The organism is Pseudonocardia sp. 2-7 (assembly GCF_056341085.1).
Genome location: NZ_CP094507.1, coordinates 505,566 through 563,236, shown reverse-complemented (window position 1 = coordinate 563,236; position 57,671 = coordinate 505,566). Strand labels below are relative to the sequence as shown.

At 73.3% G+C, this 57,671-nt stretch carries 47 protein-coding genes and 3 rRNA genes (2 of these 50 cut by a window edge); 28 read left to right on the top strand and 22 right to left on the bottom strand.

Features of this window, described 5'->3' with window-relative positions; translation table 11 throughout:
* The 8 genes from MTO91_RS02860 to MTO91_RS02825 form a co-directional block, all read left to right on the top strand.
* Positions 1-827, top strand: the 3' portion of a protein-coding gene (locus MTO91_RS02860; RefSeq protein ID WP_476653666.1) for a propionyl-CoA synthetase. It extends 1,063 nt beyond the left edge of the window; the window shows 827 of its 1,890 coding nt (coding positions 1,064-1,890); the start codon falls outside the window, past its left edge; it ends in the stop codon at positions 825-827.
* Positions 828-975: 148 nt separating this feature from the next.
* Positions 976-1,233, top strand: coding sequence for a hypothetical protein (locus MTO91_RS02855; RefSeq protein ID WP_405419821.1), 258 nt, complete (start codon positions 976-978; stop codon positions 1,231-1,233).
* A 95-nt stretch (positions 1,234-1,328) separates the two neighbouring features.
* On the top strand, positions 1,329-1,520 hold the full coding sequence (locus tag MTO91_RS02850; protein WP_062399810.1) for a ferredoxin: 192 nt from the start codon (positions 1,329-1,331) through the stop codon (positions 1,518-1,520).
* Positions 1,521-1,620: 100 nt separating this feature from the next.
* Complete coding sequence (locus MTO91_RS02845) at positions 1,621-3,246, top strand: acyl--CoA ligase family protein (protein WP_476653665.1); 1,626 nt, start codon at positions 1,621-1,623, stop codon at positions 3,244-3,246.
* 25 nt (positions 3,247-3,271) lie between these two features.
* Positions 3,272-4,489, top strand: a complete 1,218-nt coding sequence (locus MTO91_RS02840; protein WP_476653663.1) for an MFS transporter — start codon at positions 3,272-3,274, stop codon at positions 4,487-4,489.
* Between the two features lie 43 nt (positions 4,490-4,532).
* Entirely contained in the window at positions 4,533-5,504 is a 972-nt protein-coding gene (locus MTO91_RS02835) for an ATP-binding cassette domain-containing protein (RefSeq protein WP_251787183.1), read from the top strand.
* On the top strand, positions 5,501-6,319 hold the full coding sequence (locus MTO91_RS02830) for an ABC transporter permease (RefSeq protein ID WP_373324059.1): 819 nt from the start codon (positions 5,501-5,503) through the stop codon (positions 6,317-6,319). Before MTO91_RS02835 ends, MTO91_RS02830 begins: the two co-directional genes overlap by 4 nt.
* Before the next feature lie 67 nt (positions 6,320-6,386).
* On the top strand, positions 6,387-6,773 hold the full coding sequence (locus MTO91_RS02825; RefSeq protein WP_476653660.1) for a DUF1304 domain-containing protein: 387 nt from the start codon (positions 6,387-6,389) through the stop codon (positions 6,771-6,773).
* A gap of 134 nt (positions 6,774-6,907) precedes the next feature.
* Here MTO91_RS02825 and MTO91_RS02820 read toward each other — a convergent pair whose 3' ends face one another.
* From MTO91_RS02820 to MTO91_RS02810, 3 genes are all read right to left on the bottom strand, one after another.
* Complete coding sequence (locus tag MTO91_RS02820; protein ID WP_476653659.1) at positions 6,908-8,032, bottom strand: DUF4190 domain-containing protein; 1,125 nt, start codon at positions 8,030-8,032, stop codon at positions 6,908-6,910.
* Positions 8,033-8,137: 105 nt separating this feature from the next.
* The gene (locus MTO91_RS02815) at positions 8,138-8,977 is read right to left on the bottom strand and encodes a DUF72 domain-containing protein (RefSeq protein ID WP_073577901.1); all 840 of its coding nucleotides are present in this window, start codon (positions 8,975-8,977) and stop codon (positions 8,138-8,140) included.
* Complete coding sequence (locus MTO91_RS02810; protein WP_253067621.1) at positions 8,974-9,735, bottom strand: alpha/beta fold hydrolase; 762 nt, start codon at positions 9,733-9,735, stop codon at positions 8,974-8,976. The genes MTO91_RS02815 and MTO91_RS02810 overlap by 4 nt, the downstream gene beginning before the upstream one ends.
* Before the next feature lie 135 nt (positions 9,736-9,870).
* On the opposite strand from MTO91_RS02810, the gene MTO91_RS02805 reads away from it, so the two are divergent.
* Complete coding sequence (locus MTO91_RS02805) at positions 9,871-10,701, top strand: serine hydrolase domain-containing protein (protein ID WP_073577902.1); 831 nt, start codon at positions 9,871-9,873, stop codon at positions 10,699-10,701.
* Between the two features lie 7 nt (positions 10,702-10,708).
* Here MTO91_RS02805 and MTO91_RS02800 read toward each other — a convergent pair whose 3' ends face one another.
* Genes MTO91_RS02800 through MTO91_RS02785 form a run of 4 tightly spaced genes read right to left on the bottom strand, consistent with a single transcriptional unit; the run spans position 10,709 to position 13,192 of the window.
* Positions 10,709-10,957, bottom strand: a complete 249-nt coding sequence (locus MTO91_RS02800) for a hypothetical protein (protein ID WP_161152510.1) — start codon at positions 10,955-10,957, stop codon at positions 10,709-10,711.
* Positions 10,954-11,178 (bottom strand): non-oxidative hydroxyarylic acid decarboxylases subunit D, encoded by a 225-nt coding sequence (locus MTO91_RS02795; protein WP_073577904.1) that lies wholly within the window; start codon positions 11,176-11,178, stop codon positions 10,954-10,956. Before MTO91_RS02795 ends, MTO91_RS02800 begins: the two co-directional genes overlap by 4 nt.
* Positions 11,178-12,611: a non-oxidative hydroxyarylic acid decarboxylases subunit C gene (locus tag MTO91_RS02790; protein WP_073577905.1), complete on the bottom strand. Its 1,434-nt coding sequence runs from the start codon at positions 12,609-12,611 to the stop codon at positions 11,178-11,180. The genes MTO91_RS02795 and MTO91_RS02790 overlap by 1 nt, the downstream gene beginning before the upstream one ends.
* Positions 12,611-13,192, bottom strand: a complete 582-nt coding sequence (locus MTO91_RS02785; RefSeq protein WP_073577906.1) for a UbiX family flavin prenyltransferase — start codon at positions 13,190-13,192, stop codon at positions 12,611-12,613. Before MTO91_RS02785 ends, MTO91_RS02790 begins: the two co-directional genes overlap by 1 nt.
* Positions 13,193-13,251: 59 nt before the next feature.
* On the opposite strand from MTO91_RS02785, the gene MTO91_RS02780 reads away from it, so the two are divergent.
* A complete protein-coding gene (locus MTO91_RS02780; RefSeq protein ID WP_476653655.1) occupies positions 13,252-13,707 on the top strand; it encodes a MarR family winged helix-turn-helix transcriptional regulator in 456 nt (151 codons plus the stop codon).
* A gap of 435 nt (positions 13,708-14,142) precedes the next feature.
* On the opposite strand, the gene MTO91_RS02775 is transcribed toward MTO91_RS02780, so the two are convergent.
* Positions 14,143-14,502, bottom strand: coding sequence for a hypothetical protein (locus tag MTO91_RS02775; protein ID WP_476655000.1), 360 nt, complete (start codon positions 14,500-14,502; stop codon positions 14,143-14,145).
* Between MTO91_RS02775 and hrpA the strand changes: the two genes are divergently transcribed.
* The 3 genes from hrpA to MTO91_RS02760 all read left to right on the top strand — a co-directional run bounded on the left by hrpA (position 14,425) and on the right by MTO91_RS02760 (position 20,023).
* A complete protein-coding gene (gene hrpA, locus MTO91_RS02770; RefSeq protein ID WP_476654793.1) occupies positions 14,425-18,324 on the top strand; it encodes an ATP-dependent RNA helicase HrpA in 3,900 nt (1,299 codons plus the stop codon). The two genes, MTO91_RS02775 and hrpA, sit on opposite strands and share 78 nt — an antisense overlap.
* 36 nt (positions 18,325-18,360) lie before the next feature.
* Positions 18,361-18,750, top strand: a complete 390-nt coding sequence (locus MTO91_RS02765; RefSeq protein ID WP_476653654.1) for a VOC family protein — start codon at positions 18,361-18,363, stop codon at positions 18,748-18,750.
* Between the two features lie 70 nt (positions 18,751-18,820).
* The gene (locus MTO91_RS02760; protein WP_308817858.1) at positions 18,821-20,023 is read left to right on the top strand and encodes an acyl-CoA dehydrogenase family protein; all 1,203 of its coding nucleotides are present in this window, start codon (positions 18,821-18,823) and stop codon (positions 20,021-20,023) included.
* Between the two features lie 15 nt (positions 20,024-20,038).
* On the opposite strand, the gene MTO91_RS02755 is transcribed toward MTO91_RS02760, so the two are convergent.
* Positions 20,039-21,274 (bottom strand): oxygenase MpaB family protein, encoded by a 1,236-nt coding sequence (locus MTO91_RS02755; protein ID WP_405419850.1) that lies wholly within the window; start codon positions 21,272-21,274, stop codon positions 20,039-20,041.
* Between the two features lie 56 nt (positions 21,275-21,330).
* Here MTO91_RS02755 and MTO91_RS02750 point away from each other — a divergent pair, with 56 nt between their 5' ends.
* Positions 21,331-21,987, top strand: a complete 657-nt coding sequence (locus tag MTO91_RS02750) for a TetR/AcrR family transcriptional regulator (RefSeq protein WP_357439255.1) — start codon at positions 21,331-21,333, stop codon at positions 21,985-21,987.
* Here the strand turns inward: MTO91_RS02750 and MTO91_RS02745 are convergent.
* The 5 genes from MTO91_RS02745 to MTO91_RS02725 all read right to left on the bottom strand — a co-directional run bounded on the left by MTO91_RS02745 (position 21,933) and on the right by MTO91_RS02725 (position 32,046).
* The gene (locus tag MTO91_RS02745) at positions 21,933-22,367 is read right to left on the bottom strand and encodes a rhodanese-like domain-containing protein (protein WP_476653653.1); all 435 of its coding nucleotides are present in this window, start codon (positions 22,365-22,367) and stop codon (positions 21,933-21,935) included. The genes MTO91_RS02750 and MTO91_RS02745 overlap by 55 nt on opposite strands.
* A complete protein-coding gene (locus MTO91_RS02740; RefSeq protein WP_251787170.1) occupies positions 22,364-22,927 on the bottom strand; it encodes a cysteine dioxygenase in 564 nt (187 codons plus the stop codon). Before MTO91_RS02740 ends, MTO91_RS02745 begins: the two co-directional genes overlap by 4 nt.
* Before the next feature lie 214 nt (positions 22,928-23,141).
* Positions 23,142-28,739, bottom strand: a complete 5,598-nt coding sequence (locus MTO91_RS02735; RefSeq protein WP_476653652.1) for a SpoIIE family protein phosphatase — start codon at positions 28,737-28,739, stop codon at positions 23,142-23,144.
* A gap of 74 nt (positions 28,740-28,813) precedes the next feature.
* A complete protein-coding gene (locus tag MTO91_RS02730; RefSeq protein WP_476653650.1) occupies positions 28,814-29,674 on the bottom strand; it encodes a lysophospholipase in 861 nt (286 codons plus the stop codon).
* The gene (locus tag MTO91_RS02725; RefSeq protein WP_476653649.1) at positions 29,671-32,046 is read right to left on the bottom strand and encodes a carboxypeptidase regulatory-like domain-containing protein; all 2,376 of its coding nucleotides are present in this window, start codon (positions 32,044-32,046) and stop codon (positions 29,671-29,673) included. Before MTO91_RS02725 ends, MTO91_RS02730 begins: the two co-directional genes overlap by 4 nt.
* A 253-nt stretch (positions 32,047-32,299) precedes the next feature.
* Between MTO91_RS02725 and malQ the strand changes: the two genes are divergently transcribed.
* Both malQ and MTO91_RS02715 read left to right on the top strand, forming a co-directional pair.
* Positions 32,300-34,300: a 4-alpha-glucanotransferase gene (gene malQ, locus MTO91_RS02720; RefSeq protein ID WP_476653648.1), complete on the top strand. Its 2,001-nt coding sequence runs from the start codon at positions 32,300-32,302 to the stop codon at positions 34,298-34,300.
* Between the two features lie 28 nt (positions 34,301-34,328).
* Positions 34,329-35,144 carry a 2-keto-4-pentenoate hydratase gene (locus tag MTO91_RS02715; RefSeq protein ID WP_237453419.1) on the top strand — a complete coding sequence of 272 codons (816 nt, stop codon included), beginning with the start codon at positions 34,329-34,331 and terminating at the stop codon, positions 35,142-35,144.
* Between the two features lie 11 nt (positions 35,145-35,155).
* On the opposite strand, the gene MTO91_RS02710 is transcribed toward MTO91_RS02715, so the two are convergent.
* Positions 35,156-36,034: a diacylglycerol/lipid kinase family protein gene (locus MTO91_RS02710; RefSeq protein ID WP_062404079.1), complete on the bottom strand. Its 879-nt coding sequence runs from the start codon at positions 36,032-36,034 to the stop codon at positions 35,156-35,158.
* 53 nt (positions 36,035-36,087) lie between these two features.
* Between MTO91_RS02710 and MTO91_RS02705 the strand changes: the two genes are divergently transcribed.
* The 3 genes from MTO91_RS02705 to MTO91_RS02695 are packed head-to-tail and all read left to right on the top strand — an operon-like array spanning position 36,088 to position 38,423.
* The gene (locus MTO91_RS02705; protein WP_346105921.1) at positions 36,088-36,888 is read left to right on the top strand and encodes an SDR family NAD(P)-dependent oxidoreductase; all 801 of its coding nucleotides are present in this window, start codon (positions 36,088-36,090) and stop codon (positions 36,886-36,888) included.
* Between the two features lie 36 nt (positions 36,889-36,924).
* Positions 36,925-37,299, top strand: a complete 375-nt coding sequence (locus tag MTO91_RS02700) for an RNA-binding S4 domain-containing protein (RefSeq protein WP_251787162.1) — start codon at positions 36,925-36,927, stop codon at positions 37,297-37,299.
* Between the two features lie 20 nt (positions 37,300-37,319).
* Positions 37,320-38,423 (top strand): quinone-dependent dihydroorotate dehydrogenase, encoded by a 1,104-nt coding sequence (locus MTO91_RS02695; RefSeq protein ID WP_476653647.1) that lies wholly within the window; start codon positions 37,320-37,322, stop codon positions 38,421-38,423.
* 175 nt (positions 38,424-38,598) lie between these two features.
* On the opposite strand, the gene MTO91_RS02690 is transcribed toward MTO91_RS02695, so the two are convergent.
* The 6 genes from MTO91_RS02690 to MTO91_RS02665 all read right to left on the bottom strand — a co-directional run bounded on the left by MTO91_RS02690 (position 38,599) and on the right by MTO91_RS02665 (position 48,089).
* The gene (locus MTO91_RS02690) at positions 38,599-40,110 is read right to left on the bottom strand and encodes an IS1634 family transposase (protein WP_476653646.1); all 1,512 of its coding nucleotides are present in this window, start codon (positions 40,108-40,110) and stop codon (positions 38,599-38,601) included.
* 281 nt (positions 40,111-40,391) lie between these two features.
* A 5S ribosomal RNA gene (gene rrf, locus MTO91_RS02685) occupies positions 40,392-40,508 on the bottom strand.
* A gap of 143 nt (positions 40,509-40,651) precedes the next feature.
* Positions 40,652-43,734, bottom strand: a 23S ribosomal RNA gene (locus MTO91_RS02680).
* Between the two features lie 324 nt (positions 43,735-44,058).
* Positions 44,059-45,578: ribosomal RNA gene (locus MTO91_RS02675) — 16S ribosomal RNA — on the bottom strand.
* Together the 16S, 23S and 5S rRNA genes form the textbook arrangement of a ribosomal RNA operon.
* 1,221 nt (positions 45,579-46,799) lie before the next feature.
* Positions 46,800-47,483 carry a hypothetical protein gene (locus MTO91_RS02670; protein WP_476653645.1) on the bottom strand — a complete coding sequence of 228 codons (684 nt, stop codon included), beginning with the start codon at positions 47,481-47,483 and terminating at the stop codon, positions 46,800-46,802.
* 87 nt (positions 47,484-47,570) lie between these two features.
* Positions 47,571-48,089 (bottom strand): CvpA family protein, encoded by a 519-nt coding sequence (locus tag MTO91_RS02665; RefSeq protein ID WP_476653644.1) that lies wholly within the window; start codon positions 48,087-48,089, stop codon positions 47,571-47,573.
* Between the two features lie 136 nt (positions 48,090-48,225).
* On the opposite strand from MTO91_RS02665, the gene MTO91_RS02660 reads away from it, so the two are divergent.
* The 8 genes from MTO91_RS02660 (at position 48,226) to MTO91_RS02625 (ending at position 56,443) form a co-directional block, all read left to right on the top strand.
* Positions 48,226-48,930, top strand: a complete 705-nt coding sequence (locus MTO91_RS02660) for a response regulator transcription factor (protein ID WP_073575899.1) — start codon at positions 48,226-48,228, stop codon at positions 48,928-48,930.
* Positions 48,927-50,396 carry a sensor histidine kinase gene (locus MTO91_RS02655; protein WP_476653643.1) on the top strand — a complete coding sequence of 490 codons (1,470 nt, stop codon included), beginning with the start codon at positions 48,927-48,929 and terminating at the stop codon, positions 50,394-50,396. Before MTO91_RS02660 ends, MTO91_RS02655 begins: the two co-directional genes overlap by 4 nt.
* 47 nt (positions 50,397-50,443) lie before the next feature.
* Entirely contained in the window at positions 50,444-51,598 is a 1,155-nt protein-coding gene (locus MTO91_RS02650; RefSeq protein ID WP_476653641.1) for an AI-2E family transporter, read from the top strand.
* A 118-nt stretch (positions 51,599-51,716) separates the two neighbouring features.
* Complete coding sequence (locus MTO91_RS02645) at positions 51,717-52,391, top strand: DUF4383 domain-containing protein (protein WP_405419876.1); 675 nt, start codon at positions 51,717-51,719, stop codon at positions 52,389-52,391.
* Positions 52,388-53,194: a YqjF family protein gene (locus MTO91_RS02640; RefSeq protein WP_476653639.1), complete on the top strand. Its 807-nt coding sequence runs from the start codon at positions 52,388-52,390 to the stop codon at positions 53,192-53,194. Before MTO91_RS02645 ends, MTO91_RS02640 begins: the two co-directional genes overlap by 4 nt.
* 131 nt (positions 53,195-53,325) lie before the next feature.
* Positions 53,326-54,975 (top strand): PP2C family protein-serine/threonine phosphatase, encoded by a 1,650-nt coding sequence (locus tag MTO91_RS02635; RefSeq protein WP_476653638.1) that lies wholly within the window; start codon positions 53,326-53,328, stop codon positions 54,973-54,975.
* The gene (locus tag MTO91_RS02630; RefSeq protein ID WP_405419884.1) at positions 54,972-56,084 is read left to right on the top strand and encodes a cobalamin B12-binding domain-containing protein; all 1,113 of its coding nucleotides are present in this window, start codon (positions 54,972-54,974) and stop codon (positions 56,082-56,084) included. Before MTO91_RS02635 ends, MTO91_RS02630 begins: the two co-directional genes overlap by 4 nt.
* Positions 56,081-56,443, top strand: coding sequence for an STAS domain-containing protein (locus tag MTO91_RS02625; protein ID WP_226364667.1), 363 nt, complete (start codon positions 56,081-56,083; stop codon positions 56,441-56,443). Before MTO91_RS02630 ends, MTO91_RS02625 begins: the two co-directional genes overlap by 4 nt.
* Before the next feature lie 18 nt (positions 56,444-56,461).
* Here the strand turns inward: MTO91_RS02625 and MTO91_RS02620 are convergent, their stop codons facing one another.
* Positions 56,462-57,421, bottom strand: coding sequence for a ring-cleaving dioxygenase (locus MTO91_RS02620; protein WP_405419886.1), 960 nt, complete (start codon positions 57,419-57,421; stop codon positions 56,462-56,464).
* Between the two features lie 99 nt (positions 57,422-57,520).
* On the opposite strand from MTO91_RS02620, the gene MTO91_RS02615 reads away from it, so the two are divergent.
* A protein-coding gene (locus MTO91_RS02615) for a hypothetical protein (protein ID WP_167379071.1) crosses the window boundary here: on the top strand, positions 57,521-57,671 show its 5' portion. 14 nt of this gene lie beyond the right edge of the window; the window shows 151 of its 165 coding nt (coding positions 1-151); its start codon is at positions 57,521-57,523; its stop codon lies beyond the right edge, outside the window.

Here is a 57,671-nt window from a genome sequence, read left to right as displayed (position 1 = left end):
TGTCCTCGCTGAAGTACCTCTTCCTCGCCGGCGAGCGCCTCGACCCCGAGACCCACCGCTGGGCCTCGGATCTGCTCGGCATCCCCGTCATCGACCACTGGTGGCAGACCGAGACCGGCTGGCCGATCGCAGCCAACCCGGCGGGCATCGAGCTGCTGGAGATCAAGCCCGGCTCACCGACCCGTGCCATGCCCGGCTGGGACGTCCAGGTCCTCGACGAGCGGGGCGACCCGGCCGAGCCCGGTGTCGACGGCGCGATCGTGGCGAAGCTGCCGCTGCCGCCCGGTGCGTTCCCGACCCTGTGGAACGACGACGAGCGCTACGTCAACTCCTATATGTCGGCGTTCGAGGGCTACTACCTCACCGGCGACGGCGGGCACCTCGACGCCGACGGCTACGTCTTCGTCATGGGCCGCACCGACGACGTCATCAACGTCGCGGGCCACCGTCTGTCCACCGGGGGGATGGAGGAGGTCCTGTCCTCGCACCCGGACGTCGCGGAGTGCGCGGTGATCGGCGTCGCGGACACCATGAAGGGGCAGGTCCCGCGCGGGTTCGTGGTGCTGAAGTCCGGCGTCGACAGCGACGCCGAGGGCTACGAGGACGGGCTGCGCGCCGAGCTCGTGCAGATGGTGCGCGACCAGATCGGCGCGGTCGCCTCCCTCAAGGACGTCGCGATCGTCCCGGCCCTGCCCAAGACCCGTTCCGGCAAGATCCTCCGCAAGACGATGCGCGGGATCGCCGACGGCGCCGAGGAGCCGGTGCCCTCCACCATCGACGACGCGTCGGTGCTGGACACGCTGCGTCCGGTGCTGCGGAGGGAGTGAGCGCCCTCCATCGGGTGGTCCGGATGCGCCCCGCTTGACCCGGATCACCCGATGGCGGTAACGGCGGACGGCCGCGACCCGATGGTTGGTCGACGGCCGCTGCCGCTCCCCGGCATCCCCCGCGCGGTCGTCGACGTGGAGGTGTGCCGTGGACCCGGCGCGACTGCGACTCGCGGCACTGGCCGCCCCGGTGGCGCTCGGCGCCCTGCTCGGCGTGGCCGCGATGCTCGAACCCGACGAGGTGCGCCTGCCCTCGGTCGGCAGCATCCCGGTGACCACCCGGTCGACGACCGCGCTCCTCACCGGGGTGCCGCACACCACCCCGCCGCCGACGCCCGTGCAGGCCCGCGCGAACCTCGCGCCGCAGCCGTTGCCGACCGCCGCGCAGACCCGCGACAGCCGCTGACCTGCGGCCTTCCCGAGCGAGGAAGGGAAGCATAACCGCAGGTCAGGGAGCCCTCAGTCCTGCGGCGTCGGCACGGCGGGGGCACCATGGATGCCATGAAGGTCATCGTGGATTTCGACCGCTGCGAGAGCAACGCGGTCTGCATGGGTGTCGCGCCGGAGGTCTTCGAGGTGCGCGACGACGACTACCTCTACATCCTCGACGAGAACCCGGCCGAGTCGCTGCGGCCGAAGGTCGAGGAGGCGGCACGGAGCTGCCCCAAGGCCGCCATCACGATCGAGGGCTGAGCCCCGGCGGTCGGGGGGCTCGGCCGGCGCGGGTTGCCGGGTACTCCTCGCGGCGAGCAGAATCGCGGCGACGAGTGCACCGCCTGCGAAGGAGCCGACCGTGACACAGGGCGCGACGACCGACGTCTGGACCACCCCGCTCACCCCGCTGGCCTTCCTGGGCCGCTCGGCCGAGGTGTTCGCGGAGTCCACGGCGATCGTCTACGGCGACCGCAGGCACACCTACGCCGAGTTCGCGGCGGAGGCGACCCGGGTGGCGAACGCCCTCGCCGCGTCGGGCGTCGAGCCCGGTGACCGGGTCGCCTACTTGCTGCCGAACGTCCCGGAGATGCTCGTCGCGCACTTCGCGGTGCCGCTGGCGGGCGCGGTCCTGGTCGCGATCAACACACGGCTGTCGACCGAGGAGGTCCGCTACATCCTGGACCACTCGGCGGCCACGGTGCTGGTCGTCGACGCCGTCCTGTACGAGACGGTCCGCCCGGTCGCCGACGAGCTGGCCACGGTCCGCGAGATCGTCACCGTCGTCGACCCGGCGGCGCCCGGCGACGGCGTCGGCTCCGGGACGGGCTACGCCGACCTGCTCGCCCGCGGCTCGGACGACCCGCGGCCCTGGGCCGTCGACGACGAGCGGGCCACCATCACGATCAACTACACCTCGGGGACGACCGGCAACCCGAAGGGCGTCGAGTACCACCACCGCGGTGCGTACCTGAACTCCTTCGGCGAGATCGTCCACTCCGGGCACACCGCGGACAGCGTCTACCTGTGGACGCTGCCGATGTTCCACTGCAACGGCTGGTGCACCCCGTGGGCCGTGACGGCCATCGGCGGCACCCACGTCTGCCTGCGCGAGGTCCGCGGCGACACCATCTGGCGGCTGATCGGCGAGCACGGCGTCACCCACCTCAACGGCGCCCCGACCGTCGTCACGACGATCATGAACTCACCCGAGGCCGTCACCCTGGACTACCGGCTGACGATCACGACGGCCGGCGCGCCGCCGTCGCCGACGACCATCCTGCAGATGGAGCGGATGGGGTTCCGCATCGTGCACGTGTACGGCCTCACCGAGACCTACGGGCCGTACGCGGTGAACCAGTACCAGCACGCCTGGGACGACCTCGACGGCGAGGAACGGGCCCGGCTCCAGGCCCGCCAGGGGGTCGGCATGGTGTGCGCGGACCGGGTCCGGGTGGTCGACGAGGAGATGGCCGACGTCCCCCGCGACGGCGCCACGATGGGCGAGATCGTGATGCGCGGGAACAACGTCATGAAGGGCTACCACCGCGACGAGGAGAAGACCGCGGAGGCGTTCCGGGGTGGCTGGTTCCACTCCGGCGACCTGGGCGTCGTGCACCCCGACGGCTACGTCGAGCTGCGCGACCGGGCCAAGGACGTGGTCATCTCCGGCGGCGAGAACATCTCCACCGTCGAGGTCGAGCAGGCGATCGTCTCGCACGACGCGGTGCTGGAGGCCGCCGTCGTCGGGGTGCCGGACGAGAAGTGGGGCGAGGTCTGCAAGGCCTTCGCCGTGCTCAAGCCGGGCCGCTCCGCCGAGCCGCAGGAGCTGATCGACCACGTGAAGACGAGGATCGCCCGGTACAAGGCACCCAAGTACGTCGAGGTCGTCGACGAGCTGCCCAAGACCTCCACCGGCAAGGTCCAGAAGTTCGAGCTCCGCGAGAAGGAGTGGGCCGGCCGCGGGGACTCGCGCATCCAGGGTTAACGCATATCGGTTAGCGTTGCTGAACGTGAGCATCGCAACCGAACTGGCCACGACGGACACCGCGTCGCCGTCCGCCTTCCGCGTCGCGACCGGCGCGGTGGTCGTGACGACGGCGTCGGTGCTCCCGGTGTTCCTCACCGGCGCCCTATCGGTGCAGCTCTCGCGCGACCTGGCCTTCGACCCGTCCGGGCTGGGGCTGGTCGTCGCGCTGTACTTCGGGGTCAGCGCGCTGTGCTCGCTGCCGGTCGGCATGGTCGTCGAGCGGGTGGGATCACGGGTGACCAGCCGGATCGCCGTCGTCGGGGCGGCGGTGCTGATGGCGGCCCTGGCTCTGGGCGCGCGGTCCTACGTCGCGCTCGTCGTCCTGCTGCTCTGCGGCGCCTGGTGCAACGTGATGGGCCAGCTGTCGTCGAACCTGACGCTCGCGCGCTCGGTGCCCGCCCACCGGATGGGGCTGTCGTTCGGGGTGAAGCAGGCCGCGATCCCCGCGGCGACGCTGCTGGCCGGGCTGGCCGTCCCCGCGGTGGCGCTGACCGTGGGCTGGCGCTGGGCGTACGGGATCGGCGCGCTGCTGGCGCTGGCGGCACTGTTCGCGTGCCCGCGCACCGACGCCCGCCCGGCGGCCCGCACGGGGTCCGGCGACCGGGCGACGGCCGCGCTCGCGGTGATCGGCGCCGCCTCCGGGCTCGCGGCCGGGACCGCGACCGCGCTCGGCATCTTCCTGGTCGCCTCGGCGGTGGACCGCGGGATCGACCCCGGTCTGGCCGGGCTGATGCTGACCCTCGGCAGTGTGGTGGGGCTGTCGGTGCGGATGCTGCACGGGTGGCTGGCCGATATGCGCTCGGGCGGCCACGTCGCCGTCGTCGCGGCGAGTCTCGCCGCGGGCGCCGGCGGGTTCGGGCTGCTCGCCGTGCCCGGGACGCCCGCGCTGGTCGTCGGGGTGGTGCTGGCGTTCGGGCTGGGCTGGGCGTGGCCGGGTCTGCTGCAGTTCGCCGTGGTGCGGCTCAACCCGTCCGCCCCGGCCGCGGCGACGTCGATCGTGCAGGTCGGCGTCTACGCCGGCGGTTTCGCCGGACCGATCGTCTTCGGCTCGCTCGCCACCCACGCGGGCTTCCCGACCGCGTGGACGGTCAACGCCGTCGTGATGCTGGTGTCGGCGGCGTTGATGCTGGTCGGGCGCCGGATGCTGCTCGCCCACGCGCGCCGCCGGGCCGAATCAGGACGCAGGTTGTCAGGGTCGTAGGGCACAGTGGCCCCCACTCGCACCTTCCGAGGGGGACAACACGATGCCGGACGCGATCCGCGCCACGGGACTGGTCAAGACCTATGGTTCGCTCCGCGCGCTCGACGGGGTCGACCTGTCGGTGCCGGAGGGGACGGTGCTCGGCCTGCTGGGCCCGAACGGCGCCGGGAAGACCACGGTCGTCCGGGTGCTGACCACACTGCTGACACCGGACGCGGGCGCGGCCACCGTGGCCGGCGTCGACGTGCTGGCCGACCCGGCAGGCGTCCGCCGCCGGATCGGTCTGTCCGGGCAGTACGCCGCGGTCGACGAGTACCTGACCGGCTTCGAGAACCTGGAGATGGTCGGGCGGCTCTACCACCTGGGTCGGCGCCGGGCCCGGGACCGGGCCCGTGAGCTGCTGGCCGACTTCGGCCTGACCGACGCCGCGGACCGTCCGGCCCGGACCTACTCCGGCGGGATGCGCCGCCGGCTCGACCTGGCCGGGGCGCTCGTCGCCGACCCGCCGGTGCTGCTGCTCGACGAGCCGACCACCGGGCTGGACCCGCGCAGCCGCAACGACCTGTGGGACGTGATCCGCGGGCTCGTCGCGCGCGGGACGACGCTGCTGCTCACCACCCAGTACCTGGAGGAGGCCGACGCGCTGGCCGACGAGATCGTGGTCATCGATCACGGCCGGGTCATCGCCCGCGGCACCGCGGACGAGCTCAAGTCGCAGGTCGGCGGGGAGCGCCTGGAGGTCACGACCAGCCTGGCCGACGACCTGGAGCCCACCTCCGCACTGCTCGCCTCGCTCGGCGTGGGTGAGGCCGTGCTGGACCGGCACCGCCGCTCCCTGACGATGCCGGTCAGCGGCGGGGTCGAGGTGCTGCGCGCCGCGCTGGACCGGCTCGCCGAGGCCGGCACCAAGGTCGACGACGCGGGGCTGCGCCGCCCGACGCTCGACGACGTCTTCCTCACCCTGACCGGGCGCCCCGCCGACGAGGCGGACCAGGCCGAGGAGCCGACCCCGTGAACGCCGCCGCCACCATGCTCGCCGACGCCTCCGTCGTCGCGAAGCGCAACCTGATCAAGATCAAGCGGGTCCCGGACCTGCTGGTCTTCACCACCCTGTCCCCGATCATGTTCGTGCTGCTGTTCGCCTACGTCTTCGGCGGCGCGATCGACCCGGCCGGCGGCGGGGCCGGGTACCGCGAGTTCCTGATGGCCGGGATCTTCGCCCAGACCGTCATCTTCGGGGCCACGAACACCGGCGCCGGGCTCGCCGAGGACGTCAAGAAGGGCATCATCGAGCGGTTCCGCTCGCTGCCGATGTCGTCGTCGGCGGTGCTGACCGGCCGGACCCTGTCCGACGTGGTGAACAACCTGATCGTGCTGGTCGTGATGTCGCTGACCGGGCTGCTGGTCGGCTGGCGCATCCACACCTCGGTCGGCGAGGCGCTCGCCGGGTTCGCGGTGCTGATCGTGTTCGCCTACGCGTTCTCGTGGGTGATGGCGTTCGTCGGGCTGCTGGTGCCGAGCCCGGAGGTCGTGAACAACGCGTCGTTCATCGTGATCTTCCCGGTGACGTTCCTGGCGAACACCTTCGTGCCGCTGAACTCGCTGCCCGGCCCGCTGCGGGTGTTCGCCGAGTGGAACCCGGTCTCGGCGGTCACCGCGGCCGCACGGACCCTGTTCGGCAACGACGGCGCGATCCCGGCCTCGGCGTCCGCCTCGGACGCCTGGCCGTTGCAGCACCCGGTGCTCTACGTGCTGATCTGGTCGGTCGTGATCGTCGCGGTGTTCGCGCCGCTGGCGAGCCGGCAGTACCGGCGGGCCGCGAGCCGCTGACCCCGCCGTCGCCGGTCCCACTACGGTCCCCCTGCGGCGGAACGGTTCCGCCGCGGAGGGGGCCGTCGTGATCGTCGTCGGGCTGGTGCTGACCGGGATCGGGGCGCTGATCCACGTCTACATCTTCGTGCTGGAGTCGCTGCTCTGGACCACCGACCGGGCCCGGGCGACCTTCGGTACGGACCGCGCGGAGGCGGAGCAGACCCGGACGCTGGCGTTCAACCAGGGCTTCTACAACCTGTTCCTCGCCGTCGCCGTGCTGCTCGGGACCGTGGTGTTCGCGACGGGCGCCCGCAGCGTCGGCGCGACGCTGGTGTTCACCGGCGCGGGCTCGATGGTCGCCGCCGGTCTGGTGCTGCTGCTGTCGGACCCGTCGAAGCGGCGGCCGGCGTCGATCCAGCTGGGGCCGCCGCTGCTGGGCGTGCTGGCCCTCGCGGTGGGGCTGGCGGCCTGACCCCGGACGTGGGGAGGCCCTCCCCGGGCGTCCCCGGGGAGGGCCTCGTCGTCCGTCGGGACGCTCGTCGTGCGTGACCACTCCAGCGACTGCGCGGGCGCGTCGCTGCCGAGCGTCCCGGCGTCCGTCTGGGGTTAGCCGACCTGGTTGAGCCAGGCTCCGCGGCTGTTGGAGAAGTCCATCGCGTCGTACAGCAGGACGTACTGCCCGGTCGCGCCGCTCGGCCGGTCGAAGCAGACGGTGCCGGTCGTGGTGCCGCCGGGCGCCAGCTGGCCGGCGGAGAGCAGCGAGTCGGAACCGAGCAGCGTGGTCATCAGCGCCGCGCCGTTCGGGTCCTGGAGCTTCCAGTCGAAGCCCCCGTTGAAGGACTCCGTACCGGATCCGGTGTTGGTGTACGTGACGTCCGAGCACAGGGTCTGCCCGATGGTCGAGTCGCCCGGCTGCAGCGGGGTGGCCGCGATCTGCAGGTTCCCGACGGTCAGCGTCTCACCTGCATCGGCGACCACGTCGTCGGCGGTCGCACCCGGGAAGGCGCCGGAGGCTCCCGACCCGGCCACGGCCGGAGTCGCCGTCGAGGAGGTCGTCGGCAGACCCGACACCGCGGCGGCGAACACCGACGCGTAGAGGACGCAGACCACGAGCCCGATCGCCGAGAGCACGGTGCCCGCGATCGCGACGCCGCGGTTGTCCGCCCGGCCCCTGCTCGCCCGGACGACACCGAGCACACCGAACAGCAGGCCCAGCAGCACCAGTGGCCAGGCGATCATCCCGATGATCGGGATGAAGGAGAACAGCAGGCCCAGGATCCCGAGCACCAGCGCGGTGACGCCGAACCCGTTGCGCGGGGCGACGGCGGGGACGGCCGGGGCCGCGGTGCGCTGCTGCGGGACACCGCCGCGCCGGGCCGCACTCGGCCAGGGCTGGGCGCCGGTGGCGGCCGGGGCCTGCTGCTGCGGGCCGCGGGCCTGCTGCGGGACCCCGCCCGGGTTGGTGCGGCCGAAGGGCGGCCCGCCGAAGGGGACCTCGGGGTGGCCGTCGTAGTAGGGGTTCGGGTTGCCGCCGGAGTGCTGCGGCCAGGGCTGGTGGTGCGGCGCCCAGCCCTGCGGCGCGGCACCGCGCGGGTCCTGCGCGTACTGCTGCTGGTGGCGTCCGGGGCCCTGGGGCCCCCGGTACTGCTGCGGGACACGGTGCGGGCCGGACTGCTGCTGCGGCGGGCCGGAGAGGTCCGGGGCGCCGTGGCGGTTCTGCGGAGTGGTCACGCCACGGCTGTCGCGGCGACGGCGGCCCGCGTATCAGCCGGCCCGCCCTTATCAACAAATGTGAGGACAGGTCCGTTCAGCCGTGCCGGTAGTCGGCCGAACAGGTCAGCCGAGGCGGTCGATCAGGGCCAGCGCGTCGGTCGGTGCGTGGACCTTCGCGTCGTTGTCGAAGTAGCAGACGACGTCGTGCCCGGCGTCGCGCCAGCCGCGGACGCGCTCCGCCCAGCCGTCGAGGGCCTCGGCGGTGTAGCCGCCGCTGTAGAGCTCCCCCTGGCCGTGCAGGCGCAGGTAGACGAGGTCGGCGGTCACCTCGTCGAACACCGGCCAGGTGCCCGCGGAGTCGGACAGCACCAGCGCGACCCCGTGCTCCCGCAGCAGCGCGGTGAACGCCGGGTCCCGGAACGACGGGTGCCGCGGCTCGACCGCGTGCCGCAGCGGGCGGTCGGCGTCGGTCTCGACCAGCGCCCGGCCGTCGAGCCGCTCGTCGTGCCCGGTCGCGGCCCGGGCGGCGGCCGTGGTGCTCGCCGGCAGCAGCTCCAGGAAGCGGGCCAGCCGGTCGGCGTCGAACCGCATCCGGGGCGGCAGCTGCCACAGCACCGGGCCCAGCGCCGGCCCCAGGCCGAGCACGCCGGAAGCGAGGAAGTTCGCGACCGGCACCGCGACGTCGCGCAGCTGCTTGAGGTGCGTCACGAACCGCGGGCCCTTCACCGCGAACACGAACCCGGCCGGGACCTGCTCGGCCCAGGCCCGGTAGTTCTCCGGGCGCTGCAGGGAGTAGAACGACCCGTTGATCTCGATCGAGGTGACCTGCCGGGACAGGTACTCCAGCTCGCGGCGCTGCACCAGTCCGGGCGGGTAGAACGTGCCGCGCCACGGCCGGTAGCGCCACCCCGACGTCCCCACCAGGGCCCGTCCGGGCCGGGTGGCGGATCCGGGGCGCGTCACGTGCCGCCGACCAGCCCGCGCAGCGCGGCCGCCCCGGCGACCGGGTGCGTGACGGGCCCGTCGTGGCCGCCGGGCAGCTCGACGAGCCCGCGGCCGAGCCGGGACGCGAGTACCTCGGCGCAGCGGTGCTCCCAGCGCCCGCGCGACTCGACCCCGCCGGTCGGGACGACCCGGACCCCGCTCGCAGTGATGTCGTCGGGGTCGATGCGGACGGCCCGTACCGCGGGGACGTCGTGGCGCAGGAACCGGCGCAGTGCGGGCTCCGGGTCCCCGGACGGCGGTTCCGGCCGGTAGCCGGGCTCGACGGGGTCGTCGCCCGAGGTCAGCGCGGCCATCAGCCGCAGCGCCCCGCCGAGGTCGTCGCGTGCGGCGAGCGCCTCGACCCGGTCCAGGGCCGCCTCGCGGTCGGCATCGCGGACGAGGCCGGGCAGCGGCGGCTCGTGCGCCACCAGCGTCGTGACCAGGTCCGGGTGGCGCACCGCGAGCAGCAGGCCGATCACCGCCCCGATGCTCACCCCCACGACGGCGGACGGTCCGGTGTCGGCCAGCAGCGCGGCGGCGTCGTCGGCGTGCGCGTTCAGCCCGACCGGGTCCGGCCCGGCCGGGCTGCGACCGACGCCGCGCCGGTCGTAGGTGCGGACCCGGTGGGTGACGGCGAGCTCGTCGACGAGCATCCGGGCCGCGCCGGCCTCGGCCACGCCGCCCTGGACCAGCAGCAGCGGCGGTCCCGATCCGGCCGTCTCGTGGTGCAGTGGCACGGTGCCCTCCCTCGCGGTGCGCGGCCGGATGCGGGACCCGGCGGACGCGGTACGGGCCCGATCATCGCCCGGGCGGCTGCGGTCCCGCCCGTTTGCCAGGATGGACGGCATGCGCACCCGACCGCACCTCCCGTCGTGACCGAGCTCGCCCCGGCGGTGCGCCGGGTCCTGGACTGGCCGGTCGACCACGTGGGCGCGGCCGTCGTCGCCGCCGACGGCACCGTGCTCGCCACCGCGGGCGCCACCGACCGCGAGTTCGGGCTGGCCTCGGTGACCAAGCTGCTCTCGGCCTACGCCGCCCTGGTCGCCGTGGAGGAGGGCGCCGTCGACTGGGACGACGCGGCCGGCCCGGAGGGCGCGACCGTGCGCCACCTGATCGCGCACACCTCGGGTCTGGCGTTCGACACCGACGACGTCCGTGCCGCCCCGGGTGAGCAGCGGATCTACTCGAACACCGGGTTCGCGGTGCTCGCCGGCGCCATCGCCGAGGCGACCGGCATCGGGTTCGCCGAGTACCTGCACGAGGCCGTCTGCGCCCCGCTCGGGATGACGCACACCCGGCTGGAGGGCTCGGCGGGCGCGGGCGCGGTGTCCACCGTCGACGACCTGGCCCGCTTCGCCGCCGAGCTGCAGGCCCCGCAGCTGCTGGACCCGCGCACCGTCGCCGAGGCGACGACCGTCGCCTACCCCGGGCTCGACGGCCTGCTCCCCGGCTACGGACGGCAGAAGCCGAACGACTGGGGCCTGGGCATGGAGATCCGCGACGGCAAGTCCCCGCACTGGACCGGGGAGCACTCGTCACCGCGGACCTTCGGCCACTTCGGGCAGTCCGGCACGTTCCTGTGGGTCGACCCGGACGTGCGCGCCGCCGCCGTCGTGCTGACCGACCGCGACTTCGGGCCGTGGGCGGTCCAGGCGTGGACGCCGTGGACGGACGGGGTGCTCGCGGCGCTCGCGACCGGCTGAGGACCGGTCAGGGGCCGACCCGGTCGAAGCCCCAGGAGTGCGGCGGCCGGGCCAGCAGCTCGCCGGGCGGCTCGGGCAGCGTCGTCCCGGCCGGCACCCCGACCGCGATGACGACGACCCGCCCGCCGTCGGCGACGAACAGCTCGTGGCGCTCGGCGCCGGCCAGCGCGACGACCGCCTGCTCGCGCACGTGGGCGAGGAGCTCGTCGCGCCGGCCGTCGGCGGCGCGGGCCTCCCACATCAGCGTCGGGGTCACGTCCGGCGCTCCGGGACGGTCGGCACGTCGACCGCGGCGGCCACGTCCTGCGCGGTGACCCGGAACCGGGCCGGGTAGTGCGCGGCGTCGCGGACGGCGGGCGGCTCGGTGTCGCGCCAGACGAACCCGCACGCGCCGCAGCGGTGCACGGTCCACACCCCGGGGACCGGGGAGGTCGCGAGCACGGCGGCGCCGTCGGTGGAGCAGCGGGGGCAGGTCATCAGCGGTTCTCCTTCCGGTCGCCGGCGACGAGCCGGCCGAGTCGCTCGACCCAGGCCGCGGTGTCGTCGGGCGGCACCACGCCCTGGGAGTAGTGCCCGCGGTCGTCCGGGGCGGTCGGGGTGGTGGCGTCGATGATCAGCTTGTGGGTGATCCCGGCCGGGTCGGACCCGGGGTCCAGCGGCAGCACCGGCATGTCGGGCAGGGTCACCAGGTCGTGCGCGGGGTGCATCTTGGTCGACAACGCCCACATGACCTGGGGCAGGTCGAACGGGTCCACGGTGTCGTCGACGCAGATCACGACCTTGCAGTAGCCGAGGCCGTGCGGGGTGGTCATGGTCCGCATCCCGACGGCCTTGGCGAAGCCCCCGTAGCGGTTGCGGACCGACACGATCGCGAGCAGCCCGTGGGTGTACATGGCGTTGACCGCGCGCACCTCGGGGAACTCGGCCTGCAGCTGCTTGAGCAGCGGGACGCAGGTGTTCGGCCCGATGAGGTAGTCGCACTCGGTCCACGGCATGCCGATGTAGAGGTGCTCGAAGTAGGGCGTGGTCCGGTAGGACACCCGGTCGATGCGGATCTGCGGCATCCGGCGGCCGCCCGAGTAGTGCCCGGTGAACTCGCCGAACGGGCCCTCGAAGTGCCGCTCGCGGCCCAGGACGACGCCCTCCAGCAGGATCTCGCAGCCCCACGGGACGTCGAGCCCGGTCTCCGGACCGGTGGCGATCGGGCAGGGCGAGCCGCGCAGGGCGCCCGCCATCTCGTACTCGCTGTCGGTGTAGGCGATCGGCATGCCCGCCACCAGCGGGATCGTCGGCTCGTTGCCGAGCGCGATCGCGACCGGCAGGTCCTCGCCGCGCTCCTCGGCGCGGCGCAGCTGCAGCGCGATGTCGTGCTGCGGGACGGGCTGCAGACCCAGCGTGCGCGGCCCCTGGACCTCCATCCGGTAGATGCCCAGGTTCTGCTTGCCGAAGGACTCCGGGTCGTCGGGGTCGCGGCTGACGACGGCGGCCTTGTCGATGTAGAAGCCGCCGTCGCCGGAGTTGATGCGGAACAGCGGCAGCAGCGCGAACAGGTCGACCGCCTCCGCGGCGACGGTGTTCTCCGCGAACGGCGGGTCGGCGCGCCGCTCGACCGGCACCGGGAAGGCGTCCCAGCGACGGCCGAACTCCTCGACCTGCTCGCGCACCGGGGTCTCCGGCGGCAGCCCGAGCGCGATCGCGTGGTTGGCCCAGGAGCCGTGCGCGTTGAGCACGATGTTCGGGTCGCGGAACCCGGCGACGTCGGTGAACAGCAGCGCGGGGGCGCGGTCGCCGAGCTTCGGGGCGGCGGCACCGGCGGCGCCGAGGTCGGGCTCGGCCTTCACCTCGTCGTCGATGCGCAGGAGCTGGCCGTGCCCCTCGAGCTCGGCCAGGTAGTCGCGGAAGGTGTCCATCAGGCGCTCCTCCTCTGACGCGCGGACCCGCCGGTCCAGCGGCGGGCCCGCGGGGCGGGCAGGTCGAACTGGTCGCAGATGCGGGCGACGACGTGGTCCACGACGTCGTCCACCGCGGCCGGGTGGTTGTAGAAGGCGGGCATCGGCGGGACGATCCGCACCCCGGCGCGGCGCAGGGCCAGCATGTTCTCGAGGTGGATCTCCGACAGCGGGGTCTCCCGCGGCACGAGGACCAGCCTCCGGTCCTCCTTGATCGTGACGTCCGCGGCGCGGGCGACGAGCCCGTCGGCGATGCCGTGCCGGATCTGCGCGAGGGTCTTCATCGAGCAGGGGACGACGACCATCCCGTCCGTCCGGAACGAGCCGGAGGAGATCGACGCGGCCTGGTCCCCGAACGGGTGGGCGGTCCCGGCCAGCGCCTCGACCTCGGGCACCGTCCAGCCGGTCTCCTCGACGATCGTCGCCCGCGCCCACTTCGAGAGCACGAGGTGCGTGTCGACCTCGGCGTCGCGCAGCGCCTCCAGCAGGCGGATCCCGAGGATCGCGCCGGTCGCGCCGGTGATTCCCACGACGAGTCGCACCGGACCACCTCCCAACTAGTTCGTATACTAACTGTTTGCATACGCACTATACTCGCGGCATGACCGATCGCAACCCGGGTGCCGACGAGGCGGTCGTCCACCTGCTCCGCCGGGTCCTGCAGTCCCACACCGCGACCTGGCAGCAGCGCGTCCCGCAGCTGACCAAGCCGCAGTACGCGATGCTCGACGCACTGCGCCGCCGTCCCGGGATCGACCAGGTCACGCTCGGATCGCTCGCCGCGACCGACAAGGGCACCACCACCGAGCTGCTGCGCCGGATGGAGCGCCACGGCTGGCTGAGTCGCACCCGCTCCGAGACCGACCAGCGACGACGGCTGGTCTACCTCACCGACGAGGGGGAACGCCTGGCCGCCGGGGCCGCGACCGAGGCCCGTGCGCTGGCCGCCGAGTTCCTCGCCCCGCTCGACGAGACCGAGCGGGCCCGGTTGCGCGACCTGCTGGCCCGGCTCGCCGAGACGGGGTCCGACGCCGTTCCCGAGAGGGACGGGAACTGAGCCGGAAACCGTCGCGTGGGGCGGGAATGATCCGGGACCCCCGCCCGTTGGAACGACTGTCCGAGCCGGGCGAACCGAGTCCCCGGGCCGCAATAGACAACCGCCGCCGTGGAGTTCCGTTCGGCTGGAGCCGCGGTGCGCCACTCGCCGCGAGGCGACCGGCGTCCGGTTCGGACCCCATACCGCCGATTCCCGAAACCCATTCGACGACGCCTGCGAGGCCGGTCACCATGGTCGGCGCACGCCCGGTCCCGGGCGAGCAGGCAGACTGAACGAACGATGTCCAGCGAACCCGTCCCGTCTCCGACTTCCGCACAGCCGTCGTCGCACGACCGTCCGCGCCGACCCCGCCGCCGTCCCGGCGCACGGGGCGACCACCAGGCGCGCGGCGGGAGCTCCGGCACCCCGCAGGACACACCTCCACACGAGAACACCTCATCGGACCTCGCCGCAGCGCAGGCCGCCCCCGGGACGGAGGGCGCCGCGCGCGGCGTCCCGGCCCGCGATCAGCAGCGCCGCCGTGCATCGACGCAGCGCCGCCGCGGGCCTCGGGGTCGGCGCGCTGCCGTCACGGCGCCCGGCCCCGACCAGCCCGGCCGTCGCGGCCCCGACCGCGACGGCCGCGACTCCGCCGAGCCGCTCCCCCCGCTCGACGACGCCGAGCTCACCGCCCTGCGGGAGCGCCTCGACGCGCTCGGACCGGCCGAGGCCGAGCGGCTGCGCGGCCGGCTGGACCGGGCCCGCGACGGGCGTGCCCAGCAGCGGGTCGCCGACGCCGTCGCGAAGGCCGAGCACCGCGTGGAACGGCGCCGCGCCGCGCTGCCGCGGATCTCCTACCCCGCGACGCTGCCGGTCTCCGCACGCCGCGAGGAGATCGCCGACGCGATCCGCGACAACCAGGTCGTGATCGTCGCCGGGGAGACCGGATCCGGGAAGACGACGCAGCTGCCGAAGATCTGCCTCGAACTGGGCCGCGGTGTGCACGGGATGATCGGGCACACCCAGCCGCGGCGGCTCGCCGCGCGCACCGTCGCCACCCGGATCGCCGAGGAACTGGGCGTCGAGCTCGGCGGGGCGGTCGGCTGGAAGGTCCGGTTCACCGACGCCGTCGGCGACTCGACCATGGTCAAGCTGATGACCGACGGCATCCTGCTGGCCGAGCTGGCCGGCGACAAGGACCTGCTGGCCTACGACACGCTGATCATCGACGAGGCGCACGAGCGCAGCCTCAACATCGACTTCATCCTCGGGTACCTGACCCGGCTGCTCCCCCGCCGTCCGGACCTCAAGGTCGTCATCACCTCGGCGACGATCGACCCGGAGCGCTTCGCCCGGCACTTCGGCGCGGCCACCGACGGCGGTGACCCGACCCCGGCCCCGATCGTCGAGGTCTCGGGGCGCACGTTCCCGGTCGAGGTGCGCTACCGCCCCGTCGTCGACCCGGACGACCCCGACGCCGATCCCGACCGGCAGCTGGACGACGCGATCGGCGACGCCGTCGTCGAGCTCCAGCGCGAGGGCCCGGGCGACGTGCTGGTGTTCCTGCCCGGCGAGCGCGAGATCCGCGAGGCCACCGAGGCCCTGGAGCGGCGCAACCTGCGGAACACCGAGATCCTGCCGCTCTACGCCCGGCTGTCGACGGCCGAGCAGCAGCGTGTCTGGGCGCCGCACGCGGGCAACCGGGTGGTGCTGGCCACCAACGTCGCCGAGACCTCGCTGACCGTGCCCGGCGTCCGCTACGTCGTGGACACCGGCACCGCGCGCATCTCGCGCTACTCGCGCCGGCTCAAGGTGCAGCGGCTGCCGATCGAGAAGATCTCCCAGGCCTCGGCGAACCAGCGGTCCGGGCGCTGCGGCCGCACCTCCGACGGCATCGCGATCCGGCTGTACGCCGAGGACGACTTCGACGCCCGCCCCGAGTTCACCGACCCGGAGATCCTGCGGACCAACCTGGCGTCGGTCGTCCTGCAGATGATCGCGCTGGACCTGGGCGAGATCTCGGAGTTCCCGTTCGTCGAGCCGCCGGACCGGCGCGCCGTCGCCGACGGTCTGGACCTGCTGCACGAGCTCGGCGCGCTGCGCCCGGACCGGCGCTCGCTGACCGCGGTCGGACAGTCGCTGGCGCGGCTGCCGGTGGACCCGCGGCTGGGCCGGATGCTCGTGGAGGCGCACCGCAACGGCTGTCTGCGCGAGGTGCTGGTCATCGCCGCCGCACTGAGCGTGCAGGACCCGCGCGAGCGGCCCACCGAGCAGCGCCAGGCCGCCGACGACAGACACCGCCGCTTCGGTGAGGACGGCTCGGACTTCCTGGCCTACCTGCGGCTGTGGGACCACCTGAACGCCCGCCGCGACGAGCTGTCGGGCAGCCGGTTCCGCCGCGAGCTGCGTGAGGACTTCCTGCACTACCTGCGGGTGCGCGAGTGGTGGGATCTGCACGGCCAGCTCCGCCAGGCCGCCCGCAGCTCCGGCATGGAGCTGAACGACCACGACCCCGAGTGGCCGCGGCACGCCGACCGGATCCACCAGTCCGTCCTGGCCGGGCTGCTGTCGCAGATCGGTATGCAGGACCCTCTCTCCGAGAAGGCCACGGGGAAGCGCAGAGGGGACGGTGGAGACGGGAAGAAGGAGCGGAAGGGCCCGAAGGACTACCTCGGCGCCCGCGGCGCGAAGTTCGCGATCTGGCCCGGCTCGGGCCTGGCGCGCAAGCCCCCACGCTGGGTGATGGCCGCCGAACTCGTCGAGACGACGAGATTGTGGGCGCGGACCGTCGCGCCGGTGCAGCCGGACTGGATCGAGCCCCTCGCCGGACATCTCGTCAAGAAGACGTATTCGGAACCGCGCTGGTCACGCACGCGCGCGTCCGCCGTCGCGACCGAACGGGTCACCCTGCACGGGCTGCCGCTGGTGGCCGACCGCAGCGTCGCCTACGGCCGGATCGACGCCGAGGTGAGCCGCGACCTGTTCCTGCGGCACGCCCTCGTCGAGGGCGACTGGGAGACCCGGCATCCGTTCTTCCACGCCAACCGGGAGCTGCTCGAGGACGTCGAGGAGCTCGAGCACCGGGCGCGGCGCCGCGATCTGGTCGTCGACGAAGACACCCTGTTCGCCTTCTACGACGAGCGGGTCCCCGCCGACGTCGTCTCCGGCAAGCACTTCGACCGGTGGTGGAAGCAGGCCGCGAAGCGCGACCCGGAGCTGCTGACCTACACCGAGGAGATGCTCGCGACCGAGGCCGCGAAGCAGGTCGACCGCGCCCACTACCCCGACCACGTCGAGGCGGGCGGTCTGACCCTGCCGCTGTCCTACGCGTTCGAGCCCGGCCATCACGAGGACGGCGTGACCGTCGTCGTTCCGGTGGCGGCACTGAACCAGGTCGACCCGACGCCGTTCACCTGGCAGGTGCCCGGGCTGCGCGAGGAGCTCGTGACCGCCCTGATCCGGACGCTGCCGCGGAACCTGCGGCGCAACTTCTCCCCCGCCCCGGACCACGCGAAGGCGGTGCTGGCCCGGCTGCGCGGCGAGACCGGCCGGCGTCCGCTGCTGGACGTCCTGGAGGACGAGCTCGGCCGGATGCGCGACGTGCACATCCGGCGTGAGGACTGGGAGCTGGAGCGGCTGCCCGAGCACCTGACGGTGACCTTCCGGGTGCTCGACGAGTCCGGCGCCGAGCTGGCCCGCGACACCGACCTGGACCGGCTGCGCCGCGCCCTCGCCCCGAAGGTCCGCGAGGAGCTGGCCGCCGCGGGCAGCGACGTCGAGGCGACCGGGCTGACGTCGTGGACGATCGGCGACCTCCCCCGGGAACTGCCGATCCGGCGTGGCGCGCACACGGTCACCGGCTACCCGGGCCTGCGCGACCGCGGCACGAGCGCCGACGTCCGGGTGTACGCGACGGCGCCCGAGCGCGACCCCGCCCACCACCGCGGCGCCCGGCGGCTCCTGCTCCTCAACACCACCCACCCGGGGAAGCAGGTGCAGCGAGGCCTGGACAACCGGGCGCGGCTGGCCCTGTCGCGCAACCCGCACGGCTCGCTCGACGCCCTGCTCGACGACTGCACCACCGCCGCGGCCGACCACCTGATGACCCGGGGCGGCGGCGACCCGTTCGACGAGGCGCAGTACGCCCGGCTCGCGGAGCTGCTGCGGATGCGGCTGCCGTCGACGACGTTGCAGGTCCTCGACGCCGTACGCGGCGTGCTGGAGGTCTGGCACCGGGTCGGTGCGGCGCTGGCGGACCTGCGCGGCCCCGCCACCCGCGACGGCGTCGCCGACGTGACGGCGGTCGTGGGCCGGCTGACCGCGCCGGGCTTCGTCACCGCCGCCGGGGCGACCCGGCTCGGCGACGTGAAGCGCTACCTGCAGGGCTGCGAGCTGCGGCTGGAGAAGCTGCGCGCCGACCCCGCCCGCGACGCCCGGTGGACCGCCGAGATCGCACCGGTCGAGGCGGAGTACCGCGGGCTGCTGGCCGCCCTGCCCGAGCACACGCCGCCGTCGGCCGCGCTGCGCGAGATCGGGTGGATGGTCGAGGAGCTGCGCATCTCGCTGTACGCGCACCCGATGAAGACCCGCCATCCGGTGTCGGTGCAGCGGATCGAGCGGGCGATCGACGCGCTCTGAGGCGTGACTGTCGGGGGTCGCAGGCACACTGCCCCCATGACCGATGCACCCGTTGCCAGGTTCGCACTGTTCGCGCTCGACTGCCCGGACCCGCTGGAGCTCGCCCGGTTCTACTCCGCGATCACCGGCTGGCCGGTCGTCGGCCCCACCGACACCGACCCCGACTGGGTCGAGCTGGACGCGGGCGGGGCGGGCGCCACCCTGGCGTTCCAGCAGATCTCCGAGGGGGAGTTCACCCCGCCGGAGTGGCCGGGGCAGGTGCGCCCGCAGCGCGGGCACGTCGACTTCGACGTGCCCGACCTCGACGCCGGGGAGGCCGCGGTGCTGGCGCTCGGCGCCGTCAAGCACGAGACCCAGCCCGCACCGGAGAGCTTCCGGGTGTTCCTCGACCCGATCGGGCACCCGTTCTGCCTGGTGCGGGCCTGAGTTCCGCCCGGCGGAACCCCGGTGATTCTGTGAGGATCAGGTCTCCGTCGACGGCGAGGGGCCCGCGATCATGACCGCACCGACCACTCCGTACACCGAGCTGGGCGAGGCTCTGGGCACCGACTTCTTCTCGGTGCGCGACCAGTTCACCGACGAGCAGTGGCAGCGCTTCGCCGACACCCGCACGTTCGTCGACACCGAGGTCCTCCCCGGCATCAACGACTACTGGGAGCGCGCGGAGCTGCCCTGGCACCTGTTCCGGCGCCTGCCCGAGCTCGGGATCGTCGGCGAGGACATCCAGGGCTACGGGGCGGCCGGGATGAGCCCGCTCGCGCTCGGCCTCGTGCACATGGAACTGCACCGCGGCGACGGCTCGCTCGGCACGTTCCTCGGGGTGCACGCGGGCCTGGCGATGAAGGCGATCGCGATGTGCGGCTCGGAGGAGCAGCGGCAACGCTGGCTGCCGTCGATGTCCACCATGGACAAGTTGGGCGCGTTCGCGCTGACCGAGCCGATGCACGGTTCGGACTCGGTCGCGCTGGAGACCACCGCGACCCGCGACGGCGACCACTGGGTGCTGCGCGGGTCGAAGCGCTGGATCGGCAACGGCAGCGTCGCGGACCTGGTGGTCGTGTGGGCGCGCGACACCGACTCCGGCGAGGTGCTCGGGTTCGTCGTCGAGACCCCGGCGGAGGGCTACGAGGCCACCGTCATCCCGGGCAAGGTGTCGCTGCGGGCGCTCTGGCAGGCCGACATCGAGCTGGACGGGGTCCGGGTGCCGGAGGAGAACCGGCTGGCCGAGGCGCGGACGTTCGCCGACTGCGCCGCGGTGCTGGCCACCACCCGGGGCACCTGCGCCTGGATGGCGCTGGGCCACGCGACCGCCGGCTACGACGCCGCCCTGCGCTACGCGCTGGAGCGCGAGCAGTTCGGCAAGCCGCTGGCGAGCTTCCAGATCGTGCAGCAGCGGCTCGTCGCGATGCTCGCCGACCTGACCGGCATGCAGCTCTACTGCATGCAGTCCGCCCGGCTCGCCGAGGTGGGCAAGCTGTCGCCGACCGTCGCGGGGCTGGCGAAGATGCACAACACCCGGACCGCCCGCAAGATCCTCTCCGAGGCGCGGGACCTGCTCGGCGGCAACGGGATCCTGCTGGAGCACCACGTCGTGCGGCACTGGGCCGACATCGAGGCGATCCACACCTTCGAGGGCACCGAGACGATCCAGACCCTCATCGTGGGCCGGGACGTGACCGGGATCAGCGCGTTCACCTGATCCCGGCGGGCGGGGTCAGGCGGCCAGGTCGCGGGGGCCGGGCGTCTCGCGGCCGAAGCGACGGGCCAGGTCGGCCTCGACGCGGCGGTCCGAGCGGCGCTCCAGCCACCGCCGCCCCCGTGCGGTCCGCGCGACGAGCAGCGACTCGACCAGGTTGCGCAGCACCTGCGACGGCCACATCCACGCCGCGGTCACCGGCAGGTCCAGGTCGCGCAGGCCCTCGGCGCGCAGGAACACCCGCAGCAGCGACAGCAGCCGTCGTCGCTCCCAGGCGCCGCGGAGCCGGTCGGCGGGGCCACCGGTCCGCTCGCTGCGCAGCCCCTCGACGAGCGCGCCCGCGAGCAGCGGGCCTGCCGGGGTGACGTCGCCCTGGGCCAGCACGATGTGGTGGTTGAACGCGTTCTGGGCGCGCTCGGTGTCGAACAGCCAGTCGTCGTCGACGCCCATCAGCCACCCGACGTAGCGCCACAGGTGCATGATCGCGTCGCCGTCGGCGCGCGGGACGTGCCGTCCGAGCAGGCGGCAGCCGAGGATCGCGGTGCTGTTGAACAGCCCGAGCGTGGCCGCGGCGTCGGCCTGGTTGATCGGCAGCCCGTGGCCGGCGACGTCGTAGCGGTCGCCCCGCTCGAACCGCTCCGCGACGAGGGCGTGCATGGCGCGCACGTGCAGCGTCGCCGCCCAGCCCGCACCACCGGGCACCATCCCGCCGGGACGGCTGACGGCGAACGCCCACGCCTGGGTCTCACCGAGGCGGCGCATCGCGCCGGCGCCGGTGAGCCCACCGGTGCGGACGAGCAGCTCGGTGGGGCCGCCGTAGCGGTAGCCGCCGATCAGCGAGAGTCCCAGCAGCACGTCGTCGCGGCTGCGGCCGAGCCTGCGGTAGGCGCGGGCGCCGCGTTCGAGCAGGTCCCGGTCGAGCCAGTCCGGGTCCGGGGTGACCGCGGCGAGGAAATCCCGCAGCGCGGGCGGGGCGTCGGCCGGCGCGGCGCCCGCGGCCAGCGCGGTGTGCAACGCCCGCATGGTCACACGGCCGCTCCCGGCGCGGCCCGCGTCGTCGCGGTCGCGTCCCATCGCGCGGGCCAGCGCGGCGCCGGTCTCGTCGCGGGTGAGCATCCGGCGGCCGATCTCGGCGAGCAGCGCGGGGTCGGGGTCGCGGACCCCGGCGACCAGGCCGAGCGGACGGGCGATCCGCGCCGCGCGCTCGGGCGCACTGCGGAAGCGTCGCGGGGCAACGGGCGGCTCTGCCAGCATGGACCGATGCTGACACGAGCGAATGCTCGCCTTCAACGCGCGTTCCGGGGCGCCCGGTGAGCGGGCGCGGGGCCCGGCGGCGCGAGCCGCGCCAGGAGCGGTCCCGGGCGATGGTGGAGCGGATCGTCGCGGCGGGCCGGGACGTGCTGGTCACCCGCGGGTACGACGGCGCGTCGACGAACCGGATCGCGGCCGCCGCCGGGGTGTCGCCCGGGTCGCTCTACCAGTACTTCCCGGACAAGGACGCGGTGCTGACCGAGGTGCTGGATCGCTACCTCGACGCGATGGAGGCTCGCGTCTCGCGCGCGTTCCTCGACTCGGTCGCCGCGGCCGGGCCGGGGGCGGGCACCGCGCCGGCGGTGCGCGCGACCCTCGAGGCTCTGCTCGACACGTTCGGCGAGGAGCCGGACCTGCTACGGGTGATCGTCGAGCAGCTGCCGCGCTCCCCCGGCGGGCGCCGGGCCGCGTTCGCCGGCCGGATCGACGACCTGGTCACCACGGTGCTGCTCACCCGCGGCGCCGGGCACACCGACGCGGCGCGGGCCGCGGCGTGGACGGTCGTGCGGACCGTCGAGCACCTCACCACCGGGTTCGTGCTGGAGCGGCCCGGGTTCGCGCGGGCGGTCGTCGTCGACGAGCTGACCGCGCTGGTCGCGGGCTACCTCGACGCGCGCCTGTCCGGCGGACGGGTGGCGTCGGACGGGCCGTCCTGACCGGCCTCGACCGGGAGCCCGGCCGCGGCCCAGGCGCGGAAGCCGCCGTCGACGTCGGTGGCCTGGTGCAGCCCGATGTCCTGCAGCGACGCGGCGGCCAGGCTGGAGCTGTAGCCCTCCGAGCAGAACAGCACCCAGGCGACGTCGTGGTCGACGGCCGCGGGGACGCGGGCGTCGGAGGTCGGGTCGAGGCGCCACTCCAGGTGGTTGCGCTCGATCACCAGCGCGCCCGGGATCTGCCCCTCCTCACGACGCTGCCACCCCGGCCGGGTGTCGACCAGGTGCGCCCCGGCCGCGGCGAGCTCCGCGGCACGCCGCGGGTCCGGCCGGTCGAGCCGGGCGCGGGCGGCGGCGAGCAGGTCGGCGACGGTGCGGCTCATCCGACACCCCGGCCGGGTTCGACGAGCTCGGTGCGGGTGCGGCGCAGCCGCTGGTGGCCGGTGGTGCCCGCGACGTCCTCGACGTCGTAGTAGGACATCGCCGACAGCGGCGGGGAGTAGGCGTGCACGCTCACCGCGGGGTCGTCGGCGGTGTTGGCGACGTCGTGCACGTGGCCCAGCGGGAAGCCGGCGCCGCGGCCGTGACGCAGGGTCCGGGTGCGCAGCCCGGACGGTCCGCTCCAGCGGCGCTCGGTCAGCGAGCCGGACACCACGGTGAGGGCGCCGAGGGAGCCCGCGTGGTCGTGCAGCTCCGCGATCTGCTCGGTGGCCCAGCTGATCAGCCAGACGTCGACGAAGCCGTCGCTGCGCAGCAGCCGGTACCAGCGGCGTTCCGGGTCGACGACGACCTCGTGCCGCCCGGAGCGCACCTCGGCGGCGATCTCGCGGGTCAGCTCCTGCAGGTCCTCGAGGCCGTACGGGGTGGGCGCGGTGACGGGTCGTGCGTGCGGGACGCGCAGGCGGGCGGGGCGGGACGCGGGCACGGAGGCAGGCGCGGACACGGTGGTGCTCCAGGGGACGATCGGGCGAGCGTGGTCGGGGGACTCAGCTCGGGCGACAGCCCTGGTCGAAGTGGTCGGCGCGACGGGTGCCCCACAGGGGTCCGAGGGTCGCTGCCTGACTCATGCCGGGAATGGCATCACAGCGGTGGGCACGGTTTCAACCCGCCGTCCGGCCCGCGGGAGGACCCCGTGCGTGTCCGGACAGGTCGGCGGGTCAGGCGCCGTCGTCGTCGGACATGCCGATGACGGTGTCGAGCCCCGACAGCACCAGCGAGCGGCGGGCCTGGCTGCCCGCGGGCGCGACGAGGGTGAGCGCCGCGCCGTTGGTCCGCATCCGGCGCGCGACCTCCGACAGCAGGGCCATCCCGGCGCTGCTGACGAACGCCTCCCCCGGCAGGTTCAGGGTGATCGGCAGCCCGCGGTCGACGTGCTCCATCAGCGGGGCCCGGATCGCCGAGACCCCACCGAGGTCGAGGTCGCCGACGATCCCGATCCGCACGCCGTGCGCGTCCGGGACGGCACGCAGCCGGGCCCGGACGGTGCCGTCGTCGCCGTCGCCGGACGGGGTGTCGATCCGGTCGCGGTCCGGCTCGGGCTCCCCGGCGACGAACTCCACCGGCGGTCCCGCGCTCGGGGTGCCCACCTCGACCGGGATCGCGGGCAGCAGGAACCGCACGGTGGTGCCGGAGTCCGACGGGTCGATGTGCACGTCCCCGGCGAGCTCGCGGATGAGCGCGATGCCGCGGCCGCGGTAGCCGGGGTCGGGCGGCGGGGGCCGCCAGCGTCCGCCGTCGGTGACGCGCACCGCGACCGAGCCGTCCGCGGTCAGCGCCAGGTCGAGGTCGACCCCGGCGCGCCCGTCGGTGTCCTCGGGCAGATAGGCGTGCTCGATGGAGTTGGTGGCGGCCTCGCCGACGGTCAGCTGCAGGTCGCTGACCGCGTCCGGGCCCATCCCGCACTGCGCGGCCCAGGCGGCCACCGCGCGGCGCAGCGGGGCGAGCCGTTTCGGGTCGGCCTCGATCGCGATCCGCAGCGGCGGCGGCATGAGCCGCGCGACGACGACGACCGTGTCGTCGGGGATGACCGTCCCCTCGGACATGCGGTGCAGCAACGTGTCCGCCATGTCGCGGGGCTGGGCGGCGGACAGCTCGTCGAACGCGGCGGACAGCCGGGCCAGGCCGTCGTCGATGACCTCGTTGCGGCGTTCGAACAGACCGTCCGAGCAGAGCAGGATCGTCTCGCCGGGCTCCATCCGGTCCACGGCCTCGGGGAACGGGGGCCGCCCGGAGATCCCCAGCGGCACGCCGCGCCCCTCGGACAGGGTCCGCACCCCGTCCGGGCCCGCGACCAGCGGCGGCGGGTGGCCGGCGCTGGCGTAGCGCATCTCGCCGGTGCCGGTGTCGATCGTCGCGATGGCCACGGTGCTGGCCATCGCGCCGCGCACCCGCAACGCGTACTGGTCGAGCTGCTCCAGCGCCCGCGCCGGGGGCTGGCCGTTGACCAGGTTCGACGCGACCGCGGACCGCAGCTGGCCCATCACCGCGGCCGCCGCCGGGCCGCGGCCGACGACGTCGCCGACGACGAGCGCCACCAGGTCGTCGCCGAGGTCCAGGACGTCGAACCAGTCGCCCCCGGCCTCGGTGCCCTGGGTGCCGGGGCGGTAGCGGGTGGCCAGCGACAGCCGTTCGATGTCGGGCAGGCGCTGGGGCAGCAGGCTGCGCTGCAGGGTGACCGCGACCTCGTGCTCGGCCTGGTGCAGCTGGGCGCGGACGATCGCCTGCGCGCACTGGTTGGCCAGGGTCAGCACGAAGCTGCGCTGCTCGGGGGTGAACACCGGTTCGGTCTCGAAGCGCAGCCCGATGACGCCGATCGGGCGGGCCGCGACCATCAGCGGCACCGCGGTATGGATCGGGTAGCGCAGCACCTCGCCGCCGGCGGGCCCGCCGGCGTTCCAGATCGGCTCGCCACTGCTGACCGCGCGGCTCAGCGGGTGCGCGCGGCCGGGGGTGCGCATCGGCGGGCCGTCGGCGGGCCAGCCGGTCTCCCGGAGCAGCGAGAGCGCGCCGCCCTCGTCGACGACGAGCACCGCGACCGCGTCGGCCCCGATCGAGATCCGGCCGTGCTCGACGACGACCTCGGCGACCGACTCCAGGTCGGTGGCCCGGGCCAGCCCGGTCGCGACCGCGCCGAGGCGTTCGGCGAGCCGCCGGGCCTCGGTCTCGGCCTCCAGCATCGACGCCCGGTCCAGCGCCTGTGCTGCGAGCTCGGCGACGGCGACGGCCGCCTCCTTGTCCGCGTCGGACAGCCGTCGCTCGGTCAGCATGGCGACGGCGAGGACCCCCAGCGAGCGCCCGCCGGCGACGAGCGGCAGGTAGCCGATGGTCTGGGCGTGGTCCGGTGCGATGCCGATGGCCGCGGGGTAGCGCGTCGCCCACTCGTGCGCGGTGGTGAACCACATCGGCTCGTGCCCGGCCAGCACCTCGGTGAACGCCAGCGGCGCGTCGACCCGGATCCGGGCGGCGCGCTGCCACATGTCGCGGTCCCACCCGTGGCCGGTGAGCGCCTGCAGCCACTCCCCGCGGATCTCCCAGAGCCCGGCGTGGTCGGCGTCGAGCAGGTCGACGATGTGGTCCGCGGCGATCGCGGCGACCTCGCCGGGGGTCGCCGCGGCCGACATCTTGGCGGTGGCGCGGTGCAGCAGGCCCAGGCGCTGGGCCGAGGCTCGTTCCTGCTCCAGCAGGCGGGCGTTGTCGACGGCCAGCCCGGCCCGGCGCCCGATCTCGGACAGGAGGTCCAGGTCGTCGTCGGTGTAGGGGTCGCCCGACTCGGTGCGGACGACGGTCAGCACGGCGCTGGTGCGGCCGCGGGCGGGCAGCGGCACGACCATCGCCGAGGTCATGCGCAGCCGGGTCCAGGCCCGGCGCTGGGTGGGTGCGAGCCGGCTCAGGACCTCGTCGAGGTGGGCGGCGTCGAGGATCTCGGGGCGGCCGTCGTCGTCGGCGGGGACCAGCGGGGCCAGCCGCCACAGCGAGGGCTCCAGCGCCGAGCGCTGCGCGGAGACGGCGAGGGTGCCGGTGCCGGTGACCGCGTCGGCGTCGTGGACCACGGCGATGTCGGCGAGCCGGTCCTCGACGACGGCGCGGACGAGCTGGTCGGTGCGCCCGGTGCGGGTGATCTCCCGTTCCAGGGACTCGGCGACCTCGGAGTAGATGCGGTGCCGGCGCTGCTCACGGTGCTGGACGTCGATGTCGAGGCAGCCGCCGACGTAGCCCGCGGAGCGTTCGCCGTCGCGGACGGGGGCGCCGCGGTCGAGCACCCAGCGGTAGCGGCCCGCCCGGTCCAGCAGCCGGTACTCGACCTCGAACGGCGCGTGCGCGCGGGCGGCGGCGGAGGTCACCGAGCGGTAGCGCTCGCGGTCGTCGGGGTGGATGCGGCGGCGCCAGTCGTGGCCCAGCTCCTGCGCCGCGTCCTCGACGCCGGTGAAGTCCAGCCAGCCCCGGTTGACGAACAGCCGGTGCCCGCCCGGGTCGTCGACCCAGATCAGTGCCGGGGTGGAGTCGGCCATGGCCCGGAACTGCAGCTCGGCGGCCCGGCGGACCCGGCCGAGCTGCAGGTGGTTCGCGACCCGGGCGAGCAGCTCGCGGGCGGAGAACGGGCGGACCAGGTAGTCGTCGGCGCCGGCGGCGAACCCCTCGACGGCGGCCTCCTCCCCGGCCCGCGACGACAGCAGCACGACCGGCACCCCGATCGTGCGGGGGTCCGACCGCAGCGCCCGCAGGAGCTCGATGCCGCCGTTGCCGGGCAGCGCCGCGTCGACGACGACCAGGTCCGGCGGGTCGGTGCGGGCGGACTCCAGTGCGGCCGCACCGTCCGCGACGACCCGGACGGTCCAGCGTTCGACGAGCAGGTCGCGCAGGTAGCCGCGCATCTCGCGGTCGTCGTCGACGACGAGCACCCGGTCGCGGTGGTCGACCTCCAGCCCGTCGACGACGGACCCGTCCACCGAGCGGCCGCGGGCGAGGACCGGTGCGGCGCCCGCGGGCTCGGGGGCGTCGGGCAGCCAGCGCAGCGCCTCCGCCACGTAGGGCGCGGCGAGCTGCGGGGCGGCGCGGGACCCGACCTGGGCCCGGACGAGGCGTTCGGGGGGCAGGTGGGCGAAGCCCAGCGGCAGCCGCACGGTGAAGGTGCTGCCCGCGCCGGGCTCGCTGGTCACCCCGATGGTGCCGCCGTGCAGACGGACCAGCTGGCGGATCAGCGGCAGGCCGAGGCCGCTGCCGTCGCCGCTGCGGCCGTGCCGCCGGGTGGGACGGTGGAAGCGGTCGAACACCGCGTCGAGCTCGCCGTCGACGATGCCGGCGCCGGTGTCGGAGACCCGCAGGACGACCTGTTCGCCGTCCTGGGCGAGGTCGACGGTGATCGTGCCCTGGCGGGTGTACTTGACCGCGTTGCTGAGCAGGTTGAGGACGACCTTCTCCCAGGCGTCGCGGTCCACCCAGACCGGCCGGACCTGCGGCGGGCAGGACACCGCCAGCTCCAGCCCGGCCCGCTCCACGACGGGCGCGAACGCGTCGACGAGCGCCGCGGTGGTCTTCCCGATCTCGGTCGGGGCGAACAGGCCGTCGTGCTTGCCGGTCTGCAGGGCGGAGACGTCCACCAGCCCGTCGACGAGCTTGAGCATCCGCTGCGCGTTGCGCTGTGCGAGCTCCACCTGGGTGCGGACGGCGGCGTCGTCGTGGTCGCGCAGCCGCTCCAGCGGCCCGAGGACGAGGGTCAGCGGGTCGCGGAACTCGTCGCCGAGGCCGGCGTAGTACTCGGCGCGGGCCTGCTCGATCAGCCCGGCGTCGTCGCGCCGGTCGCGCTCGCGGTCGCGGGCGAGCGCGGCGGTCAGCACGCCGCCGACGGTGCCCGCGACCAGCCGCAGGAACGAGCGGTGGTCCTCGTCGAGCGGGAGCAGCGACGGCGCCCCGATGACGACGGCGATGCCGGCCGACCCGTCGGGGGTGTGCACCGTCGCCCGGACGACGTCGGCGACCGGGACGCCGTCGTCGCCGTGGACCGCGACCGGGTCGACGGCGAGGAACTCGACGTCGGTGACGTGGTCGGGGTCGAGGTCGTCGGGGAGCCAGCCCGCGGGCGGCGCGTCGATGCGGACGGTGGCCAGCGGGCCGGGGTCGGCGCCGACCGTCGTCACCACGGCGCAGCCGACGTCGTCGGGCAGGTCGGTCAGGACCGTGGTGAGCCGTTCGACGGCGATGTCCAGCGTCGGTGCGTCCCGGGCCACCTCGCCGAGCGCGGCCAGGAGCGCCATCCGCCGGCCCCCGACGACCTGCGCGGTGGTCTCGGCCGTGAAGACGATCAGGCCGAGGACGCCGCCGTCGGGACCGCGGACCGGGGTGGCGGAGTAGGTCCACCACGTGACCTCCGGGGTGTCCCAGCGCCGCAGCACGATCCGGTCGTCGCTGCGGTAGATGCCCTCGCGGTCCCCGGAGAGCAGCTCGTGGAGGTGGCTCCCGAGATGCGCGGTGATCTCCGGCCAGCCCTCCCCCAGGGGCTTGCCGAAGGACCGGGGATGGCGCAGGCCGGAGTGCTCGGCGAACTCGTCGTTGTAGAACAGGACGAGTTCGGGCCCCCACCACGCGACGAGCGGCTGGCGGCTCTCCAGCATGAACCGGATGGTGTCCTCGAGCTCGCGGTCCCAGGTGTCGCGCGCGCCGAGCGGGGTCGCCGACCAGTCGATCGTCGCCAGCAGGTCGCGGACGGGGACGTACTCGTCCTCCGTCCGCCGGTCGAACCGCTCCACCGTGCGCGCCACCCCGTTCCGCCGTACCGGCCCCAGGATCGCACCACCGGGGCGGGTCCGGCGCGGTGAGGCGGGGATCGGTCGGGTCAGGTCGCCTGACCGGCCGCGTCGCGGTGCCGGTCGAGCCAGTCCCGCAGGTCCGCGAGCGGGGTCGCCCGGCCCGGTTCGTGGTAGATCTCGTGCCAGAAACCGTCGTACCAGAGCACGGTGGTGTCGGCCGACCCGGAGCGCTCGTCGAGCAGCCGGGTGCCCGCCGGGTCGGTCAGCCGGTCCGCGGTCCCGTGCTGCACGAGCAGCGGGATCCGCAGCTCGGCGGCCCGGCCGGGCAGCTCGGCCATCTGCCGGTAGATCTCCGTGCCGAGGGCCAGGGTGGGGCGGCCGTGGTGCACGAGCGGGTCGGCGTCGTAGTCGGCGACGACGGCCGGGTCCGAGCTGATCGCGGAGGTGTCGATCCCGACCGGGCGGACCGTGGGCAGGACCTTTGCGACGACCGACAGCAGCGGCACGAGCGCGGCCGGGACGGCGTCGGAGGCCAGTGCGGGCGCGGACAGGACGAGCCCGTCGAGGCGGTTCTGGTGGCGCAGCGCGTAGGCGAGCGCGATCTGGCCGCCGAGGCTGTGTCCGAGCAGGAACACCGGGACGCCGGGGTGGCGGGCGATGGTCTCGCGGCGGAACGTCTCGAAGTCGGTGAGCAGGTCGTCGTAGCGGCGGACGTGCACCCGGGTGCCGCCGGAGCGGCCGTGGCCGCGGTGGTCGAGGCCGTACACGGCCCAGCCGTCCGGGACCAGCGTGTCGACGACGGCGTCGTAGCGGCCGGAGTGCTCACCGATGCCGTGGCTGACCAGCAGGACACCGCTCGGGTCGCCCTCGGGGAGGCGGCCCTGCCAGAACAGCTCGACACCGCCGACGCCGGGGAGCCGGCCGTGGACCTCCGTGGTGCCGGTCACGAGCCCGCCAGGTCCCGCCGCTCGTCGCCACCGGGGACGAGGTCGACCTCCACGCCCGGGCCGTCGCCCGCGGCGAGCAGGTAGCGGCCGGGGTCGAGGTCGGCCAGGCGGTAGGTCCCGTCCGCCGCGGCGGTCGTCGAGGCGACCGGTTCGCCGTCCTGGGAGAGCACGACGCCGGTGCCCGCGGGCGCCGAGCCGTGGACGGCGGCGGCAGCGGCCAGGCGCAGGGTGGTGCCGGCGTCGTCGTCGCCGACGGTGCAGGTCGCGACGCCGGGCAGGTGTCCGTCGGCGCGGGCGACGACGACGAACGCCCCGGCGCCCGGCGCCGTGACGTGCGCCGTACCGTCGGCGTCGGTGGTGGCGGAGCCGATCGGCCCGCCGGAGCGGTCGCGCAGCGCGACCTCGGCGCCGGGCAGCGGGGCGTCGGTGGCGTCGACGACGCGGACCTCGATGTCCTGTGGTGCCGTGTCCGGCACGACCGCCGACGGCACGGGCCCGGTCCTGAGCACGGACAGGGAGACGTCCTCGGCGCGGTCGGGGCGGGTGGCGGTGGTCGGGCCGGCGTGCAGGGGTGTCTCCTCGGCCTCCGGCGCGGTGGTGGACCGCTCCGGGGTGGTGGGGTCCGGGGTCGGGGCATCGGCCTGCGGGTCCTGCTCCTGCGGGTCCTGCTCCTGCAGGTCCTGGTCCCGCGGGGCCTGCTCGTGCGAGGCCTGCTCGTCCGGGGCCTGGCGGGGCGGGGCCGGGTCCGTCGCGTCGGGGGCGGCGGTCGCGGCGTCGTCCGTCGCGGCGTCGTCCGTCGTGGCGTCGTCCGTCGTGGCGTCGTCCGTCGTGGCGTCGTCGGTCGTCTCGGCTCCGGGCGCATCCCCGGTCGGGGTCTCGCGCTCGCCGGTGCCCGGCACGGAGGCGTCGGTATCCCCCGCCGGACCACGGACGCCGACGGCGTCGACCGCTCCGGCCGCGCGGTCGGTGGTCACCGTGCCGCCGGAGCCCGGCTCGGAACCGGCGTCCCCGGTCTCGCCGGACACGACGGTGCCCTCGACAGGAGCGGTGTCCTCGTCGGGGCCGCTGTCGGTCGCGGACGTCCCGCGCAGCGACGGGGCGAGGTGCCGTGGTCCGCTCCCGGGACGCGCCGACCGCAGGACCCGCGGGGCGGGCCGCGGCGGCGGCTCGGGGCTGTCGGTGCTCTCGCGCGTGGCACGGGCGCCGGAGGCGGCGAGCCCGATCGACGGGATCCGGCTCACCGGCGGGGTGTCGCCGGCCGTCTCGGGTGCGCCGGCCTGCTCGGGGACGCGGCCCGCCCAGGTGTGCGGGGTCGAGATGCGGTCCCGGGCCTCGCGGAACTCCCGCTCGGTGTCCGGGTCGGCCGGGGCGCGGACCGACGTGCGCTCCGACGGCAGCGCCGTGACCCGCCGGACCAGGTCCGGGTCGAAGGGCGCGCGGGACGGGGTCGTGGCGGCGGGCGGGGCCTCGTCGACCGACTCGTCGGCCTCCTCCCCGGCGGAGGCGGTGTCCCCGACGGAGGCGGTGTCCCCGACGGACGCGACGTCCCCGGTGACGCCGGTGGACCCGGTGACACCGGTCGACGCGTCGGCGGGCGCCTCGGACGCGGTCGTCGACGCGTCGCCCACGACCGCGGTCCCGGAGGTGGGCGTGCTGATGTCGGGCGCCGAGCTGTCCGGGCCGGTGCCGGTGGCCGCGGTCGCCTCGTCGGCGGTACGGGCAGCGGGGTCCGCGACCGGCCGTCGTCGCACGAAGGGCGTCGGGGCCGGGGTCCGCCGGGCCGGTGCCACCTCGACGGGCTCGAGCGGTTTGCCGTCCTTGAACCCGCGCGACCAGGGCGGGCCGACCGGGCCCGCGCTCACGTCGGGCGTCACCCGCGGGACCGCCGGCAGCTCGTCGGTGGGATCGGCCGTGCCGACCGCCTCGGTGATGTCGGGCGCCGACGACGACGGCCCGACGTCCGGGGCGGTGTCCTCCGCGTCGGGGGGCCGCGGGCGCTCCTGCTGCGGACGGACCGCGGCGACGGGCGTGGTCGCGGCGACCGTGTCGTCGGGACCGTCGTCCGCCGCGGCGGCGGACCCGGCGGTCTCACGGTCCGCGGCCGGCTCCTCGTCGACCACGGGCTCCGGGGCATCGTCGACCGGAGGCGCCGGAGGCGCCGCGGGCACGGACGGGTCGGGCGCGGGCCTGCCGGGCCCGTCGTCGAGGCCGCGGGCGCGGCGGTCGACGAGATCGGCGACGGTGCGCGGACGGTCCCCTTCGGACGACGCGACGTCGTCCTCCCGGCCCCGCCCCCACCGCAGGAACCCGGCGATCCCGACGGCCACCAGCACCACCACCACAACCAGCCCGAGCAGGGCCCACGTCGACATCTGGAAGTCCTCCTGCCGGAGCTGCGCGAACCGTCGTCCACGACAGGGTGCGGCCCGGGAGGAGGTACCCGTCGCCGGGCCCCGCCGCCCGGCCGGCCACGGTGACCCGGTCGGCGCATCCGGCGACGCACCGTAGCACCGCGGCCCCCCTGACCGGGGGTGATCGGAGGCGTCCCGCGTGTCGGTCGCGGCGGTTGCCCGTATCACCCCGGGCGGCCGGGCCGGGCCGCCGCTCATCCGCCAGGATCGACCCATGACCAGCGACCCGGTGACCCCCGAGCTCGCCGAGATCGCCGACGCGTACGGCGTCGCGACCTCGTACCTCGACGGCAGCAGGACCGAGCAGCCGATCGACGCGGAGGTGGTCCGCACCGTCCTCGGGCTGCTGGAGGTCGACGTCGCCTCCCCCGAGGCGCAACGGGTGGCGCTCGCCGGGGCCCGCGAGCGCGCCGGCGCCGGGGCGCTGCCGCCGACGATCGGACTGCGCAGCGACCGTTCCCGCACCGTGCCGGGCCGTGGTCGCCTCACCGCCGTCGACGGTGCGCGTGGCGACGAGGGATGGGCCCGCGACATCGACGGCGAGCTCCCCGCCGGGCTGGAGCCGGGCCGCTACGCGTGCGAGACGACGGCCGGGCGTGCCCACGTCGTCGTCGCGCCGCCCAGGCTGCCCGACCCGCCCCGGACGTGGGGCTGGATGCTGCAGCTCTACGCCCTGCACTCGCGCGACTCGTGGGGCATCGGCGACCTGGGCGACCTGACCACGCTGATCCGCGGCGGGCACGGCGCGGGCGCGGTGCTGCTCAACCCGCTGCACGCGATCACCCCGGTGCCGCCGGTGCAGCCGTCGCCGTACACACCGTCGTCGCGCCGCTACGCCACCCCGCTGAGCCTGCGGGTCACCGACCTCCCGGCCTACGCCGCCGCCGACTCGGTCACCCAAGCCGAGGTCGACGCCCTGCGCCCGGAGACGACCGGCGACCGGATCGCGCACGACCGGGTCTGGGCGGCGAAGCGGTCCGCGCTGGAGGCGCTGTGGCGCAGCGCCGGGTACCCCGACGGCGCCCCGGATACCGACCTGCGCGACTTCGCGACCTACTGCGCGCTGGCCGAGCGCTACGGCGGCCGCTGGTCGCTGTGGCCCGACGACCTGCGTCGTCCCGACGCCCCCGGCGTCGCCGCCGCCCGTGCCGAACTGGCGCCGCGCGTCGCGTTCCACGCCTGGGTGCAGCGCCAGGCCGAGGCGCAGCTGGCCGGGGTCCGGGCCGCGGCGAAGGACGCGGGGATGCCGGTCGGTGTCATCCACGACCTCGCCGTGGGCTGCGACCCCGAGGGCGCCGACGCGTGGATGCTGCAGGACGTGCTCGCGCTCGGCGCGACGGTCGGTGCCCCGCCGGACGCGTTCAACCAGCGCGGCCAGACGTGGGGCCTGCCGCCGTGGCGCCCGGACCGCCTCGCCGACACCGGCTACGCCGCGTTCGGCGACATGGTCCGCGCGCTGCTCGCGCACGCCGACGGCCTGCGGATCGACCACGTCATGGGGCTGTGGCGGCTGTGGTGGGTGCCGGCGGGGCAGACGGCCGACCGCGGCACCTACGTCCACTACGACGCCGACGCGATGCTCGCGGTGCTGCTGCTGGAGGCCCACCGCGCGGGCGCGCTGGTCGTCGGCGAGGACCTGGGCACGGTGATCCCGCGGATCCGCGAGGACATGGCCGAGCGGAACCTGCTGGGCTCGACGGTGCTGTGGTTCTCCCGCGACCCCGATCCGGTGACCGGAGGCGACGACGGCCCGCTCCGCCCGCCGCGTCGCTGGCCCGAGCGGTCGGTCGCGACGATCTCCACCCACGACCTGCCGACCGCGCCCGGGTTCCTGGCCGGTGAGCAGGTGCGGGTGCGCGCCGAGCTGGGGCTCCTCGACGACCCGACGACCGAGGAGGCCAGGGCCGGAGCCGAACGGGACGAGCTGCTGGCGTTGCTGACCTCGGAGGGGCTGCTCGACTCCCCGGACGAGACCGACGAGGACACGATCGTCGTCGCGTTGCACGCGCTGCTGGCGTCGGCACCGTCGCGGCTGGTCCTGGCCTCCCTCTACGACGTGCTGGGCGAGACGCGGCAGCCGAACCTGCCCGGCACCGTCGACGAGTACCCGAACTGGCGGATCCCGCTGCCGGTGTCGCTGGAGGACGCGCTCGCCGACGACCGGGTCCGCCGCGTCGCCGAGGTGCTGCGCGCCCGGACCGGCGACGACGGCTGACCCGCGGCCCTGGCAGGATGCCGCCCCGATGAGTGCCGAGAACAGCTCCGCGGGCATGGACCCGACCGCCGTCGACCTCGTGCGGGCCGACGGCACCGCCGGTGCGTTGTGGCAGGCCTGGACCACCGGCGAACGGATGGCCGCACTGCCGGAGCTGCTACGTCCGCGCAGCCTGGCCGAGGGATTCACCGCGCAGAGCAGGTTGTCGGAGCGGGCCGGGCCGTCCTACGGCTGGAAGCTCGCGGCGACCGCGCCCGCCGGGCAGGCCCACATCGGGGTGGACACCCCGCTGCCGGGGGCGCTGTTCGAGCGGTTCCGGCACTCCCCCGGTGACGTGGTGCCCTCCGACGACCTGCACATGGCCGTCGCCGAGGCGGAGTTCGCGTTCGTGATGGGTGCGCCGGTGGGTGCCGACGCGACCCGTGAGGAGCTGCGTGCCGCGGTCGCGGCCGTGCACGGGGCGGTGGAGCTGCCCGAGTCGCGGTTCACCGACTTCGTCGCGGCGGGGGCGCCGTCGCTGATGGCCGACGCCGCGTGCGCCGGCCGGTTCGTGCTGGGCCCGGAGCTCCCCGGCGCCCTCGATCTCGACCTCGCCGCGACCCCGACCGCCCTGCAGGTCGACGACGAGCAGGCGGCCGGATCCGGCGCGGCCGTCCTCGGGGACCCGTGGGTCGCGCTGGCGTGGCTCGCCGACGTCCTGCCCGGCTACGGCCTGCGGCTCGAGGCGGGCGCGGTCGTCACCACCGGGACGACGACCGTCCCGATGCCCGTGCACCGCGGCGCCCGGGTGCGGGCGAGCTTCGGCGACTACCTCGGCGCGGTGGAGTTCACGCTCGCCCCGTGAGCACGGCGGGGTCAGCGCACGACGTTGAGTGCCCCGGCCGCGCAGCGGACGCGGATCGCGGTGCCGCCGGCGACCTCGTCGACCTCGCCGTCGATCTGCACCGGCATCGGCCCGCACGCGGTGAACCGGAAGTCCGAGGTCGCGGGCTGACGGCCGAGCCCGGAGAACGCCGCCCGGGCCGCCACCCACAGCTGCTTCCACTTCGGACGGTGCTCCAGCAGCACGACCTCGAACCGGCCGTCGTCGGGACGGCTCGTGGCCGACAGCTCGGCGACCTTGGCCATCTCGCCGATGTTGGCGAAGACCAGGTTGTCGATCCGGCGCCGGTCGCCGCGGGAGAACTCCACCTCGAACGGGGTGAACGCCCAGAACGCCCGCACCGTGGTGATCACCTCGCGGATGCTGCCCTTGCCGCCCTTCTCGATCTGCAGCGCGACGACGGGGGTCAGCCCGAACCCGATGTAGGAGTGCGCGTAGTGCGGCGGGTCGTCGTCGCGGTGCATCTCGAGCAGGTCCATCGGCTCGGGGCGGCCGTCGAGGATCGCCTCGGCCAGCGGACGGCGTGCGGTGACGCGGTCGTGGTCGTTGGCGTTCCCGGCGGCGAGGACGGCGGCCGAGGCGTCCGTGCCGGGGACGTCCATGATCCCGTTGACGACCTCGTTGTAGCCGCCGTCGCCGGACGCCGACACGATGAGCGGGCGCCCGCCTGCGGACGCGGCCTCGCGGGCGATGACGCGGGCGTGCCCGGCGTACTCGGTGGGCACCAGCCGCACGGCCAGCTCGGGGCGGGCGGCGCCGAGCTCGTCGCGCAGCTGTTCGGCGAGCACGTCGGCGTCCCCCGTACTGCCCGGGTTGAAGACCACCAGCACGGAGTCGATCGGCTCAGCCACGCGCACACCGTAGACGCCTGCGGTCCCGGCAGGGTTGCGGCACGGTGGGAACCATGGATCTGCAACTGAACGGGCGCCGGGCGATCGTCACCGGTGGGAGCCGCGGCATCGGGTTGGCGACGGCCAGGGCGCTCGCCGCCGAGGGCGCCCGGGTGGCGTTGTTCGCGCGCGACGCCGGCGCCCTGGAGGCCGCGGCGGCCGGACTGCGCGCCGAGGGCGCGCCGGAGGTGCTGGCCGTCGCCGTCGACACCACCGACGACGACGCGGTCCGCCGGGGTGTCGCCGCCGTCGCCGACCGGTTCGGTGGGGTGGACGTGCTGGTGAACGCCGCCGCGCGGCCGGCGAGCGCGGGCCCGCCGACCGACCTGGCCTCGATCACCGACGACGCGGTGCGGGTCGAGCTGGAGACGAAGGTCCTCGGCTACCTGCGGTGCGCGCGGGCGGTCGCGCCGCTGATGCGGGCCCAGGGGTGGGGGCGGATCGTGAACGTCAGCGGCCTGAACGCACGGAAGTCGACGTCGCTGGTGGGGTCGGTGCGCAACGTCGCGGTGGCCTCGATGACGGCGGCGCTCGCCCAGGAGCTGGGTCCGCACGGCATCAACGTGACGGTCGTGCACCCCGGTGCCACCGAGACCGAGCGGACGCCCGACGCCGTCGCCGCGCGGGCGGAGTCGGCCGGGATCACCGGGGGTGAGGCCCGCGCGGAGCTGGACGCGACGACGACGATCGGCCGCATCACGACCGCCGCGGAGGTCGCCGACGTCATCACGTTCCTGTGCTCGCCCCGTTCGGTCGCGATCACCGGCGACGCCGTCGCCGCGGGCGGGGGAACACCGGGCGTCGTGCACTACTGAGGCCCGGACCGCCGTCCCGGATGGCACGATGGTCCGATGGAGGGGACCCGCGTGGACCGGTGGCTGTGGTCGGTGCGCCTGGCCAAGACCCGTGCCGACGCCGCGACGGCGTGCCGGGGCGGGCACGTGCGGATCAACGACCGGCCCGCGAAGCCGGCGGCGACGGTGCAGGTCGGCGACCGGGTGCGGGCGCGGGTGTACGACCGGAACCGGATCGTCGAGGTCACCCGGGTGATCGAGAAGCGGGTCGGTGCCCCGATCGCGCAGGAGTGCTACATCGACCACACCCCGCCGGAGCCGAGCACCGCGGGGCAGCCGTTGTTCGCCCACCGCGACCGCGGCGCCGGCCGCCCGACGAAGCGCGACCGCCGCATGCTCGACCAGCTGGGGCTGTCCCGCCGCACCTCCTAGGCCGGTGTGAGGATGGGGGCATGTACGACGCCCTCATGCGCCACGTGCTCCGGCACGTCCCGTCCGAACCCGCGCACCGGATGGGGTTCGGTGTCGTCCGCGCGCTCGGGACCGCACCCGTCGTCGGTGAGCGGGTCGCGGAGCGGTTCGCCCCGTCGGACCCCGTGCTGCGCACCCGGGCGCTGGGTCTGGAGTTCGCGGGCCCGCTCGGTCTCGCCGCCGGTTTCGACAAGGACGCCGAGGGTGTCCTCGCGCTCGGCAGGCTCGGGTTCGGCGCGGTCGAGATCGGCACGGTGACCGGCCGGGCGCAGCCCGGCAACCCTCGGCCCCGCCTGTTCCGGCTCGTCGACGACGCCGCGCTGGTCAACCGGATGGGCTTCAACAACTCCGGTGCCGGGACCGTCGGGCCCCGCCTCGCCGCGCTCCGGGCCCGCTCCGGGCCGGGGATGCCGGTGCTCGGGGTCAACATCGGCAAGAGCAAGGCGGTACCCGCCGAGGACGCCGCGTCGGACTACCGTGCGAGCGCCGCCGCGCTGGGCGCCTACGCCGACTACGTCGTGGTCAACGTCAGCTCCCCGAACACCCCCGGTCTGCGGGACCTGCAGCAGGTCGACGTGCTGGAGCCGCTGCTCGTCGCGGTCCGCGAGGAACTGGACCGGGTGTCCCGGGACCGTCGTGTCCCGCTCCTGGTGAAGATCACGGTCGACCTCGCGCCGGAGGATCTCGACGCCGTCGCCGACCTGGCCCGCCGGATGCGGCTCGACGGGGTCGTCGCCACGAACACGACCGTCGCCCGCGACGGTCTGCGCACTGCCCCCGACGTCGTCGCCGCCACCGGTGCGGGTGGGCTGTCCGGCCGTCCGCTGACCGAGCGGGCCCGTGCCGTCGTGCGGCAGCTGCGGACCCGCCTCGACGACGACCAGGTCGTCGTCTCCGTCGGCGGGATCGCCGACGCCGAGGAGGCCTACCGCCGGATCCGTTCCGGCGCGGCACTGGTGCAGGCCTACACCGGTTTCGTCTACGGCGGTCTGCTCTGGCCGGCCCGGGTCCACCGTGAGCTCGCGGCGCTGCTGCGCGCCGACGGCTTCTCGTGCGTCGACGACGCCGTGGGCGCCGATCTCTGACACCCGCGGCGCCGGTGTTCCCGCCGGCCGCGCTCCCCGCATCCCACGTCGCACACGTTTCTGCGACCTCGCAGCCCCCGCAGAGGGCGCGAGACCACAGGAAAGGGTGCGAGGTGCGGCCGGCCCACCAGCAGGACCGGACCGAGATGCGGCCCCCGACCTGAGTTGCACAGGTTTAGTGCCCCGGGGCGGGGATGGCGGGTAGCTGGTCGAGGATCGCTCGGGCGTCGGTGGTGATCTCGGGTGCTGCGGTGAGTTCCTGTCCGCCGATGCCGATCCGGACGGTGCGCAGCGGCCGTAGTGTCCGGACGAGCCTCTTGATCGAGGCGCCGGTCAGGTCCTGCAGGTGCCGGCTGACCGCCAGCGCGGCGAACACGACGGTCAGGTGTGCCTCGATCGCATCGCGCCGGCGGTGGAAGATCGGTCGGGCCCGCAGGTCGGACTTCGCCATCCGAAACGAGCGTTCGACCTGGTAGAGGTCGTGGTATGCATCGATCACCGCCTGGCCGGCCATGGTCGCCGCGGGCAGGTTGGTGACGTAGCCCTTCAAGCCGGCGAGCTCGCGGGCCCGTTCGACCAGCGCCCAGTCCACGCCGCGTTCGGCGCCGTCGAGGCGCACGAACCGGTCCTTCTTGAGAGGCCGGCTGCCGTCGGCGACCTTCTCCGCCCGGTCGACCATGGCGTTGATGGCCCGGTCGTCGCGTTTGTGGCGGGCGAAGCGGTACTGGTAGACCACCCGCCGCGACCGGGCGGCCTTGCTGCCGGTACGGCCGGTGCCCATAACGCGGGTGGATTCGAGGATCTGCCCGTCGGTGAAGGCGTTGCCGCGCCGCTCGATGTGCTCGGCCAGGTCGTAGGGCGCCTTGGTGATCCGCGACCCCACGATGAACGAGAACCCGGCGTCCTCGATCGCGTTCAGGTTCGCCGCTGAGAGCATCCCGGCGTCGGCGACCACCACCATGTCGGCCACGCGGTGACGCTGGGCGAACGAGGTGAGCACCGGCAGCAGGGTCTTGGTCTCGGCCTTGTTGCCCTCGAAGCAGTGCACCTCGAGCGGGAACCCGGTCGGGTCGACGAGCAGGCCGAGCTGGATCTGCGGGTCGACCCGGCGTTCCTTGCTCATCCCCACTTTGCGCAGGTCGTCCTCGTCCTGGGCCTCGAAGTGCAGCGACGTGACGTCATAGAGCACCAGCGACACCGCACCCGCCTGGCGCGCAGCGGCCATGCACGCGGCGGCGAGCACGGCGCGGTAGTCGCGGGAGATGCACCGCTGCAGGGCGGCGGTGAGGGTGTTGCGGTGCGGCGCCGGCACCCCGATCTCGTCCAGCACACCGGCTACGGCGAGCTTCGAGGTGGGCTCGATGATCCGGGCCAGCACCAGCGCCCGGAACGCCTCGTCGGCGACCGTGTCGAACCCGAGCCTGCGGTAGGCATCAACCAGGACATTCCACAGGACCTCGCACCCGGAGCCGGTCACCACGGCGCGACCCTCCGACGGGGCCAGCGGAAGGTCGAGAGCCTGCTGACCGGCCCGGATCCGGTCGCGCGCCGTGCTCATCAACGTCGCCAGCTCGACCTCGTCGTGGGCCGAGCCCACGTGCTCGACGATCCGCCGCACACCTCGACGCTTCTCGACGATCTGAACCGCCGTCGCGCCGGAAGCGGTCCTCACCTTCCGGACGAACACCGCGACAGGCTACCGATTAGTGCCCCAGATCCAGCGGCCGCACCGCACTGACCAGCGGCGACACGAACCGAGCACCACTCACCTGTGCAACTCAGGCCCGACTCCACCGGGGGAGCGGCACGCCCTGACCAGCGACCCCGCACGACCCACACCAGCGCTCGGGAACGGACACCCCACCCGGGCCGGGCCGGGCCGGGCCGCACGCATCGGACCGAGAAACGGTCCGGAAACGAGAAATGCCCCGGACTCGAAAGCCCGGGGCATATCCCATGAAAGTTGAATGTCGGCGACGACCTACTCTCCCACACCCTGGCGAGTGCAGTACCATCGGCGCTGGAAGGCTTAGCTACCGGGTTCGGAATGGGACCGGGCGTTTCCCTACCGCAATGACCACCGACAACACTATCCAACTATCACCCCCACCCCGAAACCGGGGACAGGGGTCGAGCACACAAACCGACTCCACACCGGCCCGGGCATACCCGGGAACAGTGTGGATGGTTGTGGACTCAGGGTCACACAGTGGATGCGAACAACTCGTTGTGGCAAGCCCTCGGCCTATTAGTACCGGTCAACTCCACCCCTCACAGGGCTTCCATCTCCGGCCTATCAACCCAGTCATCTACTGGGAGCCTTACCCACTCGAAGGTGGTGGGAGACCTCATCTTGGAACAGGCTTCCCGCTTAGATGCCTTCAGCGGTTATCCCTCCCGAACATAGCCAACCAGCCGTGCCCCTGGCGGGACAACTGGCACACCAGAGGTTCGTCCGTCCCGGTCCTCTCGTACTAGGGACAGCCTTCCTCAAGTCTCCAACGCGCGCGGCGGATAGGGACCGAACTGTCTCACGACGTTCTAAACCCAGCTCGCGTACCGCTTTAATGGGCGAACAGCCCAACCCTTGGGACCTACTCCAGCCCCAGGATGCGACGAGCCGACATCGAGGTGCCAAACCATGCCGTCGATATGGACTCTTGGGCAAGATCAGCCTGTTATCCCCGGGGTACCTTTTATCCGTTGAGCGACACCCCTTCCACAAGGTGGTGCCGGATCACTAGTCCCGACTTTCGTCCCTGCTCGACCCGTCAGTCTCACAGTCAAGCTCCCTTGTGCACTTACACTCAACACCTGATTGCCAACCAGGCTGAGGGAACCTTTGGGCGCCTCCGTTACTCTTTGGGAGGCAACCGCCCCAGTTAAACTACCCACCAGGCACTGTCCCTGAACCAGATCATGGCCCGAGGTTAAGACACCCAATTCGACCAGAGTGGTATTTCAACAACGACTCCACCACCACTGGCGTGGCGATTTCACAGTCTCCCACCTATCCTACACAAGCCGAACCGAGCACCAATACCAAGCTATAGTAAAGGTCCCGGGGTCTTTCCGTCCTGCCGCGCGTAACGAGCATCTTTACTCGTAGTGCAATTTCGCCGAGTCTGTGGTCGAGACAGCGCCCAAGTCGTTACGCCATTCGTGCAGGTCGGAACTTACCCGACAAGGAATTTCGCTACCTTAGGATGGTTATAGTTACCACCGCCGTTTACTGGCGCTTAAATTCTCCGCTTCGCCCCGAAGAGCTAACAGGTCCTCTTAACGTTCCAGCACCGGGCAGGCGTCAGTCCGTATACATCGTCTTGCGACTTCGCACGGACCTGTGTTTTTAGTAAACAGTCGCTTGGGCCTGGTCTCTGCGACCGGCCGTCCCTAGCCCGCAAGGAGCCTCAAGACAACCGGCCCTCCTTCTCCCGAAGTTACGGAGGTATTTTGCCGAATTCCTTAACCACAGTTCGCTCGATCGCCTCGGTATTCTCTACCTGACCACCTGTGTCGGTTTGGGGTACGGGCCGCAACAGCACTCGCTAGAGGCTTTTCTCGACAGCATGGGATCACCCTCTTCGCCTCAATCGGCTACGCATCACCTCTCACCCTTAAATGAGCCCCGGATTTACCTAGGACTCGGGCTACAGGCTTACACCACGACAACCACCGCGTGGCGGAGCTACCCTCCTGCGTCACCCCATCACTTGCCTACTACCAGATCGGATCCCACGCTCCCCCACAAACAACACTCCCGAAGGAACGAAGGTGGGTTCGGATGGTTAGCATCACCAGCCTCGGCATGGACGCACTATCACGAGCACGGGAATATCAACCCGTTGTCCATCGACTACGCCTGACGGCCTCGCCTTAGGTCCCGGCTCACCCTGGGCGGAACAACCTGGCCCAGGAACCCTTGGTCATCCGGCGGCAGAGATTCTCACTCTGCATTCGCTACTCATGCCTGCATTCTCACTCCCACACCCTCCACCCGTAAATCACTCCCGGGCTTCACCAGATGCAGGACGCTCCCCTACCCAACAACACCTAAGTGTCATTGCCACGGCTTCGGCGGTGCGCTTGAGCCCCGCTACATTGTCGGCGCAGGACCACTTGACCAGTGAGCTATTACGCACTCTTTCAAGGGTGGCTGCTTCTAAGCCAACCTCCTGGTTGTCCGGGCGATCCCACATCCTTTCCCACTTAGCGCACGCTTAGGGGCCTTAGCCGGTGATCTGGGCTGTTTCCCTCTCGACCACGAAGCTTATCCCCCGCAGTCTCACTGCCGCGCTCTCACTCACCGGCATTCGGAGTTTGGCTGACTTCGGTAAGCTTGTCGGCCCCCTAGGCCATCCAGTGCTCTACCTCCGGTGAGAAACACACGACGCTGCACCTAAATGCATTTCGGGGAGAACCAGCTATCACGAAGTTTGATTGGCCTTTCACCCCTACCCACAGCTCATCCCCCAGGTTTTCAACCCTGGTGGGTTCGGGCCTCCACGACGTCTTACCGACGCTTCACCCTGGCCATGGGTAGATCACTCCGCTTCGGGTCTACACCCCGCGACTCAGACGCCCTATTCGGACTCGCTTTCGCTACGGCTACCCCACACAGGTTAACCTCGCCACGAAGCATAACTCGCAGGCTCATTCTTCAAAAGGCACGCCATCACCCCGAAAGGCTCTGACGGCTTGTAAGCACACGGTTTCAGGTACTATTTCACTCCCCTCCCGGGGTACTTTTCACCTTTCCCTCACGGTACTTGTCCGCTATCGGTCATCAGGTAGTATTTAGGCTTGACGGGTGGTCCCGCCAGATTCACAGCGAATTTCACGGGCTCGCTGCTACTCGAGAACACGCCCACAACAGAACCCAGTGTTTTCGCGTACGGGGCTATCACCCACTACGGCCGACCATCCCAGAGTCGTTCCGCTAACACAGGCACTTGCTGTCCCACCCTCGGCAGAAGATGAACGACACGTCTCACAACCCCGCACCCGCAACGCCTGCCGGCTTGACACGGACACGGTTTAGCCTCTTCCGCTTTCGCTCGCCACTACTCACGGAATCACTATTGTTTTCTCTTCCTGTGGGTACTGAGATGTTTCACTTCCCCACGTTCCCTCCACGCACCCTATGAATTCAGGTACGGGTAACGCCCCATGACGGGCGCTGGGTTTCCCCATTCGGACACCCTCGGATCACAGCTCGGTTGACAGCTCCCCGAGGCCTATCGCGGCCTCCCACGTCCTTCATCGGCTCCTGATGCCCAGGCATCCACCATGTGCTCTTAACAACTTGACCACAACAAGATGCTCGCATCCACTATGCAACACTCAACCCACAACCACACCAGACCAAGAAACAACCACCACCCACACACGCAGGCGTTAGGAAGCTCTCAACCAGAGCGGCCAAAGAAAACAACCCCAGCTCCGAAGAACCACAGGATGTCCTCTCAGGACCCAACAGTGTGCCAAGCCAAACGGTCCGACGTACTGCGTTCCACCCAACGCACCCGACCCACGAACGAGGCCGCAAATGCGATTCAATGAAGGAACCACAGACTCACCATGAGCACAACTCACAGAGCATCGTGGCGCCCCATCACATGATGGGACTCCTTAGAAAGGAGGTGATCCAGCCGCACCTTCCGGTACGGCTACCTTGTTACGACTTCGTCCCAATCGCCAGTCCCACCTTCGACAGCTCCCTCCACAAGGGTTGGGCCGCCGGCTTCGGGTGTTACCAACTTTCGTGACGTGACGGGCGGTGTGTACAAGGCCCGGGAACGTATTCACCGCAGCGTTGCTGATCTGCGATTACTAGCGACTCCAACTTCACGGGGTCGAGTTGCAGACCCCGATCCGAACTGAGACTCACTTTAAGGGATTCGCTCCACCTCACGGTCTCGCAGCCCTCTGTATGAGCCATTGTAGCATGTGTGAAGCCCTGGACATAAGGGGCATGATGACTTGACGTCATCCCCACCTTCCTCCGAGTTGACCCCGGCAGTCTCCCATGAGTCCCCACCATTACGTGCTGGCAACATGGAACAAGGGTTGCGCTCGTTGCGGGACTTAACCCAACATCTCACGACACGAGCTGACGACAGCCATGCACCACCTGCACACCAACCACAAGGGAAGCCCTATCTCTAGGGATGTCTGGTGCATGTCAAACCCAGGTAAGGTTCTTCGCGTTGCATCGAATTAATCCACATGCTCCGCCGCTTGTGCGGGCCCCCGTCAATTCCTTTGAGTTTTAGCCTTGCGGCCGTACTCCCCAGGCGGGGCGCTTAATGCGTTAGCTGCGGCACAGAAACCGTGGAATGGTCCCCACACCTAGCGCCCAACGTTTACGGCGTGGACTACCAGGGTATCTAATCCTGTTCGCTCCCCACGCTTTCGCTCCTCAGCGTCAGTATCGGCCCAGAGACCCGCCTTCGCCACCGGTGTTCCTCCTGATATCTGCGCATTTCACCGCTACACCAGGAATTCCAGTCTCCCCTGCCGAACTCAAGTGATGCCCGTATCGACCGCACGCTCAGAGTTAAGCCCCAAGTTTTCACGGCCGACGCGACACACCGCCTACGAGCTCTTTACGCCCAATAATTCCGGACAACGCTCGCACCCTACGTGTTACCGCGGCTGCTGGCACGTAGTTGGCCGGTGCTTCTTCTCCAGGTACCGTCAATCGCTCTTCGTCCCTGGCGAAAGAGGTTTACAACCCGAAGGCCGTCATCCCCCACGCGGCGTCGCTGCGTCAGGCTTCCGCCCATTGCGCAATATTCCCCACTGCTGCCTCCCGTAGGAGTCTGGGCCGTGTCTCAGTCCCAGTGTGGCCGGTCGCCCTCTCAGGCCGGCTACCCGTCACCGCCTTGGTAGGCCATCACCCCACCAACAAGCTGATAGGCCGCGGGCCCATCCCCCACCGAAAAAACTTTCCACCACCAACCATGCGATCAGTGGTCCTATCCGGTATTAGACCCAGTTTCCCGGGCTTATCCCAGAGTGGAGGGCAGGTCACCCACGTGTTACTCACCCGTTCGCCGCTCGTGTACCCCCGAAAGAGCCTTACCGCTCGACTTGCATGTGTTAAGCACGCCGCCAGCGTTCGTCCTGAGCCAGGATCAAACTCTCCAACAAAACCCTGACTTGCAACAAACAACTAGCCACAACACCCGACGGGATCGAATGCTGCAACCAAACAAACAATTTGGCACAAAACGCCAAACCGAATCAAAATAGCTCGACACACTGTTGAGTTCTCAAAAGACACCCGCACCGCACTCACCCACCCCCCAACAAGGAAGCAGGATCCTGAAGACGGATCGCCTTGACCCACAAAGGTAACCACATCGAGAAACTCGATGAACCACCGGGGGGTCGCTGTCCGCGGGGCCTGTTGACCGGGCCTCTCAGGGCCCGTTCTGTCCGGCTCACTCGCTGACAGGAAGAAAGTTACGGCACGGTGTCCGGGGCCGTCAAACCGGGGGGTCCCCCGGGCGAACATCGGGCGTCGTCGCAGGTCACCGCGGTGAGCGGAAGCGAACTCCTGGTTACCGACACCCTCTCACCGGGCGATACCGGCGATCACCGATCTGTGTGACGCCGACCACGGTCTCTTCGCGATGGGTTGTCCACGTGGTCTTCTCGGTGGTCGGGCCACCATCCGTTCAGGTCTCGAATCGGCCCGTGACCTGCGCCGTCAGGGTGCGGTCGGGGTGCGCCGTCAGGTGGTCGTCCGGTACCGCCGTGGTCCGGTTCCGGCCGTCGGCCGGAACCCCGCCCCGCACGACGGCCCGTGGTGACGGTGCAGGTGCCCCGCTTCCGGCCCACCGTCGGATCCGGCCCGTCCTCCGCCGTCGCGAAGCAGGACGTCCACAGCGGAGCACCGGGGACGGCCTGGGCGATCGCCGGAACGGTCCTCCCGCGGGAGAAGCCGGAGCGGCCTCGACCCCTGCGATCCCGGGCCGTGCGGGGCTCGGCCGCGTCGCTCCGGCCCCCACCGTCCCGGGTGGGTGAGGCTCCGTCCCGCCGTTCCGGCTCCCGGAGCCCCACCACGGACGACGGGTGTTCCCCCGGATCGGCGCTCGACGGGCCGGACCACTCACCGATTTCTTGTCACGAAGACACGACGACGACCCGTCTGACCTGCGGGGACGACCGATGGTGGTGTCCGGGCCCGCGTCGTCACCGCATCAGGGGGGTATCCGTGCCCGTTCCGGCGCGTTGGTCCGTCGAGTGCTCCTCGTCGGATCCTGCAGCGCGTCGGGGGCGAATGCGCGACGCGATCCGACGAGGAGCACTCCCTTCTCCCCTCCCCCACGCGCGACGACACCGGTCGGTGTCGCCGCGCGTACGGGCTCACGGAGCGGCGGGAGCGGCCGGCGCCGCGGGAGCGGCGGACGACCCCGGGGCCGCGGGAGCAGCAGGGGCCGCGGGAGCGGCCGGGGCAGCGGCGCCGCCCTGGCGCGGAGCCGTGACACCCGGAGCCGTCGCACCCGGGGCGGCCGGGGCGGCGCCCGGAGCGGGCGGCGTCGGGGCCCCGGCAGGCGGCGCGGGCGGAGTCGCGCCGTCCCGACCCGGCCCACCGGCCGGACCGCACGCACCGGGGCCACCGGGACCGGCACCGTCGGGGCCGCGGCCCGGACCACCGGTCTCACCACCGGGGCCACCGGAGCCGTCGGGCCCGCCGGGTCCACCGGGGCCGCGGCCGTCGGCGGCGACCGCCGTGCGGGCGGGGCCGTCGCCCGGCCCGGCGAACGCGGTCCCGACGATCAGGCCGCTCGCAGTGGCCCCGACGACCAGGCCGATCACGCCGGCCGCGACCGCGGGCAGCGCGGACCGGCGTCGCAGGGCGGCGAACCGGCGTCGTCGCGGAGGGTCACCCGCGTCGGAGGCGGCGGCCACCGTCCCCCCGCTGTGCACGCCGTCCCGGACGTGCGGTCTCGGGGTGTGGGCGGTGGGGGTCTCGTCGGCGGGGACCGGGGGCTGCCGGTCGGTGGGGCGGTCGTCGTCGTCGCGCGGGGTGCGGTTCTCGTCGTTCATGGTTCTCCTCGGACGGTGCCGTACCCGGAAGAAGGCAGCGGCGGGTCGCGGACCGCCGGGCGGCGGACCGCTGGGGGTCGGGTGGGATCAGCCGGCGGGAGGCCGCGCGGCGTCGACGACGTCGCGGGCGGCGGACGTCGTCGCGGGCAGCAGCTCCGACACCGAGTCGACGATCCGGCTGCCGCCCAGGGACTGCGCGAGCGTCGTCACGGGGGCGAGCGCCTCGGCGCTCACGACCGCGGGGACCACCCACGAGACCAGCCAGATCACCAGCAGTGCGGTCACGGCACCGGTGACGGCGCCGACGATGCGGTCCAGCAAGGACAACCTGCCACGGGCGAGCACCCGGCTGACCAGTCCGCCGAGGAACCCGCCGACCAGCGAGCCCAGCAGCAGACCGGCGATCACCCCGACCAGGCCCCACAACCAGGCCGAGTCGGCGGTGTCGCCGTAGCGGGCCAGGTTCGAGCCCCAGGCCGCGCCGACGCCGGCACCGACCACGAGGCCGAGCAGGCGCCCGGCCCGGGCCACACCGCCGAGGCGGCGGAACCCGCCGATCGCGGCGGCCACCACGATGATCAGGACGATCACGTCGAGCAGGGTCATCTCTTCCTCTCCGCGCCGCGGGCCGGGCGGCCCGTCGTCTCGGTGTCTGCCACGACAGTGCCCGCGGTACCTGAGACGGACCTGAAACCGGCGGGTCCTTCAGGTCCCCCTCAGCCTCGCGGCGCACCCTTGTCCCGTGAGCACACGCCAGGACGACGACAGCCGCGGCCCCACGACCCGGGTCCTGGTGCTCGAGGACTCCGACGCCATCCGCGAGTCCGTCGTGGACGCGCTGGCCGATGCCGGGCACGTGACCGAGGGCGTCGTCGACGGCGTCGCGTTCGAGGAGCGGCTCGCCGCGTTCCGGCCGGACCTCGTCGTCCTGGACGTGATGCTCCCCGGCGGGCGCGACGGGTTCGAGCTGATCGACGTCGTGCGTGGGCACGGGGACGCCGGGATCGTCATGCTCACCGCGCGCGACGCGCTGGCCGACCGGCTCCGCGGGCTCGACTCGGGCGCCGACGACTACGTCCTCAAACCCTTCGCGCTCGACGAGCTCGTCGCCCGGGTCGCGGCGGTCCTGCGCCGCCGGGGCAGGCTGCCGTCCGCGGTGCAGGTGGGCGACCTCGTCCTCGACCCCGACGCCGCCGTCGCCTCCCGCGGGGGGACGGTGCTGGAGCTGTCCGCGACCGAGCTGCGGCTGCTCACCTACCTCGCCGAGCAGCGCGGACGCACCGTGTCCAAGGCGCAGATCCTGCGCTCGGTCTGGGGCTACGACGCCTACGACCCCAACCTCGTCGAGGTCCACGTGTCGGCGCTGCGCCGCAAGCTGGAGGCACACGGTCCGCGGTTGCTGCACACCGTGCGGGGCCTCGGCTACTCGCTGCGCGGGCCGTCGTGAGCTCGGCCGCGCAGGCCCGCACCGCCACCCCGTCGCTGCGCCGCCGGGTCACCGCGGCGGTGCTCGGGGTGGTGGCGGTGCTGCTGGTCCTGGTGGTGGTGCTCGTCGACGTGCTGCTCGGGGCCCGCCTGGAGTCCGATCTCGACTCCCGGCTGCGGGACCGTGTGGTGCAGGCCCAGCAGCTGATCGCGGCGGGCGCCACCCCGGAGGAGCTGGTCACCGGGCTGTCCGGCCAGCAGATCCGGATCAAGGTGACCACCGCCGACGGGGAGGTCATGGGCGACCCCGGGCTGAACGCGCCCGGAACCCCACCGCCCGCCGGCCGGCCGGACCGCGGCCCCGGTGGTGACCGCACCGACGACCCGAGCAGCCCGCCGGCCGCCCCGGTCCCGGCCGGACGCCCACCCGTCCCGCCGGACACCGGCAGCCGCACCGTGACCCTCGACGCCGGTGGCGGGGCGACGGTCGAGCTCGTCGCCGACGCCTCCGACGTCACCCAGGTCCGCAACGGCCTGCGCGCGGTGCTGGCCGGATCGGTGCTGCTGACCCTGCTCGTCGCGCTCGGTGCGGTGTCGTTCGTCGTGCGGACGGCGCTGCGCCCGCTGGACCGGATGACCGCGCTCGCCGGGCGGATCACCGCGGGCGAGCGCGACGCGCGGCTCCGGCCCGATCGCCCGCACACCGACCTCGGCACCGCGGCGGCGGCGATGGACGGCATGCTCGACGCCCTCACCGACGCCGAGCGGCGCTCCCGGGAGGAGGCCGAGCGGACCCGGGTGTTCCTCGCCGACGCCGCGCACGAGCTGCGGACACCGCTGTCCGGGATCACCGCCGTCGCCGAGACGCTGGAGCGGTCCGGGCCCGACGCCGACCCCGCCCGCCGCACCCGGCGCCTGGAGCTGCTGCTCGGCGAGACGCGCCGGGCCGGGCGGCTGGTCACCGACATGCTCGACCTGGCCCGCATCGACGGCGGCACCGCGGTGGCGGCACGGGAGGTCGACGTCGCCGGGATCGCGCGCGCCGAGACCCGGCGGGCCGCGGTGCTCGCGCCCGGCCTGACCGTCGACGGCCACGGGGAGCCCGCCGCGGTGCGCGCCGACCCGCAGGCGGTGTCGCGCATCCTCGCCAACCTGCTGGACAACGCCCGCCGGCACACCCCCGACGGCGGGCGGATCGAGGTCGTCACCCGGACCGACCGGGCGGCCGGGACCGTGTCGGTCTCGGTGCACAACACCGGCACCCCGATCGCCGACGGCGACCGCGAGCGCGTCTTCGACCGGCTCGTCCGGCTCCAGGACGCCCGCGACCGGGACAGCGGCGGCGCCGGGCTCGGCCTCGCGATCGCCCGCGGCCTGGCCCGCGCGCACGGTGGCGACCTCACCTGCCCGTCCGACGACGACGGCGCCACCTTCGTCCTCACCCTGCCCGTGACGGGCCCGGACGGCCCCGGCGGACTACCGTCGTGACGTCACGCAACCGTCAGTCCGACACCGTCCGATCCGGGGAGGCCGCGGTGACCGAGGAACCGCGGATCCCCCGGGGTCTGGTGATCGCGTCGAGCCTGGCCTGGCGCGGTCTCCTCGTCGCGACCGCCGTCGCCGTCGTGCTGTGGCTGATCGCGCAGCTCGCGGTGCTGGTCGTGCCGGTGGTGCTCGCGCTGATCCTGGCCGCGCTGCTCGCGCCGGTGGCCCGGATCGTGAACCGGGTCCCGCTGGTTCCCCGCGGTCTGGCGACGGGTGTCGTCGTCGCGGGCGGGCTGGCGGTGGCGGTCGGGGTGCTGTGGTGGGCGGTCGCGGCGTTCCTCGACGGGCTGCCGAGCCTGTCGGCGAGCATCGGGGAGACGGTCGTCGCGCTGCGGGACCGGCTGGCCGGGCCGCCGTTCCGGCTCGACGACACCCAGCTCTCGGCCGTCTTCCAGTCGCTGCTCGACACCTTGGCGCGCAACCAGGCCGCGCTGGCGAACAACGTGATCGGCGCCCTGGGGACCGCGGGCGAGCTGGCCGCCGAGACCCTGCTGATGCTGTTCGTGCTGATCTTCCTGATCCACGACGGGGCGCGGATCTGGCGGTTCGTCCTCGGCGCGGTCCCGCAGCACGTACGGCGGAGGGCCGACGTCGCGGGCCGGCGGGCGTTCGCGTCGCTGGTCGGCTACACCCGGGCGACGGTCGTCGTGGCCGCCGTCGACGCGGTGACCGCGGCGGTCGGCCTGTGGGTGATCGGGGTCCCGCTGGTCGTCCCGTTGGCCACGCTGATCTTCTTCGGCGCGTTCGTCCCGACCATCGGCGCCGTCGTCACCGGGATCGTGGCGGTGCTCGTCGCGCTCGCCTCCGGGGGCTGGGTGGACGCGCTGCTCGTGATCGGCCTGCTCGTGATCGTGCAGAACGTCGAGGGCTACATCCTCCAGCCGCTGCTGCTGGGCCGATCGGTACGGCTGCACCCGCTCGCGGTGGTGCTGCCGATCAGCGCCGGGCTGATCGTCGGCGGGGTGCCCGGGGCACTGCTCGCGGTGCCGCTGGTGACCCTCGCCGACGCCGGTGTCCGCTCACTGCGCCGGCCCGGCGACGGGACGCTGCGCGACGCGGGCACCGTCGACCCGCTGGACCCGCGTTCGGCACGGCCGCTGCGCGGCGAGGGCCCCGGGCCCGTCGCGCTCCCCGGGCCCGTCTGATCCGCAACCCGGATCCGGGTTTCGAGACACGGCACACCTTCCCAGGTCAGCGCGGTTTGTCCGGGAAGGCGATCGGATATCCCCGGAGTGCCTCGCTCGACGAACGGAGGACGACGTCATGTCATCGATCGGGTCCGACGCACGCCGGCTGAACGGGTTGCACCGGATCAGCAGCTTGCTCGTCGGGATCATGCTCCTGGTGTTCGGGGTGCTGGGCTTCACGAACAACCTCGACTTCTTCTCCACCACCGGGTCGCCGGTGCTGGGGCTGTCCACGAACCTGCTGCTGTCGACCGTGTCGGTGGTCGTCGGCGCGGTGCTGGTCGGTGCCGCCGTCCGGGGCGGCCGGTTCGCCTCGACGGTCAGTGTGACCGTCGGCGCGCTGTTCCTGCTGTCCGGTGTGGTCAACGTGCTGCTCATCGGTACGCCGTACAACCTGCTGGCGTTCCGGATGCCGAACGTCGTGTTCAGCCTGCTCGTGGGCCTGGTGATGCTGGTCCTCGGCGCGTACGGGCGGTTCAGCGGCCGGCTGCCGTCGGACAACCCCTACGCCGCGGAGCAGAAGCACGTCGTCGACGCCGAGGGTGGCGACGACCGTGACCAGCGGCTGCCCGCCGGCGCCGCCGACATCGCCGCGGCCCGCTCCCTGGCCGACACCGAGCGGCTCGTCGCGAACGGTGGCGGGACCGAGGAGCAGCGCCGCATGCTCGCCGAGGTCGACACCATCCGCGACACCGGTGAGCGCCGCGACGCGTGGCGGGCCCGCACCGAGCGCGGCGGCGCACCGGCGTGACCGGCCGCCGCACGGCACCGGGCCGGGACACCGCACCGGTGCCGCCCGGCGTCGCGCCCGAACCGGTCACCCCGGACCCGCCCGCCCCGGTCCGGCACCCGCTGCTGCACCAGTACTGGGCCGACGTGGTGTTCCTGCACTGGCGGGCCGACCCCGCCGCGGTGGCCCCGCTGCTGCCGCCCCGGACCCGTCCGGACACCCACGACGGCGTCACCTGGGTCGGGCTCGTCCACTTCCGGATGCGGCGGCTGGGCTTCGGCCCGCTGCCCGGCCTGCCCTGGCTCGGCAGCTTCGCCGAGACCAACGTCCGGCTGTACTCGGTGGACGACGAGGGCCGCCGGGGCGTGGTGTTCCGTTCGCTCGACGCCGACCGGATGCTGCCCGTGCTCGCCGCGCGGGGTGTCGCGGCGCTGCCCTACGACTGGTCGCCGTCGACGGTGTCCGGGCGGGTCGCCGAGGGCGAGGAGATCGCCTACACCTGCACACGCCGCTTCCCCGGGCCCCGCGGTGTCTCCGCACGGACCCGGGTCCGCACCGGCGCCCCGCTGGCCGTACCCGGGCAACTCGAGCACTTCCTCACCGCACGCTGGGCGCTGCACACCCGGCGTCCGCTGGGCACCGTCCGCTGGCGCAACGACCACCCGCGCTGGCCGCTCCACCACGCCGAGCTGCTCGAACTCGACGAGAACCTGGTCGCCGCGGCCGGTGCGGCGCCGCCGTCGGGCCCCCCGGACAGCGTCCTCGCCTCGCCCGGTCTGCCCGTCCGGTTCGGCGGCTGGCGCCGGGTCCGCGAGCACTGGTGAGGGGCACGCATCGCCGCCCCCGCGCCGCGCGCCCGGGATGAGGGCCTGTCGCGTACGCGGTACGGTAGGGCGTTCCGCGCCCCGGCCTCCCCGGGCGCCGACGACCGGCCCGCCAGGGGCCAGGAGCTGATGTGACCGAACTGGAGCCGACGACCGGCGACGCGACCGTGCTACCGGACGCGTCGCCCGTGGTCGACCGGCGCTGGGCCGATGCGCCGTGCGCCGCGCTCACCGTCGGCGCCGACGGCACCGTGCTGCAGGCCAACGGAGCAGCACGCGCGCTGCTTCCCCGGGCCCGTACCGGGCACCCGCTGTCGCGGGTCGCCCCGTGGCTGGCCACCGCGGGTGGCGCCGACCGCGGCGTCCCCACCGCGTTCTCCGACATCGTCGACGGCCGCGCGCTGGAGGCCCAGCCCGTCCGGCACGAGGACGGCTCGGTCACCTGGTGGCTGATCGACGTCACCGACGTCCGGTCCATCCGCGACGAACTGCACCTGGAGCAGGCCCGCGCCGCTTTCCTGTCCGAGGCCTCGGCCGCGCTCCTGGGCTCGCTGAACCTGGGTCGCTGCATGGAGGTCACCGCCCAGCTCGCCGTGAGCAGACTGGCCGACGGGGCGCTCGTGATGACCCCGGGCACCCGCGGGCAGTTCCACGTCGTCGACGCCGTCACCGACGGTCCCGTCCGGCACCGGACACTGCGCATCGACCCGGACGAGGTCCCCGGCCTGGCCGAGGCACTGCAGGGCTTCCCACCGGTCCCGTCGCGCTGGATCGACCCCGCCGTGGCCCCCGCCTGGGTGACGCCCGACGGGTTCGGCGAGGTCGGCTCGATCGTCGTCACCCCGCTGCCGGGGCACGGCATCCCGGCCGGCGCCATCGTGCTCCTGCGCCGCGCCGACACCGGGCCGTTCAGCGAGGGTGAGGAGGCGACCGCCCGCGAGTTCGCCGCCCGGTCCGGTCTCGCGATGTCCGCGGCCCGCATGTTCGCCCAGCAGGCCTCGATCACCGAGACCCTGATGCGCGACCTGCTGCCGCCGTCGCTGCAGCACGTCTCCGGGGTCGAGTTCGCCGGTGGCTACCGGCCCGCGCAGGACTCCGAGCGGGTCGGCGGCGACTTCTACGACGTCCACCCCGGCGCGGAGGGCTTCGACGAGACCCTCGCCGTGCTCGGGGACGTGTGCGGCAAGGGCCTGGAGGCCGCCGTGCTCACCGGCAAGATCCGCAGCGCGCTGCACGCGCTGCTGCCGATGGCCGACGACCACCTGCGGCTGCTGCACCTGCTCAACAACGCGCTGCTCTCCGACGACCACGCCCGCTTCGTGACGCTGGTGCTGGCGTCGGTGTCGCGCAGCGGGGCCGACGTGCGCATGCGGATCACCTGCGCGGGCCATCCGCCGCCGCTGATCATCCGCGCCGACGGCCGCGTCGAGGAGGCCGCGACGCTCGGCACGCTGATCGGGGCGCTGCCCGAGATCCACGCGTCGACCTGGGAGACCCGGCTCGGGCCCGGCGAGACCTGCCTGATGTTCACCGACGGCATCACCGAGGCCCAGGGCGGCCCGCTCGGGCGCGACCAGTTCGGCGAGGAGCGCCTGCGCCGCGCGGCCGCCGAGTGCGCCGGGATGCCGGCCGAGGCCGTCGTCGAACGGGTGCAGATGCTCGCCACCGAGTGGGTGGGGCGCAACTCCCACGACGACATGGCCGTCCTCGCGGTCACCGCTCCGCGCGGCCGGCACCTGACCGCGGTGGGTGGGTCGGGCCGGGGCAGGTACACCGCATGACGGCCGGGCACTACACCGACCTGCTCTGGGACGCGGTGCTGCGCGGCGACGAGTACAGCGCGGTCGACGTCGTCGTCGACGCGCTGCGGGACGGCCTGGAACCCGAGGCCGTGCTGCTCGAGGTGATCGGCGCGGTGCAGCAGCGGGTCGGGCTCGAGTGGGCGGCCAACCGCCTCTCCGTCGCCCAGGAGCACGCCGCGACCGCGATCAACGAGCGCGTGATCAGCACGCTGTCGCTGACCAGCGGGCGGCACGGCGGCGAGCGCGGCCGGGTGACCGTGGCCTGCGTCGACGGCGAGTGGCACGCGCTGCCCGCCCGGCTGCTCGCCGAGGTGCTGCGGCTGCGCGGTTTCACCGTCGACTACCTGGGCGCGCAGGTCCCCGCGGCGCACCTGGTCACCCACCTGCACCGGACCGGCCCGGACGCGGTGGCGCTGTCGTCGTCGATCGCGACCCGGCTGCCGACCGCGCACGCGACGATCACGGCCTGCCAGGCCGCGGGTGTCCCGGTGATCGTCGGCGGCCGGGCGTTCGGCACGGACGGCCGCTACGCCCGCCTGCTCGGCGCCGACGCCTGGGCCCCGGACGCGCGGACCGCCGCCGAGACCCTCGCCGACGGACTGCCCGCCCCGGCGCACCCGCACGCCCAGCCGATGGACGACCTGCCGCACCTGTCCGACCAGGAGTACACGCTGGTCACCCGCAGTGCCCCGCGGCTGGTCGCCACGGTGCTGGACCGCCTGCCCGAGCGTGTCCCGGCGATGGCCGGATACGACGACGACCAGCGCCGGCACACCGCCGAGGACGTCCGGCACATCGTCGACTTCCTGTCCGTGGCGCTCTACACCGGTGACGCGGAGCTGTTCGAGCACTTCCTCGGCTGGACCGCCGAGGTGCTCGAGGCCCGGTCGGTGCCGGTGGCCGTCCTGCGGCCCGTCCTGGACCTGCTCGGCGACGAGCTGCGCGACTTCACCCGGGCGTCGGAGCTGCTGCGGCGCGCGACCACGTCCCCGGCGCTCACCGGAGGCGCGGACACCCCCGTCCCGGCCGGCGCCGTCACCGAGGGCGCCGACCCCACGACGCTGCACCGAACCGGAAGGCCCGCATGAGCGACCCGCGAGAGCTGTCCCTCACCTGGACCAGCCCCGCGCCGGACCTCGCGACGGTGGCGCCGGCCGGTGACCTCGACTACGCCACCTCCGACGCGCTCACCGACGCCGTCGCCGTGCTGCTGACGGACCGGCCCGGCCTGCGTGAGCTGCGGATCGACTGCGCCGGGATCGGGTACTGCGACTCCTACGGTCTGTCGTCGCTGCTGATGATCCGCAGGCGGACCCGGGCCGCAGGCGTCGAGCTGCACCTCGACAACCGTGCCGGTGCGCTGGAGCGGCTGCTGCGCGTCACCAACACCCTGGAGCACCTCACCGGAGCCGACGGGCCGGCCCGCGAGCAGCGGCTCGACACCTGAGCCGGCCGGCCCCCGCGGTCACCCCCGGTCGCGCAGCGCGGGCAGGTTCGCCTCGATCGTCGCCCGGTCCGGCTCCAGCCACGGCGGCAGCTTCAGCGCGCGGCCGAGTTCGAGCAGCGGCTCGTCGACGGTGAAGCCGGGCTCGTCGGTGGCGATCTCGAACAGCACACCGCCGGGCTCGCGGAAGTAGATCGAGGTGAAGTACTGCCGGTCGAGGATCTCGGTGACCTCCAGGCCGCGGGCCACCAGCTCGGTGCGCCACTGCTGCTGGGTCGCCCGGTCCGCCACCCGGAACGCGATGTGGTGCACCGTGCCGCCGGCCTGCACCCCGTGCCCGTCGACGCCGCCGACCACGTCCACGGCCGTCGCGGTGTCCCCCGTGGTGCGGAAGCGGCTGCGGGCGCCGTCGTCGCCGGTGTGGGTCATGCCGAGGTCGGTGAGCATCCGCTGGGTCGGTTCGAGGTCCGCCTCGGACAGCGTCACCGCGTGCAGGCCGCGTACCGCGTGCTCGGCAGGCACGTCGCCGGCACCGTCCCAGCCCGAGCGGATGTCGCCGGGCGCGGCGACGAGGTCGATCACCAGCCCGTCGGGATCGCGCAGGGTCAGGACCTCCTCGGCACCCGACGACGCGTCCCGGGTGCGGGGGTCGTCGGCGTCGACGCCGAGCGCGGCGAGGTGGGTCTGCCACCAGCCCAGCGACTCCGGCGGCACGCCGAACGCCGTGGCGGTCGTCAGGCCGGCGCCCTGACGGCCGGGCTCGACGTCGGGCCACGGGAAGAACGTGAGGATGGTGGCGGGACGGCCCGCCTCGTCGCCGTAGTAGAGGTGGTGGACCTGGGGCGCGTCGAAGTTCACCGTCCGCTTCACCAGTCGCAGGCCGAGCACGGTGGTGTAGAAGTCCACGTTGCGCTGCGGGTCCCCGGCGATCGCCGTGACGTGGTGCAGCCCGTGCGGGGTGACGGTCGTGCCGGGGGTCATCGCATCGCTCCTAGGGGTGGTCGCTCCCCCACCGGCTACCCGTTCCCGGGACCGCCGACGCCGGACATGAAACCCGCCCGACCGGGGTACCCGGGTGTCATGACGACGCCCGAGAAGGACCAGCGCGAGCAGGACGAGCGCACGAGCCACCCGGTCCCGACCGAGCAGAGCGACACCCCGGTCGACGAGACCCCCGACGGCGACGGCGTCCACCTGGCCGCCCAGCCCGTCGCGGACGACGACCCCCGCA

Excerpts from the sequence above, each read along its gene's own strand:
- MTO91_RS02850 (WP_062399810.1), top strand. The coding sequence starts at position 1,329 with ATGAAGGTCATCGTGGATTTCGACCGCTGCGAGAGCAACGCGGTCTGC.
- MTO91_RS02835 (WP_251787183.1), top strand. The coding sequence starts at position 4,533 with ATGCCGGACGCGATCCGCGCCACGGGACTGGTCAAGACCTATGGTTCG.
- MTO91_RS02795 (WP_073577904.1), bottom strand. The coding sequence starts at position 11,178 with ATGACCTGCCCCCGCTGCTCCACCGACGGCGCCGCCGTGCTCGCGACC.
- MTO91_RS02790 (WP_073577905.1), bottom strand. The coding sequence starts at position 12,611 with ATGGACACCTTCCGCGACTACCTGGCCGAGCTCGAGGGGCACGGCCAG.
- MTO91_RS02780 (WP_476653655.1), top strand. The coding sequence starts at position 13,252 with ATGACCGATCGCAACCCGGGTGCCGACGAGGCGGTCGTCCACCTGCTC.
- MTO91_RS02765 (WP_476653654.1), top strand. The coding sequence starts at position 18,361 with ATGACCGATGCACCCGTTGCCAGGTTCGCACTGTTCGCGCTCGACTGC.
- MTO91_RS02760 (WP_308817858.1), top strand. The coding sequence starts at position 18,821 with ATGACCGCACCGACCACTCCGTACACCGAGCTGGGCGAGGCTCTGGGC.
- MTO91_RS02755 (WP_405419850.1), bottom strand. The coding sequence starts at position 21,274 with ATGCTGGCAGAGCCGCCCGTTGCCCCGCGACGCTTCCGCAGTGCGCCC.
- MTO91_RS02745 (WP_476653653.1), bottom strand. The coding sequence starts at position 22,367 with ATGAGCCGCACCGTCGCCGACCTGCTCGCCGCCGCCCGCGCCCGGCTC.
- MTO91_RS02725 (WP_476653649.1), bottom strand. The coding sequence starts at position 32,046 with ATGTCGACGTGGGCCCTGCTCGGGCTGGTTGTGGTGGTGGTGCTGGTG.
- malQ (WP_476653648.1), top strand. The coding sequence starts at position 32,300 with ATGACCAGCGACCCGGTGACCCCCGAGCTCGCCGAGATCGCCGACGCG.
- MTO91_RS02715 (WP_237453419.1), top strand. The coding sequence starts at position 34,329 with ATGAGTGCCGAGAACAGCTCCGCGGGCATGGACCCGACCGCCGTCGAC.
- MTO91_RS02705 (WP_346105921.1), top strand. The coding sequence starts at position 36,088 with ATGGATCTGCAACTGAACGGGCGCCGGGCGATCGTCACCGGTGGGAGC.
- MTO91_RS02700 (WP_251787162.1), top strand. The coding sequence starts at position 36,925 with ATGGAGGGGACCCGCGTGGACCGGTGGCTGTGGTCGGTGCGCCTGGCC.
- MTO91_RS02695 (WP_476653647.1), top strand. The coding sequence starts at position 37,320 with ATGTACGACGCCCTCATGCGCCACGTGCTCCGGCACGTCCCGTCCGAA.
- MTO91_RS02670 (WP_476653645.1), bottom strand. The coding sequence starts at position 47,483 with ATGAACGACGAGAACCGCACCCCGCGCGACGACGACGACCGCCCCACC.
- MTO91_RS02665 (WP_476653644.1), bottom strand. The coding sequence starts at position 48,089 with ATGACCCTGCTCGACGTGATCGTCCTGATCATCGTGGTGGCCGCCGCG.
- MTO91_RS02645 (WP_405419876.1), top strand. The coding sequence starts at position 51,717 with ATGTCATCGATCGGGTCCGACGCACGCCGGCTGAACGGGTTGCACCGG.
- MTO91_RS02630 (WP_405419884.1), top strand. The coding sequence starts at position 54,972 with ATGACGGCCGGGCACTACACCGACCTGCTCTGGGACGCGGTGCTGCGC.
- MTO91_RS02625 (WP_226364667.1), top strand. The coding sequence starts at position 56,081 with ATGAGCGACCCGCGAGAGCTGTCCCTCACCTGGACCAGCCCCGCGCCG.
- MTO91_RS02620 (WP_405419886.1), bottom strand. The coding sequence starts at position 57,421 with ATGACCCCCGGCACGACCGTCACCCCGCACGGGCTGCACCACGTCACG.